Origin of the sequence: Alcanivorax sp. (assembly GCF_019431375.1) — a bacterium.
Lineage (GTDB): Bacteria > Pseudomonadota > Gammaproteobacteria > Pseudomonadales > Alcanivoracaceae > Alcanivorax > Alcanivorax jadensis_A.
In genome coordinates this window covers 3,819,335-3,877,005 of the sequence record NZ_CP080267.1, presented here as the reverse complement: position 1 = coordinate 3,877,005, position 57,671 = coordinate 3,819,335, and the positions used below count along the sequence as shown (strand labels likewise).

Here is a 57,671-nt window from a genome sequence, read left to right as displayed (position 1 = left end):
AAGCCATAGTCGGAATCCATATTCATTTCTTGCAAGGAGTGAACCATTATTCCGACCTTCAGGCAAGCACCGCCCGTCGTGTACGCGCCGCAGGAATTGCTGCCAGCCTTTTCCTCGAAGCTGCTGTAGGAGCGGCGCTTGAGCCGCGAATCCGAGCCTTGGCGAGGAAATGGACCAGAACGTAAAAAGTAAAGCCGGTTGCAATGCGATACCTGATCGCCCTTTGGACGATCCCGCGCTTAGACGCGGTTCGCGGCTCAAGCGCCGCTCCTACAGAACCCCCGTAATCACCCCCAGCGCCGCCATGCCCAGCACCATCCCCCACAACGGCACCGTCTTGCTGCGCAACACCACAAACCCCGCCACCACGATCAACAAACCCCACAGATCATGCACGGCAGAAACGAAGACCGGCTGATACAGGGCCGCCAGCAACAACCCCACCACCGCCGCATTGATTCCCGCTACTGCACCGGCCAGGGCCGGGCGGGAAGAGAGCCATTGCCACCCCTCCATCAGCCCAAGCACCAACAGAAAGCCCGGCAGGAAGATGGCCAGGGTGGCGATCAGGGCGCCCCACCAGGGGCTGGCCGGCAGCAGCACCGCCCCCAGATAGGAGGCCAGCGAGAACATGGGCCCGGGCACCGCCTGGGCAGCTGCGTAGCCAGTGAGAAATTGATCCGGGGACATCTGTGGCCCCACCAGTTCCTGCAGTAAGGGCAGCACCACATGCCCCCCACCAAACACCAGGGAACCGGCGGCAAAAAAATCATTCCACAGGCCCAGCACCCGCCCGCCCGGCAACAGGGCGACAACGGCAAGCAGCGCGAACAGTAGCAACGGCCAGCGGCGCCACACCGGTTTGCCCATTGCCACCACGCCCTGATCCGGTCGCAACCAGTGCCAGCCAATGGCGGCGGCCACCAGCAAGGCCAGCATCTGCCCGACCAGCGCCGGCCACAGCACCAACAGCATGGCCACCAGCACGGCGATGGTGCGGGTCAAACCGCTGGCACAGAAACGCTGGCCCATATTCCACACCGCATCGGCCACCACGATCACCGCCAGCCACTTCAGCCCCGTGATCGCCCCACCCTGCAGCCAGTCTGGCAAAGACGTGGCGTAGATCCCCAACAGTGCCATCAACAGAAAAGACGGCAGGGTAAAGGCAACAAACGCGGCAAAAGCCCCGAAGACACCACCGCGTACCCGGCCAATGGCAAAGCCCAACTGACTTGACGCCGGCCCGGGCAGAAACTGGGTCAGCGCCAGCAGGCGGGCAAACTCCGCCTCATCCAGCCACTGCAACTCCTCCACGAAGCGACGATGAAAATAGCCCACATGGGCCGCCGGCCCGCCAAAGCTGACCAGCCCCAGCAGCAGAAACTGACGAAAGATATCGAGCATCACCTACATGCATCCCCGCTGAAATTTCACCCGAACCTAGCACAGTTTGCCGGCAGGCGGATGTCAGTGCCGGTCGGCGGCAGGTATACTCGCCGCATGCAATCCGATGCCCACTCCGTTCTCCAGCACGTCTTTGGCTATCACCAGTTCCGTGGTGAACAACAGACCATTATCGATAGCCTGATTCAGGGCGACGATGCACTTGTATTAATGCCCACTGGCGGCGGCAAATCCCTGTGCTACCAGATTCCGGCGCTGGTACGCGCTGGCACCGGCGTGGTGATCAGCCCGCTGATTGCCCTGATGCAGGATCAGGTGGATGCCCTCAAGGCGCTGGGTGTCAGGGCCGGCTTCCTCAACTCCACCCTGAACATGGAGCAACAGCGGGCCCTGGAAGACGCCCTGCTCAACGGCGAACTGGACATGCTCTACATCGCCCCGGAGCGTCTGATACAGCCACGCACCCTGTCCCTGCTGCATCAGGCGCAGATTGCCCTGTTTGCTATCGACGAAGCCCACTGCGTGTCCCAGTGGGGCCATGATTTCCGCAACGATTATCTGCAATTGTCGCTGCTGCATCGGGAATTCCCCGATGTGCCACGCATCGCCCTGACCGCCACGGCGGATCAACGCACGCGAATGGAAATTGCCGAACGCCTGGACCTGACCCAGGCTCGTCACTTCGTCTCCAGCTTCGACCGCCCCAACATCCAGTACCGCATCGAGCGCAAGGACGGCGCCCGCAACCAGCTGCTGCGGCTGATTCGTGCCGAGCACGCCGGCGACGCCGGCATCGTCTACTGCCTGTCGCGCAACAAGGTGGAGCGGGTGGCGGAATGGCTGTGCCAGCAGGGCGTCAACGCCCTGCCCTACCACGCCGGCCTGCCCGCACAAACCCGCGAAACCCACCAGCAGCGCTTCCTGCGCGAAGACGGCCTGGTAATGGTGGCCACCATTGCCTTCGGCATGGGGATCGACAAGCCGGATGTGCGGTTCGTGGCCCACCTGGACCTGCCCAAAAGCATCGAGTCCTATTATCAGGAAACCGGCCGTGCCGGCCGCGATGGGGAACCCGCCACCGCCTGGATGGCCTACGGCCTGGAAGACGCCATCAAGCTCAAGCAGATGCTGGCCCAGAGCAGTGGCAATGAGCAGCACAAACGCAACGAAAACCAGCGGCTGGAAGCCATGCTGGGACTGTGCGAAATCACCCAGTGCCGCCGCCAGGCCCTGTTGCACTATTTCGGTGAGACGCTGGAACAACCCTGCGGCAACTGCGACACCTGCCTGAACCCGCCGCAGACCTTCGATGCCAGCGAGGCCGCCCAGAAAGCCCTGAGCTGCGTGTATCGCACCGGCCAGCGCTTCGGCGCCAACCATCTGATCGACGTGCTCACCGGCAATCGTTCCGACAAGGTGGCCAGCGCCGGCCACGACCATGTGTCCACCTGGAACATCGGCAATGAATTCAGCGCCAACCAGTGGAAGAGCATCTACCGGCAACTGGTGGCCCGCGGCCTGCTCACCGTGGACATGAACGGTTTCGGCGCCCTGCAACTCACCGAAGCCTGTCGCCCCTACCTGCGCGGCGAGCAGCCATTGCACCTGCGCAAGGAACTGGCCAAGGCCAGGAAGGCCTCTACCCGTCGCGCTCACGCCAATATCGCTGACGCCGACCGAACCCTCTGGGAAGCCTTGCGCGCCTGCCGAAAACGGCTGGCCGATGAAGAAGGGGTCCCGCCCTACGTGGTCTTCCACGACGCCACCCTGATGGACATGCTCGCCATCCGCCCGCGCAACCGCATGGAAATGGCCGCGGTCAGCGGTGTCGGCGACCGCAAACTGGAACGCTACGGGGACGAGTTCCTGGCCATTCTCAATGGCAACGGTGACAACGCCGGCGTGGCCGAGCCCGCTGGCCCGGATCGCAACGAGATCCTCGCCCTGGCCCAGGCCAACATGAGCCCGAGCGCCATCGCCCGCCAGCAGAACCTGAACGAACAGACCGTGTACCGGGAACTGGCTAAACTGGTCACCGCCAACCAACTCAGCCTGGAGCAGGCACTGGGTATCAGCGAAATGGAGATCGGCATCATCCAGGATGCCCTGCTCAGCCAACCCAACCTGGCCGAAGACACCTTCAGCTACCGGCAGTTGAAAGACCTGCTGGCCGATGACTGGCCCACCGGCGTGCTGCACTGCGTGCGTCAGGCGATTTTAGCAGCGGGTTAACCCTTCCGCAGGAGCGTCGCTCCTGCCGGAAGAATACCATTACCCACTGTCCTCCTGACTGTGATTGAACGAGCGATAAAACTAGCGCTCTCCCACCGAATATTGTGGATCTCGTTACGCCAATCCTTGCATTAACCTTTGTCACTCGCTGTAAGCAAAAGCTTACAGCCCAACAACAGAGCCAACGCTCCCGTCAGGCTAATCTTGACCCTGTTCAAAAAAGATACAACAGGGGTTATACATGGAACAGGAAGAACAGCTTGATCTGGAATGGGTGCCTGACACCCTGGCAGGACTTTTTGAAGATGCCCACGCGGATCATCCCGGCCAGTGGGAATCCTTTGACGCGGAAACCGCCAGCGCCCACGCCGCCTGAATCGAGCCCGGCCAGTGCGCCCTTCCCGACCTGTGGCGCTTTAACCTGGCCCTTGTCCGGGAGAGAATACTCCCATGGACGTGATCTGGATCAGCCATCGCGGCCTGCACCAGCGCCATGTGGAAAACAGCCTGCATGCGTTCGAGGCCGCCGCCGAAGCGGGCTTCCACACCCTGGAAACCGACCTGCGCACCACCTGTGACGGTCAGATCATCCTGCACCACGATCCCTCCCTGATACGTACCACCGGCAGTGACGCCATCATCGAAGAGCTGGACACGGACCAGTGTCTGTCCCACCGACTCAATGACGGCCAATCCTTGCTCACCTTCGACGACTTCGCTTGCACCTTTACTGACCAGCGCTGGGTTCTCGACATCAAACCGGAAAGCGCCGAACGCACCCTGGCGGCGCTGCGCCACTGGGCCGACCGGGAGCAAAAAGGCGACTGGCTCTGCCGTCAGGCCCGTTTTCTGCTCTGGAACCCGGAACACACCCAACTGCTACGCCAGCATTTCCCTGGCGCCATCACCATGGCCCCCCACAACGAATGCCGCCGAGCCGGCCTGTCGCTGCTGATGGGGCTCAGGCCGCTGGCCGCCATCCGCTATGGCCGCACCTATTCGCTACCACCGGTATTCCATGGCCTGCCGCTGTTCCGCCGCTCCCTGGTGGATGCCTATCACCGCCTGGGCGGTCGGGTGCTGGCGTTCCTGCCGGAGGGGCGAGAGCAACAGCGCCAGGCGCTTCGCTCCGGGGTGGATGAAATTCTCAGCAATACCCCGCCGATACGCTAGCGTCCAGCTGCTGGCCGTCGGACCGCCGGGCTCGTGTTCCAGACCGGGATGGGGTAGGCTTGCCGCCCCTTCTTATGTCAGACCCAATTAAATGCCTTTTACTTCCCTTGGACTGGGGGATGACCTGTTGGCCGCTGTTGCCGATCAGGGTTATCACACCCCGTCACCAATCCAGGCCCAGGCCATCCCCGCCGTACTCAGCGGCCGCGATGTCATGGCTGCTGCCCAGACCGGCACCGGCAAGACCGCCGGTTTCACCCTGCCCCTGCTGGAGCGCCTGCGCGCCGGCCAGGCCGCCAGTAACAACCAGGTACGCGCCCTGGTACTGACCCCCACCCGGGAACTGGCCGCCCAGGTCGCCGAGAGTGTGGCCACCTACGGCAAGAATCTGCCGCTCACTTCCACCGTGGTATTCGGCGGTGTGAAGGTCAATCCGCAGATGCAGCGCCTGCGTGGCGGTGCCGATATTCTGGTAGCCACTCCCGGACGCCTGCTGGACCTGTATCAGCAGAACGCGGTGAAATTCGACCGCCTGGAAATACTGGTGCTGGACGAAGCGGATCGCATGCTCGATATGGGCTTCATCCACGACATCCGCAAGATTCTCTCCAAACTGCCGCCGAAACGGCAAAACCTGATGTTTTCGGCCACCTTCTCCCCGGAAATCCGCGCCCTGGCCAAAGGCCTGGTGAACGATCCGGTGGAAATCGATGTGAGCCCGCGCAACACCACCACCGAGCTGGTCACCCAGTGGATCGCCCCGGTGGACAAACAGCGCAAGGCGGCCCTGCTGACTCACCTGATCCAGGACAACAACTGGTTCCAGGTGCTGGTGTTCAGCCGCACCAAGCACGGCGCCAACAAGCTGGCCAAGCAGCTGGAAAGCAACGGCATCGAAGCCGCTGCCATCCACGGCAACAAGAGCCAGAATGCCCGCACTCGTGCCCTGGCAGATTTCAAGAACGGCAAGATCCGCGCGCTGGTCGCCACTGACATTGCCGCCCGGGGCCTGGACATTGAGCAGTTGCCACAGGTGGTAAACGTGGATCTGCCCAATGTGCCGGAAGACTATGTGCACCGCATCGGCCGCACCGGTCGTGCCGGCGCCACCGGCCAGGCCATTTCCCTGGTCAGCGCCGATGAAGCCCAGCAGCTGAAGGATATTGAACGGCTTACCCAGCAACAGCTGGAGCGCAAGATCGTGGCCGGCTTCGAGCCTGGCGAGCCGTTACCGGCAGCGGGGGCGCTGCAGCCACCGAAGCGCAAACGCCCGAAGAAAGCCAAACCCGCCCATGCCCGTTCAGACAGCAGTGGCGGAAACGGTCAGGCCCGCAATGGCAACGGCGGCGGAGGCAATGGCCAGAACCGCCAGGCTCGCCCGGCCAATAACAACAGCCGCCCCGGCGGCAACAGCCAGCGACGCCGTCGCCCGGCAGGCAACCGCCGGCCGCAAGCCCAGCAGTCCTGAACGAAAAAAGGCGCCTGTAAGGCGCCTTTTTTCTAGCTTCTAGCTCGTAGCTAGAAGCTCGTAGCTAATTCGCTTATCGTTGCCGCAGCAGCCCCTGATAGTGGGCCATATAGCCTTTCAGTTCGTCATCGCTCAGGTCCTTGAGCACCTTGTTGTTCACTGCGTGCACGGCCTTGCGGCTGCCATCAATGCCCACATTCAGGGCCTTCTGGGTGACAAAGCCGATTTTCACTTCCTTGGTGTTGGCGACAAAGACTTCATCGATGATCTTGTCGGACATGGCGCTCATCACCCGGGTGACCAGGGCTACGTCTTCGGTGCCCTTGCCCGCCGCACACAGCTCGGTGGCCTTGCGGAAATCCTCAGCGAAGCTGTCTTCCACCGGGAAAGCGATGCTGGCGTGGTTGTCGTTGTCGTCACCGGCCTGCCAGTACATGGCCTTCACATTCTTCACCACCGGAGCGAATTCCGCGTTGGTGACTTTCTTGAAGATCTGGCGGGTGAGCATGCTGGATGCCTTACCGGCGGTGGACACGGCAAAGTCGATCACTTTCTTCTGGCCACCGGACAGCTCGGTCATATTGGCCGGCTCTACCAGAAACAGGCTGAGAATCCGGTCGGTGAGGTGATCCACCATATGGATGAATTTCTCGGCGCTGTCTTTACGATCGTGCTCGACGGCATGAAGGAAGTCTTCGGTGCTGTTGACCAGCGCCGGGTTAGCGGGAATCGCCACCACGTTCTGCATTGTTATGTCCTTGCCTTGCAAACAGTTGCTGTCACTGAAAAAACTCATGATAGCGGGGCGTTGGCCCGAGGGGAAACGCCGATCGGGCCGGAATAACAAAGCCTATACGATGGCGATTATGAACCCGGCTATGAAACAGGCCCTGGCAACGTCGCGTAAGCCTGAATCAAAAGCATTTTCACTCCAGAGCACAGAGCACACAGAGAAAACGCGGCTTTCCCTCAGTGATCTCTGTGCCCTCTGTGGTAAATCGGTCTTTGGTAATTAATCGCCGGTTAACTGGCGCCCTGGCTGGCACCGGGCTGACGCCCCTTTTCCGCAGAGCGGCCAGACTGACTGGCAGAGCGAATATCCACCTGAGGCGTGGTGACCATGGTCCCGTCCATGGCACAGTCCGGGCCCAGGGTCACCGCATCAAACGTGGCTGAACCATCCGTATTGCCCCAGGCCAGGGTCACCGGCCCCGGACCGCAAATGCCGCCCAATAGCGGCACCCTGACCTTGACCTGCATATCGTCCACGGTGAGTCGCCCCGGGTTATCCACCTGCCCCTGCCAGGGCAGCGCCAGTGCCTTGATGCTTTTGCACAATGGATTCATGCCGCCGAAGATGACCTCGGTGACCCGGATCGCCCCCTGTTCGCTGACCTGGCCGTTAAACGTGGTATGACAACTGACCGGAATGGCGCCTTTTTTCATGGCCAGCTTGCCACTGGCTGAGAATGCCCCCGCCGGCGCCACCGTCACGTCTGCGCTGGTCACCCCGACACTGGCCCAGACCAGAAAGGTCGAGGCAATGATGTTCCTTATCATTGTTGTTATCCCTTACCGATGTGTTCACCGGCATGTTGGCACGATCGGGCAATCCTCCCAAACCAACCAGCCGCAAAATCACGACCATTCGGCAGTTTATTTTTCCGTGGAACTACACCAGCTGGTAACCAATACTACCCAGCACCGCCAGCACCACTGTCCACTTGGCGGTCACGTAGAAGGGTTTGTTTTTCCGCTTTACGGATTTCAGGAACCCCTTGTAGGCAATCACCCCTTTGCCCAGCTTGTTACCAACTCCGGTATGGCTGCTATCCAGGTTGTCGATGAAGAACAGGCGGTTGAAGAACCAACCGAAGTACCAGTACACCTTCCGCACCCACTTCCATTTCATGGGCCGATCCACATCGGTCATCAGGATGATGCGCGGGGTATCGGTGCGGTTCCAGGCGGAATGGATGTAGGTTTCGTCGAAGATGATGCTGTCACCATCCCGCCAGATATAGTCGTCCTCGTTCACTGTCAGCCCACAGCCCTCATCGTTGGGCGTGCTCAAGCCCATGGAATAACGCAGGGTGTAGGCAAACGGATCGTGGTGGCGATTAAGCTTCTTGCCCGGCATCAGCACCGCAAACAGGGCAATGTTCATGGACGGTAGTTGATCCAGCAAGGCCATGGTTTTCGGCGCCAGCGCATAAGCAGATGGCAGCTTGTTGTCGTAGACCTTCAGGTAAAAGCTGGTCCAGCGGTTGTCCTTGTAAAAACTGCTGGCCGGCAGGTCTTCCTTGGCGGTGATATTGCCACCATGGTACAAGGCCAGCGCCTCGTCGCGGATGGTTTCCCAGTTATCCTCAATCAGCTGCAGCTCGGGGAAATGGTCCAGCCCGATGCGGGGCGTGGTGGGCACTTTCGACAGCAAGTAAGCCGGAATATTGAACGGCACCATGAAGGTGGAAAAATCCGAAAGCTGGCGCTTGAGGCCAAACGGCTCCCGGTTACGCACCCGGATAAACACGATGCAGCCCACATAGACCAGCAAACAGACCACAATAACGGCCATAACCTGTCCCTTTACACTCTGCCAACGGGGTGTCCACCAGTGAAACGCGGCACCCGGAAAAATGAATGGGCGGGATTTTACCTCATATTGGCCCGCAAAAACGCAGGCACATCGGTTATTTGCTGCCGCTGCTCGGCGTCATCAGTCCAGGGGCACACAGCCGCCAGGGGAAATTCCGTGCTGTCGTGACCATTGCCTGCGCCAAGAGGGGCACGGCCGTCAACAATCACTCTCGTCTCGCCAGCAGCAACGTTGAGGCCCATCAGTCACGGGGCCGCAGCATAAACCGGAAACGAAAAAAGCCTCTAAAAAGAGGCTTTTTTACGATGCACATTGAGCGCGGATACGCTCTGGGCGGATTACTTCCCGGCGTCCAGCGCCTGGTAATAATCCATCAGGATCTGTGCCACTTCCGGACGGGAGAATTCCGGCGGGGGCGCAATGCCCTGGCCCAACATCTCGCGCACCTTGGTCCCTGACAGCAGAACAAAGTCGTCCTTGGTGTGATCAGGCACATCGCGCATCATCACCACGCGATCCAGCTTCTTCGAATAGGCGGTGTGGTCGGCCTCGAAGATTTTAATTTCCAGTGCGCCAGCCGGCACTTTTTCCTGGAAGATGGTTTGTGCGTCGAAAGCGCCGTAATAATCGCCGACACCGGCGTGGTCACGGCCAACAATCAAATGGCTGCAACCGCAGTTCTGGCGGAATACCGCATGCAGCACAGCTTCACGCGGACCAGCGTAGAGCATGTCAAAACCGTACCCGGTGATCATCACGGTATTGGGCGGGAAGTACACTTCCACCATTTTACGGATAGCGGCATCACGCACGTCGGCCGGAATATCCCCCTTCTTCAATTTGCCCAGCAGCATATGAATCAGGATACCGTCGGCATTCAACGCCTCCTGGGCCATGCGGCACAGTTCTTCATGGGCGCGGTGCATCGGGTTACGGGTCTGGAAAGCAACCACATTGTTCCAGCCACGCTCGACAAACTCGTTGCGAATGGAAACCGCGGTGCGGAAGGTATCGGGGAAGTCGTCGGCGAAATAGGAGTAGTTCAGGACCTGGATATCGCCGGACACAATAAAGTTGCCGGCAGCCAGGAAGTTGGCCACGCCCGGGTGTTCCTTGTCGTTGGTAGCGAAAACCTGCTCGGCAACGGCTTCCAGTTCAGCATCAGACGCTTCCTCGATGGCCGCCACATCCATCACCGCAATCACCGGCTGGCCGTCCACATTGGGGTCACGCAGGGCAATGCGCTTGGCCCCTTCAATGGCGCTGACATCCTTCAGCATATTGACGATCGGCACCGGCCAGAACAGGCCATCGGCGGTGGTCATGTTGTCGGCCACTGACAGCATGTCAGCCTTGTTCATGTAGCCCGTCAGCGGGGTGAAATAACCGGCAGCCATCATCACCGCATTGGCGGCAGCTGCCGAGCTGATTACCACTGAAGGCAGAGATTCCGCTTCATGCTGCAGGGCAACGCGGGCATCTTCATCGGCGACGTACAGGGGTTTCAATGCGTCCGCACCATGCGGCTTGACCAAAGCGACCATCTATTTACTCCAAATGCTCAATCAACAGGGTATCCATATCGCGGCGCAGTATAGCAGAGGATTAGCCAGAGGTCGGCCCGACAATAATGACGGACAGAATTATGCGTATATTTGCATTTATGAAGGATTAGCTCTTAAGATCCCGGCGACAGAGAGATGTCGCAGGCCGCGGCCATGATTGTCGCTGAGAAACAGGCGGCTGAAGAACCCACCGACGGACCGATGACAAAAGCCCAGGAAAACCGCCAGAAGCCCGGAAGGTCGGGTTATGCCCCGCTGCCGGGGCCAACCACCGCCAATACCTGCTCCAGCGGGCAAGCCCGCCAGCCATTACCATTCTCACGGCGGGCCAGCTCCAACCGCTCCAGCTTGGCCAGCGCATCGCTGATTTCAAAATCCAGACGATACTGCCAGCGCTCGGCAAACCACTGCTCAATCCGCTCGTCCAGTTCTCCCGCGGACAGCGGCTCGCCAGCAACCAAAAGAAAGTAGTAGGCCAGCAGGGTCTCCTTGCTCTCTTCTTCCTCGGCCTCATCCACCAGCTGATAGATGACGCTGGCATTGTTCGCCACATTCTTGAAGTAGAGATTCCGGGTCAGGGTCTGCACAAATTGCAGTTTGCGGGTACGGAAGTTTTTCACCTGTTTCCAGATGAAACCTGCCAGGGTGCCCAGCCCTGCCAGCAGCGCCAGCAGTGCCGCCTTGTCCAGCGTCACCGGCTCGGCATGCATTCCCAGCCAGAAACCGAGCAACGAACCGAGCAGCAGCAATGTGGCCCCCAGCTTGGTGGTCAGCATCACGCCACCACCCACCAGCGCCGGCACCCCGATCAGCAGCTTGTCGATATTGCGCATGCGTACCTGGGTTTCCGGGAACAGCATCTCGATATCCGCCTTGGGCACATTCTCGAACAGCTTGAGATAAACCCGCTCCCCAGCGCCCTCTTCTCCCTCTTCCGGCGGCACCTTCAGGTACAGGGCCACGTTGTCGTAATGAGTAAAAGTGACCTCCTTGCGGTACAGGCCCCACAGCAGCTTGAGGGTTTCCGTGCGCTGGCTCTGCCCGCGGCTGTAAAGCAGCACCTCCTCGAACCGGGAAAAGTCCACCTGCAACCGCACCTTGAACAAGGAGGCCTCTTCCAGCGCCGCCGCCAGATCCTCCTCGGTCACCGGCTCGTAATTCGCCTGCTCCAGCAGCTCTCCCAGCAAGGTTTTCAGGTCTTCCGGGGTCTCTCTCAAAAGACCGCTGTCCAGCAACCGGGCCTGAGGATTCACGGCCAGATAGGCCTCCTTGAGGGCTTCCTGTCGGGAATGAAAATGCTGGTGCAGCGTCACCTGCAGCTGCTCCGCCAATCGTTGGAACTGGTCCGCCTGTTCCGCCGTGAGGCCTTCCTCCGCCAGGCACATGGCCACAATATCCTTGCGACGGAACGGGATGTAACGCAATGGGGTGGCAACAGTTCTCACGGCAGTGTCCCTTTTCGTGGCATTCCTGCGATTGTGCCATGGCCTCCGTACAAGTCGGCCTGGCGCCCTCGCCCTTCCCGCATTACACGATCGGCGGCTCGCCCGACAGGGTTGGGCCCTTTTCGATATCGCTGGTGAACACTTCCAGGGACTGTGCCACTTCGCTGACTTCCTCGAAGCGAGCGATGTGGTAGAGGGCTTCGCCTTCGTTCACCAGGGGCATATTGTTGCGCCCCACCAGGATGCCGGCGGCTGGGGAGTGAATGTTGACGTCATCACCACCGAAGGGACTGGAGATACGGCCGATCAGGTCGTCTTTCTTGATCCAGGCCCCCAGCGCCACCAGCGGCAGGAAAACGCCATCGCGCTCGGCGCGCACCCAGCTTGAGGAACGGGCGATATAGGGCTCGCTGGGCACCTTGGCGCGGCGAGCGCCGGTCATGCCAAGGTGCTGAAGGATGTTGAGCACACCTTTGACGCCGGCGCGGATGCAGGACTCGTCGAAACGCAGGGCCTCGCCGGCCTCGTAGGTAATCACCGGGATGCCCTGGGCTTCGGCCACTTCCCGCAGGGTGCCCTCACCCAGCACCGAGTTGATCACCACCGGCACGCCGAAGGCGTTGGCCATGGCGGCGGTGTCGTCGTTGGACAGGTCGGCGCGGATCTGCGGCAGGTTGGCCCGGTGCACAGCGCCGGTATGCAGGTCCACCGCATGGGTAGCCCGATCCAGCACCTGGCTTTTGAACTGCCAGGCCATGCGAGCGCCCAGGCTGCCGGTTTCAGAGCCGGGGAAGCAGCGGTTCAGGTCCCGGCGGTCCGGCAGATAGCGGGTCTTGTGAATGAAACCAAACACGTTGACCACCGGCACCGCCAGCAGCGTGCCACTGAGGCTTTTCAGGGCAGAATGACGCAGCAGGCGGCGGATGATTTCCACCCCGTTGAGTTCGTCACCGTGAATCGCCGCGCTGACCATCAGCACCGGCCCGGGCTTGCGCCCGTGAATCACATGGATGGGGACGTTCAGGGGCGTCTGGGTATAGAGCTGCGCCAACGGCAGCTCCACCTTGGCACGGGTGCCAGGCTTGACGCTGACGCCATCCAGTTCAAACGGCAATACTTTGGGTTCTTTCGTGTTTTTCATTTTTTACCCGAACCAATACCGGCGCACCGCCCTTGATGGCCCCGACAACAGGCCGGAAAACCAGCAAGGCCAGACGGTTTTCGCTATTAACTATTCACTGTTAACTATTCACTGCCGTTAACGGCCTTACCCCTTCGAGCCTTTTGTCTGGGTCCGATAGGGGCGCGCATCCTTTTCGATGAACTTGATCACCATGCCTGCCACGTCTTTATTGGTGGAGGTTTCGATCCCTTCCAGCCCCGGCGAGGAGTTCACTTCCATGACCAGGGGGCCGTGGTTGGAGCGCAGGATATCCACACCGGCCACATTCAGCCCCATGATACGGGCAGCGCGCACGGCGGTGGCACGCTCTTCCGGGGTAATGCGGATCAGGCTGGCGCTGCCGCCACGGTGCAGGTTGGACCGGAATTCGCCGGGCAGGGCCTGGCGTTTCATGGCAGCAATCACCTTGCCCCCTACCACGAAACAACGAATGTCGGCGCCGCCGGCTTCCTTGATGTACTCCTGCACCATCACCGACACGTTGAGGCCCATGAAGGCCTCGATCACCGATTCCGCCGCCTTGCGGGTTTCCGCCAGCACCACACCGATGCCCTGGGTGCCCTCCAGCATCTTGATTACCAGGGGCGCGCCGCGAACCATGTTGATCAGGTCGGGAATATCATCCGGGGAGTGGGCAAAGCCGGTAATAGGCAAGCCCACACCTTTGCGGGACAACAGCTGCAGGGAACGCAGCTTGTCCCGTGAACGGGAGATGGCCACGGATTCATTGACCGGAAAGACGCCCATCATTTCGAACTGGCGCAATACTGCCGTGCCGTACTGGGTGATGGAGGCGCCGATCCGGGGAATCACCGCATCAAAGCCTTCCAGTACTTCACCCTTGAAGTGAATTTCCGGCTTGTGGGACACCATGCTCATATAGCAACGCAGGGTATCGATCACGTGCATTTCATGGCCGGCAGCCTCGCCCGCTTCCACCAGTCGGCGGGTGGAGTACAGTCGCTTGTTTCTCGAAAGAATGGCAATTTTCATGGTTGCTCTTTGTTTCCACCTAATAGAAAAGATGCCGTGGGATCGACAACAATCTCGCCCATGGCGGTGCGGCCCAGCAGCATACGGAATATCATGTTTTCGCGGTCGGTCAGGGTGATTTCGATGGGCCAGCGGCGGCCACCCAGTTCGATGTCCGTGCGGATCACCGGGCGCTCTTCCTTGTGCCCACCGGAGTCGGTAACGACACGGCGGTCCAGCACCGGCGCCTCACAGTGACGAACCTGGTCCTGGCCTTGAATCGGGTGGATGGAAAAGCGGACCCATTCCCGGTTGTCACGCTGGAAGCTTTCCACCTGAAAGGCATGCAGCGCCGAGGTGCGCGCCCCGGTATCCACCTTTACCTTGATCGCTTCGATGTCCAGTTCGGGCAAGGTTGCCCACTCCCGCCAGCCGACGGTGACCTTGCTTGCCATTGGAGAGCCCATCAGTCCCTTTCCAGCAGTTCGATCTTGTAACCATCCGGGTCTTCCACAAACGCCAGCACGGTGCTGCCATGCTTCATGGGGCCCGGTTCGCGGGTAATGCGCCCACCCCGCTCGCGAATGCGTTCACAAGCAGCGTACACGTCGTCCACCGCCAGGGCCACATGGCCGTAACCGTCGCCCAGATCGTAACGGCTCTGGTCCCAGTTATACGTCAGCTCCAGCACTGCCCCTTCGGATTCCGGCTGATAGCCCACGAAGACATTGGTAAAGCGGCCTTCCGGGTATTCCTTGCGGCGCAGCTCCTTCATGCCGAGCACCTCGGTATAAAAGGCCACGGATCGATCCAGATCCCCTACGCGCAGCATGGTATGCAGGATTCGCATTGACTGGTTCGCTCCTCATATCAGCAAATTTAGCGGGCACGGGAGCCCCTACTGTTTACAGGGCGAATAGTGGTGGCAGAGGACTGGATTGACAATGAAAAAGTGGAATTTGCGGAGGGGAACACTGTAAAACATCCGGGGAATCGCCGCTCATAGCGGACATGCCGGGGGGGGATCCCGGCATCAGGTTGCAAGCGAGTGACGAGGTACGAGTTTCGAGACGCAAAAACCTGAAACGCCCACTCTTTGAGATTTTGCCTTTCGAAACTCGCTTCTCGCAACTCGCGACTACTGTTATCGCACCGCGACTCAGGGCAGAAACAGGCTGCCCTGCGCGTCGACCCAGGCCTCAGGCACACTGCCTTCGCGGATTCGCTGGGGATGGTCGCCCACGTCCACGCGGGCCACTTCCTGGCCGGTCTGGTAGTTGAACACGGACATCTGGTCGGTGCCGCTCCAGGACACATAGCAGTGGTTGCCATCGGCGCTGGTGGTCACCCAGTAGGGCTTTTCGCCGATACCGGTTTTCAGCTGATGGGAAAAGTCCTCGCGGTCCACCAGAGCCACATAGTCGCTCATGGTGCCAGCCACGCACAGGGTCGAATCGTCGGCACTCAGGGCGATGCCGTGATGGGCGGAGTCATTCACGTAGAACTCCCGGGGCAGCCCGTTGGTCAGGTCCGGCAACTCGGCCAGTCGCAGCACTTTCTCTTCCTGCATGTCGTACTCGATAAAGCCGTGCAGGAAGGACAGCTGGAAGTAGAAATAACGTTCGTCGGCGGTATGGGCCATGGGCCGCACTGCGGTGCTGAGGTTCTCGTAACCCGCCTCTGCCAGATCCGCTTCAAGATCCAGTTGCTTGATGATTTCCAGGCTGTTGGCGTCGACCACCTGGAACACCCGCTCGCCCTTGGTAGCATCCAGCAGGTTCTCACCCAGCAGCCCATCGGTCAGATCACCGACCAGCTCATTGTCCAGCGGCGTGTACACGGTGCCGATGCTGGCATGATAGATACGCTCGCCATCCTCGGAATAGATGTTTTCGTGGGGAGAATCCCCGGACGGGAAGCGGCCCTGCTCCTCGCCGGTTTCCACATCCAGAATATGCACCACATTACCGGTGGAGGCGGATACCGCCACCTGGGTGCCATCCGGTGACAGGGCCATATGGTCGGACCGATAGCCATCCACCTCAAAGCGCCAGGCAATCTCGCCGCTGACCACATCAATGGCGACCACATCCGCGTAACTGGGCCGGGATACGATCAGCAGACGCCCATCCGGGGAGCTGTACATATCATCCACGTACTGGTGGTTGCCCTCGCCGATCAGAACCCGGATGCCCTGGAAAAACAGAAAGTCCAGCGGATTCAGGGCAATGGCTTTTTCCCGTTCCTGCTGATCCGGAATACCGCTGATGCGCCCCAGGCGCTGGTAGCTGGCCGCATCGATCACATCGATCACGCCTTCCCAGTTGTTGCCCACGAAAATCACCGAACGCGGCCCGTCGTCGGTCTCTTCCGGCACTCCCTCATCAACGACCTCATCAGGGGATTCCTCCTGCTGCGGCGCTTCACGCTGGGCCTCGTCGGCACCGGTGGCTGGTGCGGCGGAGCCACTGCCCCCGCCGCCACAGCCACTCAACAGCGACGCGGTCAGCAGAGTCAGAATCCCCAGGTGAACAATGGAAAAGCGGTGTTGCCCGATAGTCATGGCAAAATCCTCAGTCAGCCTGTTGTTGTGAGTATGTTGCTACGCTCAGGCTAATTGAGACTACCGTGCAAATTAAATGCATTTTCCTTGTTGTTATGTAACCGCAAAGACCAGACACCGGGCACAAAAAAACCGCCGCAGCTCTCGGCTACGGCGGTTTTCTGTTCTCGCAGACCGGGACGCAAAGCGTCCGGCTGCCTTAACGCAACTTGCGGCCGTTCTTGGCAGCAATGCGCAGACGCAGGGCGTTCAGCTTGATGAAGCCTTCCGCGTCTTTCTGGTCGTAAGCGCCGGCATCGTCTTCGAACGTGGCGATAGAGGCGTCGAACAGGCTGTCATTGTCGGAACGACGGCCAACCACGGTGGCATTGCCCTTGTACAGCTTCATGCGCACTTCGCCGTTCACGTGTTCCTGGGTGGCATCGATCAGCTTCTGCAGAGCCAGACGCTCCGGGCTCCACCAGTAGCCGTTGTAGAGCAGCTCGGCATACTTGGGCATGACTGAGTCCTTCAGGTGCGCGGACTCGCGATCCAGGGTCAGGGACTCGATGGCACGGTGGGCCGGCATCATGATGGTGCCGCCCGGGGTTTCGTAACAGCCACGGGACTTCATGCCCACGTAGCGGTTCTCGACGATGTCGAGACGGCCGATGCCGTTGTCGCCACCCAGCTTGTTGAGCTTGGCCAGCACTTCGGCAGGGCTCAGACGCTCGCCGTCGATGGCCACGATATCGCCCTTTTCATAGGTCAGGGTGATATAGGTGGGCTGGTCCGGGGCCGCTTCCGGGCTCACGCTCCAGCGCCACATGTCTTCTTCCGCTTCCCACCAGGGATCTTCCAGGTTGCCGCCCTCGTAGGAGATGTGCAGCAGGTTGGCGTCCATGGAGTACGGGGATTTCTTTTTCTTGGTGGAGAAATCCACCGGGATATTGCGCTCTTCGCAGTACGCCATCAGCTTCTCGCGGGAGTTCAGATCCCACTCCCGCCAGGGAGCGATCACCTGAATGCCCGGGGCCAGGGCGTAGGCACCCAGCTCGAAACGCACCTGGTCGTTGCCCTTGCCGGTGGCGCCGTGGGAAATGGCATCAGCACCGGTTTCTTCGGCAATTTCCACCAAACGCTTGGCAATCAGCGGACGGGCAATGGAGGTGCCCAGCAGATACTCACCTTCATAAATGGTATTGGCGCGGAACATGGGGAATACGTAATCGCGCACGAATTCTTCGCGCAGGTCTTCAATGTAGATTTCCTTCACGCCCATGGCTTCTGCCTTGGCGCGGGCCGGCTCCACTTCTTCGCCCTGACCGATATCGGCGGTAAAGGTCACCACCTCACAGTCATAGGTATCCTGCAGCCATTTGACGATAACCGAGGTATCCAGGCCGCCGGAATAGGCCAGTACCACCTTGTTGATCTTGGACATTGAAAGACTCCGCATGTGAGAGGCCCCGGATCAGGCGCCCCCCGGTGAATCGAGGCCGCGTATTGTACCCGCCCTGCCCGGCTGGCGTCATCTCCGATCCGCTTTCTCGCCTGTTGCCCCTGCAGGCTTTCCCGGTAGCATACCCCCTCTCGCGGCTGCCCAGGGCAGTCAGACGGGATTTGTGTGTCTGATGGAGTGATCATGAATGATCAGCACCCCAGCCTGGCGCTGCGGTTTCGGGGCTTTTTGCCTGTAGTTATCGATGTGGAAACCGGGGGCTTCAATGCCCAGACTGACGCGCTGCTGGAAATTGCCGCCGTCCTGATTGATATGGATGCCCAGGGCTACCTGCGCCCGTCCACCCGCATCCAGTTTCATGTGGACCCCTTCCCGGGGGCCAATATCGAACAGGCGGCACTGGATTTCACCGGCATTGACCCGGACAACCCGTTACGGGGTGCGGTGCCCGAGGAAACCGCCCTGAAAGGGGTATTCGAACCGGTGCGCAAGGCCATCAAGCACCACGGCTGCACCCGTGCGGTGCTGGTGGGCCATAACAGCTTCCTTCGATCAGGGATTCTTGAACTCGGCATCGGAACGCGCCGACATCAAGCGCAACCCCTTCCACCCGTTCTCCAGCTTCGACACCGCTGCCCTCGCCGGACTGGTGTATGGCCAGACCGTGCTGGCCAAGGCCTGCGAGGCCGCCGGCATCCGCTTCAATCAGCGCGAGGCACACTCGGCGCTCTACGATGCCACCCGTACTGCGGAACTGTTCTGCTCCATGGTCAACCGTTTCAAGGACCTGGGCGGCTGGCCCCCCCCGCCGCCGAAGGACATGCCGCCAACGCTGGCGAAGCAGCTGGATTAATGCGGTCTGACGTCGGAGGTCAGAGGTCGGACGACAAAAGCGTCTGACGTCAGACATCCGACGTCAGACACACAAAAAAGGGGCGCCATTTCTGGCGCCCCTTTTCTTTGTGCTGTTTATTACAGCTTGTCTGCGTTACCAGACAGGTACTCGGCCACGCCGTCCGGGGTGTCCTTCATACCGGAATCACCTTTCTGCCAGCCCGCCGGGCACACTTCACCGTGCTCTTCGTGGAACTGCAGGGCGTCAACCAGACGAATCAGCTCGTCCATGTTACGGCCCAGGGGCAGATCGTTAACGATCTGGCTGCGAACCACACCGTTCTGGTCGATCAGGAACACACCGCGGAATGCCATGCCGCCTTCGGACTCGACGTCGTAAGACTGGGCAATGCCGTGGTTCATGTCAGCGGCCAGGGTGTATTTTACCGGGCCGATGCCGCCTTCGTTGACCGGAGTGTTACGCCATGCGTTGTGGGTAAAGTGGCTATCGATGGACACACCGATCACTTCCACGTTGCGCTCTTTGAACGCGTCCATGCGGTGATCCAGAGCGATCAGCTCGGAGGGGCAGACAAAGGTGAAGTCCAGCGGGTAGAAGAACACCAGACCATACTTGCCCTTGATGGCTTCGGACAGGGTGAATTCGTCAACGATGCTGCCATCGCCCAGTACTGCGGGAACCGTAAAATCAGGTGCAGGTTTACCTACCAGAACGCCCATTGTTTCTCTCCATTACGACTAGATTGACTATCCGGCCATTGAGGATGCCGGAACCAACATTGAATCTGAGCAGCGATAATACAACGGCTGCCGCCGCGCTGCATGGCACTATCATGGGGATTATGGCCATGCTTTCAATAGGCAGGCCGGCCAATGTCCGCGAATTCACCCTCAGCCGTTCAAATTATCGCCGGCTACGGGCCCAGATCACGGTTCCGGTGACCGCCAGGATACTCAGCATCAGAGCAGCCAAGTCCATCAGGAGCTGCCCGGCGAAACCCAATACGCGCCCCGCATGCAAATCCAGCAGCAGGCGCTGCCAATTCAGGGAAGGAGGAACACTCTGACTACGGATCTGATCCGCCAGAGCCGACGGCAGCGGGACCAGGGTCGATGGTTGCCATTGCGACTGCGGGTCAACCCGCTCACTGATCAGATGATCCACGTCGAAGCGGACTAGCCCGTCAGGGGTTTTCAGAGCCAACTTTCCGTCTATGGTGCCCAGCTCGCTAAAGGCCGGCACCCCAAAGGCAGAGCCAACACGTTCAATAGCCTGTCCCGCCTCATTCAGCAGCAGCAGCTCGTCACCACAGCCCACGATAATCAGGTCTCGGGGGCTTGTCGCTCCGCGGAATGGTGACTGACAGTAAAAGGCATCACGCTCACCGATGAACAGACGTTCATTGGTCTGGGCATACCACTGACCGTTTATCTGTCGACCCTGCAAATTCACCGGTACCGGCGCTCCGTACCAGCGCGCCAACATGGGTGGGAGGGGTGAGTTGGACCAGCCAAAGGCATCAATGTGATTCAGCAACACACCGGTCACAGAAAGAATCAACACCGGCACGGCCACAAGCAGGCCCAGCCAGCGATGCCAGCGGCGCCACTGTCGAGTGGGTTTGCGAAGGCCCATGGAGTCCCCTGAAAAAACAAACGATGTTAGTCAGGCAGTTGCTGATCCAGCCAGAGCGCCAGTTTTGCCGCCCGCTGCAACGCATTTACTGACAGCGTTGCCCCGGTAATATTGTCGATGGATCGATTCAGCCTGCCATTTTCCAGCTGTGCCTGATCGAATTGACGAGTAAAGAAGGGATGTCTTACTTCCCAGCCCCTGGATTCCCGATAGATCAGCACACGCAGTCCTGCGATTTTACCGGCTTCTACGCTAATACCAAGGGTAATGGGGTGATCCCGACCAATTACGTTCAGCACCCAGGCGGATTTACCCTCCTGGCGCCAGTAACGCTGTCGAAAGCCGGGGTCTTCACCGGACAGTTCCAAAGCCTGCTTACGCTGCTCATCATCCAGCCAGAGCATGGCGGGAGACGGCACCGTTTCAAACTGTTCAGCCATGAAATCCGGAACGGACAGATACACATCTTCCGCAGAGGTATAACCAGACAAACACAGCAGCAGGACGAGCCAAGCCCGTCCTGCTGCGCGTTTCAAGCTCAATAAACGCAAGGTTTAGAAGCTCCAGCCGATGCCCAGGTTGATGCTGTCATCAGCCTTGTCATCTTCGCCGCTGTCTTTGTAGTTAACGTTCTGTACATCAGCTTTAACCACGACTTGCGGAACGATCCAGTAGTTCACACCGAAGGTAGTGATCATCTGCTCGGCGCTTTCATTGCCACCTTCCGCTGCCAGGTTGATGTTTTCGTAACGGCTGAATACACCGACATTATCGTTGAAGCGGTAGGACAGCTCGTACAGCTCGGCTTCCTGGCGGTCTTTGTTGGTACCTTCAAAGCCGTTGAAGTCCCAACGAGCTTTCTGAACTGTAGCGGTAACCCCGGCAATGGAGTAACGGGCATGGGCTTCCACCAGGCGACCGCTCACATCATCAGTGCCGATTATGTCCTGATTCACGTCCTGCTGGTACTGAATGGAAGAGGCCAGATCCAGGCCGGGGATGCCCACATAGCGGATACGACCGGTGGCTGCGCCTTTGTTGGCGTCTGCTTCGGCGACTTTCTGGCGACCGCTGCGAATACGGGTACCACCATCAAAATTCAAACCAGAGTGCAGTGCCACATCATAGGTCAGGCCTGCCCCCAGGTCCTGGCTGAACATGGCACCGGCTTCCCACCAGGTAGCGGGAATCACTTCTTTTTCCAGGGTGTTACGCTCAACGCCGTAGAACGTGTCCGGCTCGTGGGTCTCGTTGATGATGCCCACCGGGACCAGGAACTGACCCATTTTCAGTTTGGTATTGGCAGTGGTGTCGACTTCAATGTAGGCCTGTTCCAGCTCCACTTCACCGGGTTTGCCGTCACCGGACAGGCTGTGCTCCAGCTCCACTTCGGAGAAGAAGCGCACCTTGTCGGTGAAATCATAGCCGACGAACAGTACAAAGCGATGGGCATCAATCTGGTCATTTTCCTGTTTGCCACCGAACTCGGGATCCCGGTTGTAGTGGTTGTAATGGATCTCACCGTAACCACCCAGGCTCACCTTGCCGAACGGATTGGAGGCAGCCCCCTGGTCCTTTTTCAGGGTCTCAACTTCCTGGGCCAGGATATCGATCTGCTTCTGCAGATCCTCAACAGACTGAGCTGCGTGGGCAGCAAAAGGAGACGCCGCGATGGCAGCTGCAATGACAGTGCGCTTGAACATATTTCCACCTTCCCAAAATGTAAGCGATGTAAAGAATGGCGGAAATGTAAACGAAAACGAAACAGGATTGAAACTAATTCTTAATTAGCTTTCTGTAACCACACATAAAAAAACCCGGTTCACCCGGGCTTTTTATGCGTGAACAAGATTCGGAAGAAAAAGAAAAAATCTGCCGGAATCTGACTCAAATCAAGACTGGGACTCATCCGCATCAACTGCGGCCCCTTCCACCAGCTCTTTGAGCTGCCCGGAACGGTACATATCCATAATGATGTCACAGCCACCAACCAGCTCACCACCTACCCACAACTGCGGGTAAGTCGGCCAGTTGGCGTATTCCTTCAGGCTCTGACGGATTTCCGGCGCCTCCAGGATATTCACGTAGGCAAACGGCTTGCCAACAGCGGTCATGGCTTCCACTACCTGGGCGGAAAAACCGCACTGGGGGAATTGCGGGGTGCCCTTCATGTAGAGGATCACCGGGTTCTTTTCGATCTGGTCTTTGATGACCTGGATAACATCCATACTGACTACCTGGCGGTTTGGGGTGTATTAGCTGTGGTTGGCCACTATTCTACCACTGATGGCCCTGCCCCTCCCAGATGGGGCCGGAACAATGCGGCTTCAAGGGTATTCCATAGCAAAAAGGGGGCCGAAGCCCCCTTTTCATCATGTTGCCACAGCCGAATGCTTTAGAAGCGCACTTTCATACCCAGGTAGCCGGTACGCGGCTTGTTGGGACGGGCACCAGCGGGATCACGGGAGACGATTTCCTGATCGTCAAACACGTTATCCACCTTGGCATACACTTCCATATCGCTGTTTACGTGGTAAGTGGCCACTACATCCGCAATCACATAATCACTGGTGCGCTTGAACGTAGTTACCTGACCAGGACGATCACAGCTATTGTCGATGCACATACCCTCGGTGTGGCTGACGGACATCAGCGCAGACCAGGCCGCCGGCTTTTCCAGGCCGAAGGTCAGGCTGGCCAGATGCTCAGGCAGGTAAGGCAGTACATCGCCATCCAGCACGGACAGGTCATCCGCATCCTTGGTGATTTCGCCATCGGTGTAGGTATAGGTCAGTCGCACAGGTGCTTGCAAACCGCTGTCACCTCTCCAGACCACGCTGTTCAGGCCCACTTCCAGACCAAGCACTTCGGATTCACCAAAGCTCTGGGTGCCGGAGTCGTTACCATTCGGGCATGGGTTTGCGATGGAGCAGTTCTGGATGGTGTTTTCATAATCGCTGTAGAACGCGATCACATCGGCACTGAAGTTTTCCTGCCAGTAACGGAAACCGGTTTCGTAGTTAACGCTTTTTTCTGCATCGGTGCCTTTCTGGGAAGAGGCGCCTGCCGGCGCAAAGCCCTGATGCACACCGGCCAGGACAGACCAATTGTCATTAAGCAGCCAGGTAGCGCCGAGGCCAGCCATCAGTTCTTCGTTACGGTTTTCGGTGCGGGCACTGACAGTGTTGCGAGCCGGATCACCCCAGCGCTTGCTCTTGCTTTCCACATTCTCGTAACGCAGGGAGCCGGTGACAATAAAATCACCTACATAAGCATGGTCGATGATCCAGGCAGACATTGCATCGGCATTTTCCAGACGGTTATCACCGCCGGTGGGCAAAGTGGACGTCTGATACACCAGGCTGCCATTGGTCTGATCAAAGGTATCAGTGGGCTGGTAGCGATCCACTTCATCCTGGTGGTAACGGGCCCCGATAATCAGATCATTGTCCACAGAACCGGTCTGGAAACGGTGGTTCAGTTCGGTCTGCACGCCCTCAGAAACGTACTCACGATTATTGTTCTTGAACACCAGATCCGTGGCATCAGCGGTACCACGCAGAACAGCCTGTTTGGCACCACCATTCGCGTTGGCATCCGCCACAAAACCGCCAATGCCCTGGCCACCGATACTGGCCAGCTTGTACCAATTACGGTTGAACTCGTTGCGGTACACCACAGAGTTCAACTGGGTGCTCTCGTCAAACACCAAGGTATGACGCAGAGACACCGCATCGCGATCATTATCCATCTGATCAATGTCACTCATGCCGTAACGACGGTTGGCATCACGCTCAAAATCCCGGTCGGTCAAGCCCAGGTAGGTTTCGTCGGACACTTCAGTGGAGTGTTCCAGCTTCAATTCGACCGCCTGCTGGATATCAGCGGTTTCCGGCGCCTGCCAGCGCAGCTTGGCGACATAGTCACGCTTATCAAAACCCGCGTCGCGGTTGGAACGATCGATGTCCTTGAACCCCTGAGTGCGTTGCTGGTGCGCTTCCAGCATGAAGCCGAACTGGCCTTCGGTAGCACCGTAGTAGGCGTGAGCCCGCTGGGCGCCGTCTTCACCGCCTTCCACGTTGACCATGCCGGAAGCACGGGCAGGAATCGGGGTGGACAGGAAGTTAATCGCACCGCCCACGGTAAAGGGGCCATAACGCAGGGTATCCGGGCCTTTCAGCACTTCAACACCGTAGAAACGACCAGCGCTGGGGAAGTAATAGGCAGCCGGGGCAGCATAGGGAGCCGGGGCAATCAGCACCCCGTCTTCCATCAGAGAAACCTTGCTGGAGCGGTCACGACCGGAACCACGGATACCGATATTCGGGCGCAGACCATAACCTTCCTCTTCCTGGAAATAAACGCCGGGCACGTCGCGCAGCATGCGGTGCACATCGGTGTTTTCTTTTTCTTCCAGGTCTTCGTTGGTGAGCACATGGGCAGAGCCACTAACACTAAAGGTATTCTGGCGATCCCCCAGGATCTGCACCGGTTTCAGTTCATTGGCTTGGTCAGCAAAAGCCGGAGCAGCTCCAGTGGCCATAGCAGAGGCGATGGCACAGCAGAGCAAGCGACGCTGTATATGCATGATTTTTTCCTTCCCAACACAATTGCAAAAACTGTAAAGAGCGTATGCGCAGGGAAGATACAGTGAAAAAGAATCAATATCAATTCGTTATCATTATCATTTACTCTTCGTATCACAATAACCACCTCCCCCCGGGGAGGCCACGAGCAAACGATCACCAGCGCGTGCAGTAAAGCTGGTTTTCGGCGGCACCAACCTGCCATTGTGGCGATTTTCCCCCACCGCACCGCTCTCCCCACCAGCCAACCCCCACGGGGCATGGCGACGACGCTCGGTAAGCAGAGTTACCTGGGCATCGCCCAGAAACTCCAGCTCACGGACCAGGCCATCGCCGCCCACAAACTGGCCGGCGCCACCGCTGCCCCGGCGCACCTGGTAACGGTGTACCCGCAGTGGATAGTGGGATTCCAGGCTTTCGATGGGGGTATTGAGGGTATTGGTCATATGGCTGTGTACCGCCGACAGCCCGGGGCCGCGAGCGTGGGCACCAGTGCCGCCAGCCATGGTTTCGTAATAATCCCAGCCATCGTCACCCGCTGCGCCCATGGCCACATTATTCATCGTCCCCTGGCTGGCTGCGGGGATCGCCTGCGGCGCCGCCTGGGCCAGCGCCCCCAGCACCACATCCACCACCCGCGAGCTGGTTTCCACATTGCCGGCAGCCACCGCCGCCGGGCGACGGGCATTGAGGAGGGATCCGGGAGGAGCAGACAGGCTGATGGGACGAAACAGCCCATCACAGGCAGGCACGTCATCATCCATCAGGCAACGAAAACAGTAATAGGCGGCCGCAGCCGCCACGGACAGGGGGCAATTGATATTACCCGCTACCTGGTCGGCAGTACCGGCGAAATCCAGCGAGGCCTGCTCTCCCGCAATGGTCAGGGTAACGGCAATGAGGATGTCCTGCTGCCCCTGGCCGTCGTCATCCATGTAATCCTGGAAGCGGTAGCAGCCGTCCGGCAGAGCGGCAATGCGGGCCCGGGCGCGCTTTTCGCCATAGGCATTGAGGGCATCGAAGGCGGCGACCAGATCCGCTTGCTGGTCCGCCAGCTCCGCCAGACGCCGGGCACCAGCCTCACAGGCACTGGCCTGGGCGACAAAATCGGCGAAGCGCCGGCTCTCCACTGGCAGCGCCCCGCTCTCATCCAGCCCGGCCAGCTGTCGGCACAAGGGCACCTGCCACTGCCCTGCCCGTTTCAGCCAACTGGGGGCAATGACGATCCCTTCCTGGTCCAGACGGGTGGACACCGGCATGGAGCCCGGGCTGTGGGCGCCAATATTGGCGTGGTGGGCCCGGGTCACGGCAAAGCCGATCAGGCTCGACGCCTGGAACACCGGCGCGACCACGGTCACATCCGGTAGATGCGTACCGCCCAGATACGGATCATTGACCACCAGCAGGTCACCGGGCTTCCAGTCCCTGCCGCTGACCAGATCTGCCATGGCATAGGCCATGGACCCCAGATGCACAGGGATATGAGCCGCCTGGGCACAGAGCCTGCCCTGCGCATCGAAAATGGCACAGGAGAAATCCAGGCGATCCTTGATATTGGGAGACAGGGCGCTGAGCCGCAGCACCGCCCCCATCTCATCACAGACCCCTGACAGACGATTAGCAAAAATACTGAGCTGGACAGGATTCATAAAGGCAATTAACAGTTAATAGTGAATAGTGAAGGAGCCCCTGAATAACTCCTTGCATGCTCAGGCTTTCAGGCTGGCTCACAATCTAGGCGCACTTTTGAAGGCATGCTGGTTGCCTGTCGAGAAAGTGCAACAACGAGTGTGGGCCAGCCTGGAAGCCCCGGAGGGCGAGGCCTGAAGGGCACATCTGCTGCGCTTTGTCGCTAGGAAAGGGAACCACCCTGTCCGTCGCGACAAAACACAACAGCTGCACCCTTCAGGCCACGCTGAGTACGCAAGGAGTTATTCAGGGGCTCCTTGATAGCTAAAAACGGGGCAACAGCCTACCGCTGTTCACTATTCACTGTTAACTATTCACTGAATTGTGCGCTATTATCGACGGTTCCGGCAGCCTTCGGCTGCCGTTTTTTATTTGGGACGCGTACAGACGGTGCTGTGATCAACGGTCCGGTGCCCGTTATCAATTCTCCATTATCAATTATCAATTGCCTGTTATGTCGCAATATCTGATTCCCACCTATGCACGGCAGCCGCTGGCGTTTGTGCGCGGTGAAGGGGTATGGCTCTTTGATGAAGCCGGCCACAAATATATGGATGCCATCTCCGGTATCGGGGTCTGCAACCTGGGTCATTGCCACCCGGCGGTGACCCGCACCCTGGCGGATCAGGCCGGGCAGCTGATGCATACCTCCAATCTTTACCGCATCCCGGCTCAGGAGGCTCTGGCCCAGCGTCTGTGCGAGTTGAGCGGCATGCAGAGCGTGTTCTTCTCGAATTCCGGCGCTGAAGCCAATGAAGCGGCCATCAAGATTGCCCGCCTGTTCGGCCAGCGCAAGGGCGTCAGCCGCCCAACCGTAGTGGTGATGGAAGGCAGCTTCCATGGTCGTACCATGGCCACCCTGTCCGCCACGGCAAACGCCAAGGTGCAGGAAGGCTTTGCCCCGTTACTCGACGGCTTTGTGCGGGTACCCTTTAACGATCTGGATGCCGTACGCGCCCTGGCCGACAACCCGGATGTGGTCGCCGTGCTGGTGGAACCGATACAGGGCGAAGGCGGGATCAATATCCCCGCCAGCGATTACCTGCCCGGCCTTCGGACCCTGTGTGATGAACAGAACTGGCTGCTGATGCTGGACGAGATCCAGTCCGGCAATGGCCGGACCGGCGATTACTTCGCCTGTCTGGGTGACCAGGTCACCCCGGACGTACTGACCACCGCCAAGGGCCTGGGTAACGGCTTCCCCATCGGCGCCTGCCTGGTGGCCGGCAAGGCCGATGGCGTGTTCGGCCCGGGCAACCACGGCAGCACCTATGGCGGCAACCCGCTGGGCTGCGCCACTGCCCTGACCGTGGTCAACACCCTCACCGATGACGTGGTGGATGGAGTGGCCGACAAGGGCGCCTGGCTGAAAGACGCCTTCGCCCGAGCCTTGACCGACCTGCCCATGGTCACCGAAATCCGTCAGCGCGGCCTGATGCTGGGCATCCAGCTGGATCGCCCCTGCGCCGAACTGGTCAACCGGGCCCGGGATGCGGGCCTGCTGATCAATGTCACCGCTGGCTCCGTGGTCCGTCTACTGCCACCACTGGTCATCAGCCAGACAGAAATGCAGCACCTGGTAGATACCCTCTCCCAGGTCATCCATGACTTCGCCAACGAACAGGAGGTCGCATGACCCGCCACTTCCTGACGCTCACCGATCTGAGCCGGGACGAGCTGGGCTACCTGATCCAGCGCGCTATTGAACTGAAAACCATGCTGCGTAATGGCCAGAGCCACACGCCTCTGCAGGGCAAGACCCTGGGCATGATCTTCGAGAAATCCTCCACCCGCACCCGGGTGTCCTTTGAAGTGGCGATGACCCACTTCGGCGGCTCCAGCATCTTCCTGTCGCCACGGGACACCCAGCTCGGTCGTGGTGAGCCCATCGAGGACTCCGCCCGCGTGCTGTCACGTATGGTAGACGCGGTAATGATCCGCACCTTCGATCACGCCACCGTGGAAACTTTTGCCGAGCATTCGGCGGTGCCGGTGATCAATGCACTCACCGACGATTTCCACCCCTGCCAACTGCTGGCCGACATGCAGACCTTTGTGGAGCATCGCGGCAGTATTCAGGGCAAGAAAGTGGTCTGGGTTGGCGATGGCAACAACATGTGTGCCAGCTATATCAACGCCGCCAATCAGTTTGACTTCGAGCTGGTGATCAGCAGCCCCTCTGGCTTCGAGCCGGATGGCGAATTGCTCAGCCGTTACCCGGAACGGGTGCGCCTGGAAGCGGACGTGAGCGAAGCGGTGAAGGATGCGCACCTGGTGGTCACCGACGTGTGGGCCTCCATGGGCCAGGAAGACGAACAGCAGGACCGGCTCAATGCCTTTGAAGGTTATCAGGTCACCCCGGAACTGATGGACCGTGCCGACCCGGATGCCCTTTTCATGCACTGTCTGCCCGCCCACCGTGGCGAGGAAGTCAGCCATGAGATGATGGACGACCCCCGCTCAGTGGTGTGGGATGAAGCGGAAAACCGCCTGCATGCCCAGAAAGCGTTGCTGGAGTTTCTGCTGACCGGGCAACATTGAGTTTCACGTTGAAAGTTGCAAGGCGCGGAACAGAGAGGAGCCAGACCTGCACCGCCGCCACCGCATCCAACCGCCGGGGAGCCGATGAAAGAATCATTACTCCAACTTGAAAACCTGACCTGCGGCTACCACCAGCAGGCCGTGGTAAAGGATCTGAGCCTGGAGCTGGCAGCCGGTGAAATTGCCTGCCTGCTGGGCCCTAGCGGCTGCGGCAAAACCACCACCCTGCGCGCCATTGCCGGGCTGGAACCCATCACCGGCGGCAGCATCCATATCCAGGGCCGTCAGGTCTCCAGCCGCAGCCGCCAGCTGCCCCCGGAAAAACGCGGCCTGGGCATGGTATTCCAGGAGCATGCCCTTTTTCCCCATCTGACCGTGGCCGACAACGTGGCCTTCGGATTACGCAAACAACCCCGCGAGCAACAACGTCTGCGCGTCAGCGAATGCCTGGACCGGGTCCGCCTGGCCGGCATGGAAGACCGCTATCCCCATGAGCTGTCCGGGGGCCAGCAACAGCGGGTCGCACTGGCGCGGGCACTGGCACCCCGCCCCGCCTTGCTCTTGCTGGATGAACCTTTTGCCAGTCTGGACCTGGACTTGCGCCGTGCCCTGGCCCGGGAGCTGGGCGATATTCTCCGCCAGGAAAGCGTCACTGCCCTGCTGGTTACCCACGATCAGGAAGAAGCCTTTGCGCTTGCGGATCGGGTGGGCGTGATGCACCAGGGCCAGCTGGAACAATGGGACACGCCGTACAACATCTACCACGCCCCCGCCAACCGCTTCGTGGCTGAGTTCGCCGGGTATGGCTCCTTTCTACGTGGGGAAGTGATGGATGAAAACACGGTCAGAACCAGCCTTGGCGAACTCACCGGGCGCAGCAATACGGCCCTGACCCCCGGCAGCAACGTCGATGTCCTGTTACGGCCAGAGGATGTGATCGCCGACGAGCGCGCGCATCTGGCCCTGCCCGTCACCCGCCGCCAGTTCACCGGCGCAACTATCCTCTACCACCTGCGCGTCGGCGCCGCCGAAACCCTGCTCTGTCAGACCGACAGCCACACCAATGTGGTGGAAGGCGATGCGCTGCATGTGCGTTTGGGGACCAAGCATTTGGTGGCGTTCACGGTCAGTGAACAGTGAACAGCGCGCGAGAAAGACGACCGCGATATTAAAACGCATGAGGCCGCGCCCGGGTTTTGGGCGCGGCCTCATGCGTTTCAACACAAAACAAAAGCCAGGCGCGAAAACTATTAACTATTCACTATTAACTATTCACTGCCTTCTCACGCCACCCTGCTCTGATTCCGGCCCCCGGACTTGGCCTTGTACAATCCCTGGTCTGCCCGATTGATCAGCTCGTCGATGGTTTCGTCTTCCTGGCAGGCGGCAACGCCCACGGACAGGCTGACAGAGTTGGGACCACCTTCTTGCATAAAGCTTTCCTCACGCCAGCGCTCGCGCAAACGCTCCGCCACACGCAGGGCGCCGCTCTCGTCACTCTGCGGCAGAATCAGCAGGAATTCCTCGCCCCCGAGACGGCCAAAATAGTCCCCATCCCGCATGCCCGCCAGAGCCAGCGCGGAGAAACGACGTAACACCCGGTCTCCCCAGTCGTGACCATGGCGGTCGTTGATCTGCTTGAAATGGTCCAGATCCACATAACAGATGGCGAAGGGTAATCCTTTGCGGGCGAACAACGCTCGCTGACGCTCCAGAATCTCCAGCAGATGGCGACGATTGAACAGGCCGGTAAGGTCATCACGGATGGCCATTTCACGGACCTGTTCCACCGCCCGGGCCAGTTGATGATTCTTGTCGGCCAGCGCATCACGCAGACGGTTGATTCCGCCCCCGGTAATCGCAAAGCTTACCGAGATCATGGAAAACACCAGCCACTGCAATGCCTCCACAGACAGGCTCAGTTGCACCCAGCGGTCGTTCATGGCCAGCCACAGCATCACCGCATAGGCAGCACTGGCCAGCACCGCCACCCCGATCATTACCTTGCCGGAAAGCCGGAAAGAGGCCAGCAGCAGGCCGGCGAAGAACAGGGTAACCACGCTGAGACGGAACTCGTCCACGTAGTAACCGGACACCATGAACACCACCATGAAATGCAGCACCATGGGCAAGGACAGGCTCGGCTCGCCAAGGCGCAGGGTCCAGCCGGTAGCAAGCAGCAACTGATAAGCAAACAGAGAGGCCCAGACCACGAACAGCATCATCAGACCCTGTTCCAGCTCTACATCGAAATAGCCGAACTGGAAATACACCACGCACAGCAGCGTATGCATAGCCATGATGGCGATGGCCGATCGGCTATGGCGCTTGAGCAGACGCTTCTCGCTGAGTGTCAGCTTTTCCGCCTGCCGCAGATCCTGATTCATGCCCCCTGCTCCACCACCAGTTTATCGCGCCCGGATTCCTTGGCCTGATAGAGCGCCCGATCCGCACGCAGGATCACCTGATCCGGCGTTTCCTCGCTATGGTACATGGCCAGTCCCGCCGACACCGTGACACTGAGCCCCGGTGCCTCCTTGAAACGCTGGCTGCGCATACCCAGCAAGATGCCCTCAGCCAGATTACTGGCCTCTTCCGGATCACTGACCGGCAGCACCAGCATGAATTCTTCGCCCCCCAGCCGGGCGGCAAAATCCTGGCCGCTCAGGTGACGGCGGGACACCTCGGCAAAGCGCTCCAGCACCAGGTCCCCGACCCGGTGACCATATTGATCATTAATGCGTTTGAAATGGTCCAGGTCCAGATACACCACACCCAGCTGGTAGGCACCCCGGGCCGCCTGTCCACAGGCCTTGGCCAGCAACTCCATGGCGTGGCGACGGCGATAGAAGCCGGTCATCTCGTCTTTCACTGCCATGTCGTGGATGCGTTCGACAATGTCTGCCAATTGCAGATTACGCCGACTCAACTGGGAACGAATAGTGGAGATTTCCGAGGCCAGCAGAATCACCGCCAGCACCATTACCGAAAACAGCCCCCATTGAATCCATTCACCGCGCAGATCCACCACCTCCGGCCAGTACCCTGAGACCACCCCGAGAATGACGGCGTAACCGAGTACACAATAACCGGCCAGCCAGGCAAATTGCCGGAATGACGCCTGCAACACCCCCATCTGGACAATGGCAAAGAAAATCATCATTACACACAGACGCACCTGATCCACCACCAGGGCCGTCAGCAGGATACCCGTGGTGGACCAGACCATTAGCGGCATGATCATGGAGGGTTCGGAAAGTCGGCGGTTTAACCCCAGCAGCATGAACAGGACAAAGCCCAGATGCCCCACCCAGATCGCACCAAACAGGGCATAGAACAAGGAGGAACCGCCGCGGAAGAAATCCAGCTGCAGGGCGATCCAGCAAAGCAGAGTATGAGCACTCCCCCCGGCCAGAATGGCAAACAGCACCCGGCGTAGTCGCTGCGACTGCAAGGCTGCCGGGTTAAGCGTTAACGATTGATCCATGCCGGATTCCCGATCCGGTGCAGCCATCCCCACTAGCAGCCGCACCCACTGGTAGCAATTTAGTATTATTGTTGACTAGACTCTAACCATAAATGTCTACCGCGTCACAGTTTTCATCCCTGAAACCCGACCGTCCATCGCCATGCCAATGAAAAAAGTAGCACAAAAGTCCTAGGTTTTTCGGGCACTTAGCCCAGCATCTCACTCACCAGCCGGGCTCTGGCAGACACGGGCCACCGCCTCCCGCCATCCCTGATAACGGCGTTGGCGCTCCCCTTCTTCCAGTAACGGCGAAAATTCCCGCTCGCAGCGCCACTGCTCGGCCACCGCATCCAGGGAATCGTACAGACCCACCCCCAGCCCCGCCAGATAGGCGGCACCCAGGGCGGTGGTCTCGGTGACCATGGGTCGGTCCACGCACACACCCAGCACATCCGCCAAGGTCTGGCTGAGCCAGTTATTGACCACCATGCCGCCATCCACTCGCAAGGTGGTAGGCCGGGTACCGCAGTCCGCCGCCATGGCATCCAGCAGATCCCGGGACTGGTAGCACACCGCTTCCAGTCCCGCCGTCACCACCTCGGCAATGCCGGTGTCGCGGGTCAGCCCGAGTAGAGCGCCACGGGCATGGGGATCCCACCAGGGGGCACCCAGGCCAGTGAAAGCCGGCACCAGATAAACGCCACCGGCGGAGCCGGCACGACGTGCCAGCGCTTCGGTTTCGCTGGCATCGCGGATCAGATTCAGCCCGTCGCGCAGCCACTGGATGGCCGCACCGGCCACAAAGATGGAGCCCTCCAGGGCATAGGTGGTTTTGCCATTGAGCCGGTAGCCCACGGTGGTGAGCAGACGGTTATGGGATTCCACCGCCTCGCCGGTGTTCATCACCATGAAACAGCCTGTGCCATAGGTGCTCTTCACCATGCCCGGTTGAAAACAGGCCTGTCCCACCAACGCCGCCTGCTGATCGCCGGCGATACCGGCCACCGGCACCGCAGCACCCAGCGACTCCGGGCAGGTAGAGCCAAATTCCCCGGCGCTGTCGCGAACCTCCGGCAACACCGCAGCGGGAATATCGAACAATTCCAGCAGCGCCGGATCCCAGGCCTGTTCGTGGATATTGAACAGCAGGGTGCGCGAGGCATTGGTGGCATCGGTGGCGTGCACCTTGCCGCGGGTCAGCTGCCAGAGCAGCCAGCAATCAATGGTGCCGAATGCCAGTTCACCGGCCTCGGCCCGCTGCCGGGCACCGGGCACATTGTCCAGCAACCAGGCCAGCTTGGTGGCGGAAAAATACGGATCCAGCAACAGGCCGGTCTTACTGCGCACCATGTCCTCGTGGCCGCCATCACGCAGGCTCTGGCAGAGCCCGGCAGTTCGTCGGTCCTGCCAGACGATGGCTTTGGCCAATGGGTCACCGGTCTTGCGATCCCACAACACCGTGGTTTCCCGCTGGTTGGTGATGCCGATGGCCGCCAGCTGCCGGGCTTCCAAATGGGCATTGCGCAGGGCCTGCTGACACAGGGCCAGGGTATCGTTCCAGATCTCCATGGCATCGTGCTCCACCCAGCCGTCCTGGGGGAAATGCTGGCGGAATTCTTTCTGCGCCTGCCCACAGGCACGGCCACTGGCGTCAAACACAATGGCGCGGGAGCTGGTGGTGCCCTGGTCGATGGAGAGGATGTAAGACATGGCTCGGCTAACCCTGTTATCAGTATTGGTGGCTGGCTCAGACAGACGCCCCGGGGATGCGTCGGGAAACGTATTTTACATGAAGGCCCGATGACAGATTGAACGATATCGGACAACCGAATAGACCTTATCGGCTATATATCGCCAGACGCCGGATGCCTGGCGCTTGACGCATAGCTCGTGGACTGCTGCCCGGATAGATTAAGGTTTTAATGTCGTCCGGCATCAGGCGTCTGGCGCCCGGCGTACTATCCATTCACCCGCCCCAGCACATGCTGGCCTTGCTGGCTGCGCGGCAGGATGACGGTGAATCGGGCGCCGCCCATGGGGCTTTCGTCCACGCGAATATCACCACCATGCCAGTCCACGATCCGCTTGACGATGGACAGACCCAAACCATAGCCCCCGCTGGCGCGGTGGCGGCTCTTGTCCAGCCGGGCAAAGGGTTTGAACACCCGCTCGCGCTCGTGCTCGGGAATCCCCGGGCCATTGTCATCCACATGGATAACCACCTGGTCTTCATCCCCATCAACCACCATGACGATCTGTGAACCCGCATAGCGCAGGGCATTGGTGACCAGGTTCTGCAGCACCCGGTGCAGGTAGCGTTCTTCCGCTTCCACTTCCAGGGTGGGCTGATCACACTCCACGGTAATAACGGTATCGCCGCAAATGGTTTCCAGCTCGTCGCGCAGCTGCTCGCAGAGCTCCCCCAGCAGTACCGGCTTGAATTCGATATTGGGGGTCCCCTGCTCCAGGCGGGCATAGGTGAGAATTTCGTCGATCAACTGGTCCAGCTGCTCGATGTCATGATCCAGGGCGTTGAGTTTTTCCCGGCGCAATTCCGCCGACTCGATATCCGCCAGCATCTCCAGCCCGAAACGCAGCCGCGCCACCGGAGTACGCAGTTCATGGCTAACCGCCCGGGTCATTTCCCGCTGGGACTCGATCAGGCGGCGGATGTGGGCGGTCATGCCGTTAAAGGTGGCGGCCACCTGGCCGATGGCATCATTACCCTCGATATTGGCATAGGCCCCCAGGTCACCACTGCCCAGCTGGCTCACCGCCTGGTCAAGCTGCTTGAGGCGCCGTTGCAGCGGGCTTACCTGCAGGTAGGTGGCGAGTGCTACGGCCAGCAGGCTGAGGGCACCGGCCACCAGCAGCAATTCCATGGGAAACTGGTCAAACAGACTAAGGGGACCGATCACCAGCAGTTTGCCGGTCTGCGCCACCGGGGCATAAATGCGGATGCTGGAGTCGCTACGGGTACTGTCATCCAGACCGATAACCACTTCGCGACGGTTGAGGCGTTGTTCCTGCTCCGGGTCCAGGGGCACATCATCCCGGGACACCAGGCTGAGGGGGAAACCGAAATGCTGCTGTAGCCGAGCCAGGGCCTGGCCCCATTCGTCTTCGGGAAAGTGGGAAAGATGGTTGAGCACCAGCACGGCGGTGGCCCGGGCTTGCTGCTCGGACACCTTGGTCATGCGGGTGGTGATGTACTCGGACTCACCGGGCAACTGAAAAAGGATATCGGCGTAGCCCTTTTCATCATTGAGGCGCATGACCACCAGGCCGTCTTCCAGGTGCAGCTTTTCCCGGTAGCCAAGCTCCAGCTCCCCGGCAGACTGCAACTGGATGTCCGCACTGAACAGCTTGCTGAGTACCTGGCTCCAGCGGTCACGCTCACCGGGTTCATAGCGCTGGTAACCTTCCGCCATCAGGTAGAAGGTACCCCGCGCCATTTCCTCCCGGTAGATATCCGAGCGGTAGCTGTTAACCAGCTGTACGGCGGCGTAGGTGATGGCGCCGATAAAGCACAGCGCCAGCAGCAAACCCCCGTAAAGCCTCAGGAAGATACTATTCAAGCGTCACCCAGCGTCACGCCACGGCACAGAAACGCTCAGGCCGCGCCGATTTCCTTGACGAACAGATAGCCCTTGGAGCGCACGGTCTTGATGCGCTTGGGGTTTTCCGGATCGTCCCCTACCTTGGGGCGAATACGGGAAATGCGCACATCAATGGAGCGATCCTGGCCGTCATACTGAATGCCACGCAGCTTCTCGAAGATGGTTTCCCGGGACAGCACCGTGCCCGCATTGGACGCCAGCAACCAGAGCAGGTCGTATTCAGCACTGGTCAGATCCACCGATTCCCCGGCCAGGGTCACTTCCCGGGCAGAGTTGTCGATTACCAGGGCGCCGAATTCCAGCCGCGCCGGTGAGCTGTCCCGTTCGCTGTCGGTTTCCACCCGGCGCAGCAGGGCGCGGATACGTGCCAGCAAGACCCTGGGTTTCACCGGTTTGGCCACATAATCATCGGCCCCCATCTCCAGGCCCAGTACCTGATCCATATCATCGGTGCGGGCGGTGAGCATGAGAATGGGATTCTTGTAGGCGCTGCGAACCTCACGGCAGACGGTCAGACCGTCGGCTCCGGGCAACATCAGATCCAGTACCACCAGATCCGGTTGCTCGGCACGAATGCGACGAATGGCTTCTTCGCCATCACTGACCACCGTCACATTGAGACCATTGGTTTGCAGATATTCACAGGTAAGATCGGCAAGTCTTTCGTCGTCTTCCACGATCATGATTGCTGGCGGGTTATCCTGCACCGTTGTCATCCCGTCCTTATCCTTTTTCACTTCGTATCATTATTGTCGTCGTACACAGTGCACAAGGCGGCAAACTGTAACAAACGTATCCCTATCAGGTGTTTATACGCATAGACACTGTCCACGGCAACCTCGCTGATACCAAAGGCACACTGAAGCCGCTTCACGGTGCATTTTTTACAGTTGACAAACACAATATCTAGTACTGCCCCGCCCCGGAAAAGCGCAACCAAAATGCACTCACAATGGTCCACAACTTATCCACAAAATTTCCCCAGGCGAAGTGCTTGCAAATCCACTGACGCAACTATAACTTGTACTGAAGTCGGGCAGCGACCCCAACATATTGGGTTTTTGTAAAATCGCTGCCACCCCAGGATAACACCATCCAGCGTATCGAAAAATACAGCCACATCAGCCATTTAGGGCTTTTCGGGCTACCAGGGGCAAGAACAACGTCATGGACAAGACACAAGATATAGTGGTCCGCATCCAAATCAGACCACCAGGCACCATCCAACACAGATTTTACTGCGCCATGGCCTGACGGCTGTGGCGTTTTGCGTGGTGTGCCATACGCGGCATCAGACCACGCCGGCACCACCACACAAACCCGACAACAGACAGAACAGCACAAACAACGGAGAGCGCACCATGCAGACGGATATGAGCCAAAACCCCAACCACACCGGCTCCCCCGCAGGCGACGACAGTGGCCAGGACCAGTCCATTGCCAGCACCGCCCCGGGCCAGCTTCGCGTTATCAAGCGCAACGGCAAAGTGGTCGGCTACGATGACGACAAGATCACCGTGGCCATCAGCAAGGCGTTTCTGGCGGTAGAGGGCGGCACCGCTGCCGCCTCTTCCCGTATCCATGAAACCGTGGCGCGCCTCACCGAGCAGGTCAGCGCCACCTTCAAGCGTCGCATGCCCTCCGGTGGCACCATCCATATCGAAGAGATTCAGGATCAGGTAGAGCTGGCGCTGATGCGTAATGGCGAGCAGAAAGTGGCCCGTGACTACGTGCTGTACCGTGAACGCCAGGCCGCCAAGCGTGCCGAACAGAACCACGACCTGCCCGAGCCTACCCACCAGGTGGACATGACCGTCACCATGGAAGACGGCAGCACGGCGCCGCTGGACATGGCGCGCCTGGAACACCTGATCCGCTCTGCCTGCTCCGGCCTGGAAGATGTGAGCGCCGACAGGATCATCACCGAAACCGTGAAGAACCTGTACGACGGCGTCTCCATCCATGACGTGAACACCTCCATGGTGATCACCGCCCGCACCATGATCGAAGTGGAGCCCAACTACTCCCAGGTCACCGCCCGTCTGCTGATGGACAAGATCCGCGCCGAAGCCCTGCAGTACCTGGGCGTGGCCGAGCGTGCCAGCCACGAAGAAATGAACGCACTGTACAGCGACGCCCTGAAAGCCTACATCGGCAAGGGTATCGAGCTGGAACTGCTGTCACCGCAACTGGCCGAGTACGATCTGGACAAGCTGGGCGCCGCCATCAATGGCGATCGCGACCTGCAGTTCTCCTACCTGGGCCTGCAGACCCTGTACGACCGCTACTTCATCCATCACAACGACACCCGCATCGAGCTGCCGCAGTGCTTCTTCATGCGTGTGGCCATGGGCCTGGCCGCGGAAGAAGACAACCGCGAAGCCCGTGCCATCGAGTTCTACAACCTGCTGTCCAGCTTCGACTACATGAGCTCCACGCCGACCCTGTTCAACGCCGGCACCCTGCGCCCGCAGCTGTCCAGCTGCTACCTGACTACCGTGCCCGATGACCTGCACGGCATTTACGGTGCCATTCAGGACAACGCCATGCTGTCCAAGTTTGCCGGCGGCCTGGGTAACGACTGGACCCCAGTACGTGCCCTGGGCGCCTACATCAAGGGCACCAACGGCCGCTCCCAGGGTGTGGTGCCGTTCCTGAAAGTGGTCAACGATACCGCCGTGGCAGTGAACCAGGGCGGCAAGCGCAAGGGCGCTGTCTGTGCCTACCTGGAAACCTGGCACCTGGACATCGAGGAATTCCTGGAGCTGCGCAAGAACACCGGTGACGACCGTCGTCGTACCCACGACATGAACAGCGCCAACTGGATTCCCGACCTGTTCATGAAGCGTGTCATCAACGAGGAAGACTGGACCCTGTTCAGCCCCAACGACGCCCCGGACCTGCACGACCTGTACGGCGAAGCCTTCGAGAAGGCCTACCTGGCCTATGAAGAGAAAACCCGTAACGGGGAAATGAAGCTGTTCAAGCGTGTTCCCGCCATCAACCTGTGGCGCAAGATGCTGTCCATGTTGTTCGAAACAGGCCACCCCTGGTTCACCTTCAAGGATCCGTGCAACCTGCGCAGCCCGCAGCAGCACGTGGGTGTGGTGCACTCCTCCAACCTGTGCACCGAGATCACCCTGAACACCAACAAGGAAGAAATCGCCGTGTGTAACCTGGGTTCCGTGAACCTGGCCCAGCACGTGGACGAAAACGGTCTCGACACCGACAAGCTGCAGCGCACCATCAACACCGCCGTGCGCATGCTCGATAACGTGATCGACATCAACTACTACAGCGTGCCCCAGGCCGAGCGTTCCAACATGAAGCACCGGCCCGTGGGTCTGGGCATCATGGGCTTCCAGGATGCACTGTATAAGCAAGGCATCAGCTATGCCTCCGAAGGCGCGGTGCAGTTTGCCGACAATTCCATGGAAGCGGTGAGCTACTACGCCATCCAGGCCTCCGCCAAGCTGGCCGAAGAGCGCGGCGCCTACCAGACCTTCGAAGGGTCCCTGTGGAGCCAGGGCGTACTGCCCATCGACTCCATCGACATCCTGGTGAAGCAGCGTGGCGAAGAGTACTGCAAGGTGGATCGCAGCCAGACCCTGGACTGGGACAGCGTGCGCGCCATGGCCAAGAAAGGCATGCGTAACTCCAACGTGATGGCGATTGCACCCACCGCCACCATCGCCAACATCACCGGGGTTTCACAGTCCATTGAGCCGACTTACCAGAACCTGTACGTGAAATCGAACCTGTCCGGCGAATTCACCGTGGTGAACCCCTACCTGGTACACGCCCTGAAAGAGCGCGGCCTGTGGGACAACGTGATGGTCAACGACCTGAAGTACTACGACGGTTCCGTGCAGCCCATCGAGCGCATGCCGGCGGATCTGAAAGAACAGTTCCGTACTGCCTTCGAAGTGGAGCCGCGCTGGTTGGTGGAAGCCGCCAGCCGTCGTCAGAAGTGGATCGACCAGGCCCAGTCCCTGAACCTGTACATTGCCGAAGCCAACGGCAAGAAACTGGACGTGACCTACAAGATGGCCTGGCTGCTGGGTTTGAAAACCACCTACTACCTGCGCGCCATCGGTGCCACCCAGACGGAAAAATCCACCATCAATGACGGCAAGCTCAACCGGGTGTCTTCCAAGGTGGAAGAGCCGGCAGCCGAATTCGGCCAGGCCGCCGACGTACCGCAAGCCTGCTCCCTGGATGATCCGGATTGCGAGGCTTGCCAGTAAACGCCGGACGCATGACGCCAGAGGCTCGACGCTTGCCTTTCTTTAAAGCGTCCAGCGTCAGGCATCCGGCGTCAGGCCATCTAAAGAATGCACCACCGGTGACGCCACGGCGTCACCCCTGAAAGAATATGGAGAGAGCACATGCTGAACTGGGACGAATTTAATGCGCAAGAGACGCCTGTCGCCAAGCCGCAGCCAAGCGCCGCAACGCCGCCGCAACCTGAGACGGTACCTGACCAAGCGGCACCTCAAGCTCAAGCACCGGGAGCGGGAAGTGCGCCGATTACAGGCGGAGCCGACGAACAGCGACAAGGACGAACCGAACGGGACACCACCGACGCCGTAGCCCGCGCCCGCGCCACCGTGGCGAAAATGGATGCCAGCGAAGGCGTTGCCGAGCTGGAAGGCACTGCCGGTCGTGTGGAAGTGGACGACAAGCGCATGATCAACTGCCGCGCCGACCTGAACCAGCTGGTACCGTTCAAGTACGACTGGGCCTGGCAGAAGTATCTGGATGGCTGCGCCAACCACTGGATGCCCCAGGAAGTGAACATGAACGCGGACCTGGCGCTGTGGAAAAAAACTGACGGCCTCACCGACGACGAGCGTCGCATCGTCAAGCGCAACCTGGGCTTCTTCTCCACCGCCGACTCCCTGGTTGCCAACAACCTGGTGCTGGCCATCTACCGGCTGATCACCAACCCGGAATGCCGCCAGTACATCCTGCGTCAGTCCTTTGAAGAGGCGATCCACACCCACGCCTACCAGTACTGCATCGAATCCCTGGGCATGGACGAAGGCGAGATCTTCAACATGTACCAGGAGATTCCCTCGGTTGCGAAAAAGGCCCAGTGGGGTATCCAGTACACCCGCGACCTGTCCGACCCGGAATTCACCACCGGCACCGTGGAAACCGACAAGGCACTGCTGGAAAACCTGATCGCCTTCTACTGCGTACTGGAAGGCATCTTCTTCTACTGTGGCTTCACCCAGATCCTGTCCATGGGCCGCCGCAACAAGATGACCGGCGTGGCCGAGCAGTTCCAGTACATCCTGCGTGACGAATCCATGCACGTGAACTTCGGCGTGGACGTGATCAACCAGATCAAACTGGAAAACCCGCACCTGTGGGATTCCCAGATGCGCGACAAGGCCACCCAGATGATCCTGGAAGGCACCGAGCTGGAAATCCAGTACGCCCGCGACACCATGCCGCGCGGCGTGCTCGGCATGAACGCCGCCATGATGGAAGAGTACCTGCAGTTCATCGCCAACCGCCGCCTGGTCCAGCTGGGCCTGCCGGAACAGTTCAAAGGCGTGAACAACCCCTTCCCGTGGATGAGCGAAATCATGGACCTGCGCAAGGAGAAGAACTTCTTCGAAACGCGGGTGACCGAGTATCAGGTCGGTGGTGCGTTGAGCTGGGATTAATCAGTGACGATGCGATAACACGCTGACCATCTAGAAGGCGTTTTTGCTACCAAGCAAAAGCGCCTTTTTTCTATCAACTACTATGATGCACAGGTGTGTTTAGGCTTATTTAACTGGCCATCATTGCCAAAAGGGTCACTTGCTATACCATAACCTACACTTGGTTTCTGGATCGTGACGGATCACCATGGAATCTAGCGGACAATACGGAGCCCACCTGCACACACCTTCAAGCCTAGTAACGCTATTAGTCATTAGCAGCTAAGGACTTCTACCTCTTTTTTTAGCACGAAGAGAATCAACAACCGCTCTAGGCACACCTCCTGGCATGCAATTCCCGAGTTACCCACAGAGAGTAGACACCCTTTATAGTTAGGGTAGCCCCTAATGGAGGTGTGTCATGGCCAAGAAACAGCGGCAAGCATATACGGAAGACTTCCGTAGAGAAGCCGTCCGCCGATCCGACCAACCAGGGAATACGGCGGTATCGGTTGCCAAGGAGTTGGGTTTGCACCCCGGCCAGATCTATAACTGGCGCCGCCAGTTTTCTCGCCTTTCCGATAAGCAATTCAATAGCCTGGACGGTGTCGATTACTCCAAACACGAATCCGAGGAAGTGCGACGCCTCAAGCGCGAGCTCAATGAAGCGCGTAAGGAGAACGAATTCCTAAAAAAGGCTGCTGCGTACTTTGCGAAGCACCAAGAGTGAAGTACGCGGTCATTGCCGAGTATTTGGGACATTACTCCGTCGTGTTGATGTGCCGAGCCATGAACGTATCCCGCTCAGGGTTCTACAAGTGGCTGAAGCGCCCGCCCTGTGCTGCTCAGCTACGGCGCGAACAGGTGGAGAGCAAGGTTGTTGAACTGTTTGCGGAGTTCAAGGCCCGCTATGGCGCCCCCAGGCTTGCTGATGAATTGGCAGATGCGGGTCTGCCATGTTCGAAGAATTTTGTAGCCAATATCATGCGGTTGCGGGGTATCCGGGCACGCAACGGTAAGGGGTTTCACTATCGCCCAGCCAGCCCGACGATGATCAATGTGGAAGAGAACCGGTTGCGTCGTCGGTTTCGGGCGGAGGGGCCAAATCAGAAATGGGTGACGGATATCACCTATATCTGGGTCAATGGGCGCTGGCTCTATCTTGCGACGGTAATGGATCTTTATTCTCGTGCCATCGTTGGCTGGAAGCTGGATACCTCAATGACAGAGAGGCTGGCGATGGATGCACTTGCAATGGCGTACGCAAATCGGGATATCCAGCCCGGACTGATAATTCACTCTGATCGTGGGGTTCAGTTCCGTTCCGTGAAATATCTCGATCTGGTTCGTTCACGAGGCTGTTTGCCGAGCATGAGTCGCCAGGGTAATTGTTGGGATAATGCGGTAATGGAGTCTTTCTATAGCAGGCTCAAGGTGGAGCTGATCTATGCGGAGCAATATGCTTCCATCGAAGCAGTCCGATCCGGTATCTTTGAATACATAGAAATCTTTTATAACCGCAAACAGAGACACTCTGCGATTGGAAACATCAGTCCAGCAGAGTTTGAGCGCAGGTGCGCATAACAGTGTCTACTTTTTGTGGGTAGGACCAATTCCGCCCCCCCATGTTTGTCCTGTTTCCTTTAATGTTGGATCGCTGGGGATTCCTAGTTGCCATAGCAGCTTGTAGCATTGTGCTGACAATTGTTTGCTTTGTATTCCTCGGTCTACTGGTCTGACTTTTCCGCATTGAGATCTGATACCGTAATGCATCCGGCAGGCTTAACCACACCCCGGCCTCCAATAGGAACCCGACACCACACGCGGTTGAGTTGATCAGCCCCTGATTCACGCTGTCAGTCACTTTATCGGCGTCAGCGTCGCTACTCGCTGCTGGAAGCCATCGACAACGTTCGGTAGCCTGGAAGGTGATCAGCCTGAGCCTGGCTATGATCACAAAGCTCATGGTCCGAAAGCGTTTCGATGATTCGGCAATCCGCTACCCTGCCAATTTGGCACTGGCCAAGCATCCTTTCCAGTTCGTCACGCATAGCATGCAATCGCTTTATTCGGTTTTTCACCTGCTCTAGGTGGGCGCGGGTCAGCTCATCGACAGCCTGACATGACGCCTGGGGCTCACTGGACAGCACGATCAGTTCACGAATCTCGGTGAGGGTGAAGCCCAGCTCTCGTCCGTGACGAATGAACAGCAAGCGCTGCAAGTGGATCTGCATATATCGCCGCTGGTTGCCTTCACTACGTGCCACCGGCGGTAACAACCCTTCTTTTTCGTAGTGGCGAATCAGACCAACGGTGCAACCTGAGGCATCCGCAAGCTTCCCGATAGTGAGCATATGGTTGAACCTGCAACTATTGTAGGTTTTATACTGGCACCCGAACTGGCAAGATCGCAAGGAGTGTTTCCATGCCCGGCTGTTGCAACAATGAGATTGAATTCGATGGCCAGAGTCCGCAATACCGCCGGGTACTGTGGACTGTGATTGCCATCAATGCGGTTATGTTTGCGGTGGAAATTGTGACGGGCGCCCTCTCCGGCTCAAAGGCGTTACAGGCCGACGCCTTGGATTTTGCCGGAGATACAGGTACTTACGCCCTTAGCCTGTGGGTAATCGGCAAGCCATTACTTTGGCGTACCCGAGCCGCTACCCTCAAAGGCGCATCTCTGTTGGTCATGGGGCTGGTAATCCTAGTTACTACTCTGCTGAGTTTTGGTAACGCTGCACCCCCCCTGGCAGGCTGGATGGGAGGCATTGCTCTACTCGCCCTGGCGGCCAATGTGACCAGTGCCCTTCTGCTGATGCGCTTTCGCAACGGCGACGCTAATATCCGGTCAGTCTGGCTATGTTCCCGCAACGATGCCATCGGTAATGTAGGGGTTATAGCCGCAGCAGGCTTGGTGGCCTGGCTGAATTCTCCATGGCCGGATCTGATTCTTGCCTTGGTGATGGCGAGCCTATTTACTCACAGCGCGTTCTCCATACTGCGCCAGGCTCGCCATGAGTCTTCATAATGCTGGCAGGTTGACAGGTGTGCCTGACTTGTTAGCATACTTAGCCTTGCTCAAAAGCCAACATTGGATACAGAGCGCCATGTCCAGTCATCGCCATACTCCAAAAAGCGCTGTAACGGCAATGGTGCTTGCGCTTTTCATGTTGTTGAATGCTGTGGTCGTAGTCGGTGAGGAAGCTGATCATTCTGTCCACGACAGCACTCTGGCTGACATCCAGCATGGCGCCTTCCACGATGCAGGCACACACCCCCCACTCTCCGACAACGTTGATTGCGAAAGCCACCACGGCTGCCACAGCCATTCACCGATGAACCTGCCTGTTGTCGGTTTTGCACACTATCCCAGTGGTGCTCAAAAAGACTGGGAAAGCCATTATCGCACTCGCCTGATTTCCAACCATAACCGTCCCCCGGTTCCCCCTCCCGATCAGCAACCGCTCGTCTGACGCTTTTCTGCGGCGACAATTGCCGCTCGACACAGTCTGAACGGGAGAATCCCATGTTTTACCGATTACGCGGCGCCTGCCTGTGGGCAGCAGCCATGGCGGCAGTGCTGGTATGGCAATCTGCCATGGCAACAGAGCCGCCAGAAACCAATACAGGGCAACGGATTTCCCTGCAAGAAGTCATAGCAGAGACCCTCGAAAAAAATCCAGGGCTCGCTACCTTCCCCTATCGATTACGTGCTGCTGATGCCGAAAAATTGCAGGCCAGTCTGATGCCACAGCCCTCCCTGTCTGTGGAGGCGGAAAACCTGGCCGGTGACGAGCCAGCTGATGGCATCAATGGCGCGGAAATAACCGTAGCACTGAGTCAGTTGATCGAACTTGGTGGCAAACGACGTCAACGTACCCAAGTGGCCAGCCTGTCGCTGGACAACACTCAACTCGCTTATGATCAGGCCCGGCTTGAGGTGCTTGGCGAAGCCGTGCGTCGTTATGTGATGCTGGCTGAAGCCCAGGAAAGGGTTGCACTGGCAGAACGAAGCTTGGCTTTGGCGCGGCAATCAGAAGCGGCCGCACGACGCCGGGTCAATGCGGGTGCGGCCCCGCAATCCGATCTTACCCGCCTGACCCTGGCCAGCCGCCAAGCCAGCATTGCTCTGCAACGCGCCCAGGTCAAACGCGATACCGCCAGCCAGCAGCTGGCTGCACTCTGGGGAGAAACGGGAGTCGCGGACCTGCTGCCAACTACCGCCCTGCGTCCCTTACCCACGCTTCCGCCACTGGCAGACATCAAGGCGCAACTGGAGCAGGCCCCTGACTTGCTGAGATTGGCCAACGAAACCCGCCTGCGTGAAGCCCAGATACGCCTGGCACAAGCCAATGGCCGACGCGACCTCGAAGTCACCCTGGGGGCTCGCCATGATCGGCTCAGCGACAACAACACCCTGGTCGCTGGATTTTCACTGCCATTAAACCTACGGAATCCCAATCGCGGCAACATTGCCCAGGCCCAGGCAGAACTGGCAGAAAGCCAGGCACAAAAGAAGGCACGCCGCATTGAGCTGGAAGCCACCCTGGAAGCCCTCTACCGAAACCTGAAGCTTATCCGCGAAGAACTGTCCCTGGTCGAGGACACCGCCCTGCCCCTTGCCCGGCAACTGTATCGCGATATTGAGCAAGGTTACCGGGCCGGCCGCTACAGCCTGCTTGATCTGACTAGTGCCCAGCAAGAGCAAGTTGCCCTTGAAGAGCGTGCCATTGCCCTAGCAGCTCGCTTCCACCAGCACCGTAACGAGATTGAACGCCTCACCGGCATGACGCTCTCCAACGCCGGTGAACAGGAGACCGCACAATGAAAATTATCCCACATCTGATGGCAACTCTACTGCTGGCTAGCTCCAGTACCGTCTATGCATCAGAACACCATGAAAAAGAAGAAAAAAAGCAACACGCTCAGCACGAATCAGGCTCGCCTGATGATCACCAGGATGGCCACGAAGAGGAGCACGAGGAAAGCCACGACGAAGAGCAACACGATAAGGATAACCATGGCGCACACAAAGAAGCGGACCGCGCAGCAGAAAATGGCCATGAGGACCACGGGAAAAGTGAAGAGCCCGAGCTGACATTTAGCGCCGAGCTGTTACGTGAATTCGGTGGTGAAATTGCGTCTGCCCAGGCCGGGGTGATTCACCAGCAAGTATCCCTGCCTGGGGAAGTGCGACTCAACGAGGAAGCCGTTGCCCACATCACTCCCCGTTTCGCGGCAAAAATCACCAAGGTACGGGCCAATATTGGTGACAATATTAAGGCTGGAGAAACCCTTGCGGCGGCAGAAAGCTCAGAAACACTGGTGCGTTTTTCGCTGAAATCCTTGATAGACGGCGTGGTGATCAAAAGACACGTGGCGACGGGCGAACATTTATCCCCTGACGACACCGCTTTCGTTGTCGCGGATTTATCAACTCTGTGGGTAGACATTGCCCTTTATCCGAAACAGATACCGCGCGTGAAAACCGGTCAACCTGTGCGCATCACAACCTCACACGGCCCAGCACCGGTCGACGCCCGTATCGATTATGTTGCCCCGCTGGTAGATGAAGGGACGCGTACCGGCCTAGCTCGCATCTTTCTCACCAACAAAAACCGAGAGTGGAAGCCTGGTATGTTCGTCGAGGCGACCATTACCGTCGGTAAATTCCCTGCAGCCGTGGTAGTACCCAGAAGCGCTGTTATTGATTTCGAAAACCAGCCCACCGTATTTGTGCGACAAGGGGAGCGCTGGCAACCACGAGCGGTCAAGCTTGGCCGCAATGACAGCGATCAGGTAGAAATATTGAAAGGCCTGGAAGCGGGTGAAAAATATGTCTCCAGGGGCGGCTTTGTGCTCAAAGCAGAGCTGCAGAAAAGCGAATTTGAATCAGGTCACAACCACTAACACAGGAGAACAGCATGCAAAGCATCATCCGTTTTGCGCTGGAGAACCGGCTGTTGGTGGTCGTGTTATCTCTGGCAACACTGATCGGCGGTTACTTCGCTTATCGCACCCTGCCTGTGGACGCCTACCCGGATATCTCACCGTCTCTGGTGCAGGTGTTCGTAGAAACCGAAGGGCTGGCACCGGAGGAAGTCGAAAAATACGTCACTTACCCCGTTGAAAGCGCCATGAATGGCTTGCCGAAACTGGATCACGTACGTTCGGTCTCTAACTTCGGTTTGTCGGTGGTAAATATCTATTTCGAGGACGGCACCGATATTTATTTCGCTCGACAGCTGGTGGGTGAGCGTCTGCAAGTTGCCCGTGAGTCAATTCCTGACGGCTTTGGGGAACCAGTCATGGGGCCGATCACCACCGGCCTCGGGCAGATTCTGTTTTATGTACTGGAAGATACTAGCGGCGAATACAACAATACCCAGCTGCGTGAAATCCAGGATTGGATCGTCAAGTTCAACCTGCAAACAGTCAAGGGAGTCACGGAAGTACTTTCCATTGGCGGCGAGGTAAAACAGTTTCAGGTCCGCGTGGACCCGGACGCCTTGATTCGTTACGACGTATCGCTACCGCAGATCAAGGAGCGCATCGAGGAGAACAACGCTAATGCCGGCGCCCAGTTTATTGTCAAGAACGATGAGGAGTACATCGTGCGGTCCGTGGGCCTCGCCACGGACCTGGCTTCACTGCGCAACATCGTGGTCAAAACCATCGACGGCACGCCCGTCTATCTGGAGCAGCTCGGCGAGCTCAAGATTGGTGGCGAGATTCGACGCGGACTTACCACCAAGGATGGCAACGGTGAAGTCGTTGTCGGCATGGTATTGAAGTTGATCGGCAGCAACACCTCCGAGGTGATCAATGCAGTCAAGAAGGAGCTGGCAACGATCAACGACAACCTCCCGAAAGGGATTGAGGTCCAGCCGTACTATGATCAGGCTACATTGGTGAAAGCCGCCGTAAGCACCGTAATCAACGCCTTGTTACAAGGGATCATTCTGGTAGCACTGGTCCTACTGGCCTTTATGGGAGGGCTACGCCCGAGCCTGGTAGTAGCGCTCTCCATACCCTTTTCTGTGGGCTTTACCTTCCTTGCCATGAAGTTCTTCGGCATTTCGGCAAACCTGATGTCACTGGGCGGGATAGCCATTGCCATTGGCATGATGGTGGACGGGGCGGTCGTAGTAGTGGAAAACGTTGATCGCATGCTGCGCGAATCCTCGCCGGATGAATCCCGTCTGCATATCGTCGCACGAGCCTGTCAGGCTGTTGCACGTCCGATCCTCTTCGCCATTAGTATTATTATCATCGTGTTCCTGCCCTTGTTTACCCTACAGGGCGTGGAAGGGGCAACGTTCCGACCGCTGGCCTATACCGTGGCGGTGGCTATGCTCGGTTCACTGATTTTCGCCCTTGTGGTTGCACCGGTGACCTCGTTATTGCTGATGAAACGCCCACAGAAACAAGATGATAAGCCGCGCAAGGACATCATCAGTTTTCTGATGAAAGGCTATCAGCCAATGGTGCAACTCATGGTCGCCCGTCGCTGGATCGCCGTAACTGTGGCCGGAGTGGTGTTGGCTGTAGGTATTGCAGTGGCGCCGTTTCTTGGGTCGGAGTTCGTGCCACGGCTGAACGAAGGCGACCTGCTGATCCGCGCCACCATGGCACCGTCCATTTCTCTGGAGAAAGCCGAAGACACCATCACCGTCTTCGAACGGCAGCTGAAGAAGGCGTTTCCCGAGGTAACCCAGGTGGTCTCACGCATTGGTCGTGGCGAGGTCGGCGCTCATGCCGACCCGGTCAATAATGCGGAGATTTTCGTCTCTCTCAAGCCACAGGAGGAATGGGTCAGCGCAGAATCCCTGGACGGGCTTTACGCAGCCATGAGCAAAAAGTTCGAGAATTTTCCCGGCGCCAAGTTCAACTTCACTCAGCCTATCGCCGCTGCGGTGGATGAACTGCTGACAGGCACCAAAGCAGAGCTTGCAGCCAAGCTGTTTGGTGATGATCTGGACGTGCTCGCCAAACAAGCCCAGGCCATTGAGCAGGTTATGCGCACAGTACCCGGTGCTCAGGATGTTCAGCGTGACCAAATCGGTGGCACACCGCAACTGCGCATCACCCTAAATCGCAACGCGATTGCTCGCTATGGCCTCAACGTCAGTGATGTTCAGAAAACCTTGAGCGTTGCCGTGGGTGGCAGTGAAGCCGGCCAGGTGTTTGAGGGAATCAGACGCTTCGATATTTATGTTCGCCTGGAGAAAAAATCACGCGATGAAGCGGATGTGATCCGGCAGCTGATCATCGAGAATGACGCAGGCCAGCGCATCCCGCTGGAAGAGCTGGCCAACATCGAGGAAGTGGTCGGCCCACGGCAGATCACGCGTGAGAATAATCAGCGATTCATAACCATTCAGACCAATGTACGTGAACGGGATATAGGCTCCTTTGTGGCCGAGGCCGATGCCGCCATTGCTGAGCAGGTCGATTTGCCACCTGGCTATTTTCTCAAGTGGGGCGGTCAGTTCGAGCTTCAACAACAGGCCAACAAAAGGTTGATGATTGTGGTACCGATCACCCTAGGCCTAGTGTTCCTCATGCTCTACGCGAACTTCAATTCACTGCGCAATGCCCTGCTGATCATGCTCAATATCCCGCTGGCCCTAGTGGGCGGCATTGTCGGATTGTGGTTGAGCGGCCAGAGTTTGTCGGTGCCCGCATCCGTGGGCTTCATCGCCTTGTTTGGCATCGCGCTGGAAAACGGCCTCGTACTGGTCAGTTATCTCAATGAGTTGGTCAGAGACGGGGTTCCCGTTGCAGAAGCCAGTGTGAGAGCTGCCTGCTCACGCCTGCGCGCCGTCATCATGACGGCAGTAACCACCGCCCTGGGGCTGTTCCCGCTGCTGTTTGCCAGTGGTACGGGCAGCGAGGTGCAGCGGCCATTGGCAACAGTTGTTGTTGGCGGCCTGGTAACCGCCACGCTGCTGACCTTACTTGTCCTCCCCGCACTCTATCAGTGGTTTGCCGACAAGCCCGCTGATATCGGCGCAAGCCACTAACTGGAGATAGTCACATGCAAGAGATAAAAGCCTACATCAAGCTCCACAAGGTGGAAGCGGTAACACTAGCCCTGCATCGGATCGATGGCGTTACCGGCATGAGCGTGTCGGAAGTGCGCGGTTTTGGGCGCAGTAAGGTGCATACCAGCGCGGCAAATCCGATTGACGGTGCCGCCGACTTCGTCAAACACGTTAAAGTTGAGGTGGTTTGCCACGATCAATACGTGGACGAGGTTGTACAGGCCTTCAAGTCCGAGGCCCACACGGGCCTGCGTGGTGATGGCCGCGTCTTCGTCAGTGACGTCAATCGCGCCATCAGGATCGAGGATGGCGCAGAGGATGATTCTGTAGTCTGAAAGAATGAGCGCCGATGCCAATCGGCGCTTAATGTTATGATCCGCCCGCCAAAACGCTCAGTTCAAGGGGCTATGGCGGGCCTCCCCCTCTCAGAAATCATCTAAAACAGCTCAAAAAAATTACCTGATAATGCCCCGCCGCCATCGGTTAAAAACCATCAATTGGAACTTGGAAATATGAGCCGACTAATCTCTTTCGTTGAGTCTCACCTCGTATGGTTTGTCATCGTTGCAGCTGGACTGGGATTAATAATACCGGAGACTGGGAATTTCTTTGCATCATTCATAGGACCATTACTTGCATTGTTAATGCTTGTTATCAGCCTGACGTTCGACGCCCATGATGTGCGATTGGTACTTCGTAAACCATCCAGGCAGTTTTTGGCACTGATCCTGGTTTATGGTCCAATGTCGATTGCCGGGTTGCTAACGGGTCGCCTCTTCTTTGGGAGCGGTTCACTGGCAGCAGGCCAGACTTTACTTGGCACACTGCCAACAGATGTATCGTCCCCTCTCCTCGTACTGATGGCACGAGGCAATATTGCCCTTGCTGCCGTTTTTAATGCAGTTAACACTGCGCTATCCCCTTTTATAGTTCCTTTCCTTTTTCTATGGCTTACAGGCATAAAACTGGAAGTCCCGCTCGGTTCGATCATTCTCGAACTGGTCTTGATTGTTCTCATCCCAACTATCATAGGTGTGAGCTTACGCACAGGATTTCCTACGTTCTTTGGACGACATGATTCCGCTTATGCCGGGCTTGGATCAATTATATATCTTTTGATATTGCTAGCCGTAGTCGGCCCCAACGCAGAGACTATCATTGGCTATGGCTGGTACGCTTTTGTGATTGCTGGCGCAGCCTTATTGCTGAACCTGATTGGTTATCTAGTAGGAATGGCATCACGATTGATAACCATTGACCGAAAAGAAGTCATTACATATATTTTTACTGTAAGTAAAAAAGAATTCAGCATCGCAGCTGCTTTTGTAGCCGCATCCGGATTACCCTCTGAAATAGCGATCCCAGCCGCTTTTTTTGCAGTGATTCAGATGATCACCTCACCTATTGCAGCCAAGATCCTGGCACGAGATTGAAAGCTCCCTGTTGATCGAATCCCTATTACAAATTCGAATTTTAAATATAGATCGAATTTTCTTAATGGCAGATAAATCGATACATCAGAGATCAAAGATTTACAAGAAAAATAGTCAAAGAATAGGTTTATTGATAAACACCAATAATACAAAGGTGTGTAATGGCTGTTTCTGCGGCCTTCCTTAGTGATTTTCAATAACTTTCTCTACTACAAGTCATACTTATTATTCGACTGCATTGAGCAAATACAACCAACTTTAAAGGCCAACTAATTACGAGCAAGACGGCGTATTGTATGTTTTGAGAACCAAGGCCAAGCATCCAGCATTATTTCAACACCCAATACCTACGCCTACGCATATAGTTCCTGATCACCTGCCCTTTTCACCACTCAGCATCACCGCCTTTACCGGCAGTAACACCACCGGCCATCTTCCCTGCTGTGTTGGAGTTACCGAAATAGCACCCACTACGGCGCCACCTACAGCGTCTTCGGTGGTATCACGACCAGTACTGACCTGCTCCGCCACCTGTTCGCACTCGCTCAGGTTAAGCTGGTACAGGGCCTACGGGTCCACCACCACGCGTTTTGATGAGGCCCAACCGGCCAGCAGGACAAGGAACATCGCCAAGAACCGTTAACGAAATAACAACGACCACCCGTCCCGAGTGGCTAAACTTTCACCAACCCCGGGGATTTCCCGTTTGTTTTGTGCCGGCATCGTTGGCAACATGGAGTGGAGCCTGAACAAGGTCACAACAAACAGACAGGCTCACCTTAACTGCAGGAGGCTTCGCATGAGCGATTACGACGACAGAGATGATTACCAGCAAGAAGCCGAAGACCTGTTGGAAACGATTGAACAGGTAGAAGAAACCCTGACAGTCATGTCCAAAGTAGTCGGGCAGCTAAAGGAACAGGTGGCCTCACACCTGGACCCGTACACGGTTGAAATGAGTGCAGAGGAATTCCTGGAGCAGTGCGAGAACCTGGAAGGGACCTGGCACTAACTCCACCTATCATGAAGTGACAGGGGCCGCATCGATGGCCCCACGCACCACCTACTCCGCGATCCTCTCCGGATAACGGCGTACCCCATCCACCCAGGTGCCTCGCACCTGGATAGACGACCAGTCTCCGATAAATTCCCGCGGATCGCGATCCAGCCAGACCAGATCGGCACGCATACCGGTACGCAATTGCCCTACCCGGTCCGCCACGCCCAGCTGTCTGGCCGCATCCACGGTCACTGCCCGCAGGGCCCGCTCCACCGGAATGGCCTGCTCCGGCCCCAGCATGGCGCCGGATGCGGTGCGGCGCTGCACCGCATTCCACACCAGCTGTAACGGTTGAAACGGCACTACCGGTGAATCCGCGTGCAGGGTAAAGCGCAACCCGGTGTCCGCCGCTTCCGCCAGCGGGCTGATCCGCGCCGCCCGCTCCGGCCCCAGGAAAATATCCCGGTGCCGGTCGCCCCAGTAATACACATGGGTATTGAAGAACGACGGGATCACATCCAGCGCCAGCATGCGCGTCAGTTGCTCACCAGTAGCCATCTGGGCATGGATTAGCACCGGTTGCACCGCCACTTCCGGGCACTGCTGGCGGGCTTCAGCCACCGCATCCAGGCTCATGGTGATAGCCGCATCGCCGTTAGCATGGATCGCGGTCTGGCGACCGGCACAGTGGAATTCCACCACCTGCTCGGTGAGCTGCTGCGGCGACTGGTTGGGAAAACCCAGATATTCCGGCGGATGATCCTCTGTCACGGTGAAATAGGGTTCATCGAGAAACCCGGTATAGCCCTGCAGAGAGCCATCACTGACCAGCTTCACCGGCCCCAGATGCACTCGCTCGCCCTGCGGCAAACTCCACTGACCATCCTTGCGCGCCTGCTCGGCAGCCGCATCCGGCCAGACACTCAACCGCAGGGGAATCAGCCCGAACCGCAACGCCGGCACCAGCGCCTTGATGGTGGTGGTATCGGCCAGGCCATTCTGGGCAAAGGTAATCCCCCGTGACAGGTACAGTCGAGAGGCCCGGCGCATTACCCGGTAGCCATCCATGGCCGACAGTTTCAGGATGTTGGCACGCACCGGGTTGAACGCCGTCTCGGCCAGCAGACCATTGAGACGGCCATCGCTGTCGCGGCCATAATAGCCACCGGGCGGATCCTGCACGTTCTCGGTGATGGACATGGCTTTAAGGGCAGCCGAATTCACCACCCCCAAATGACCAGAGATATGCATCACCATGATTGGTCGGGTGTCACTAACCGTATCCAGCTCTGCCCGGGTAGGATAACGCTGGTCGCTTACGGTGGTGTCGTCAAACCCGTAGGCCATCAGGGCCCCGTACGGGCGCCGCTGGGCCAGGGTGCGTAAACGCTCCAGCAGGGTGGCAATACTGTCCAGATCCCCAATCGGCGGACTGTTGGCATCCACTGCCACCGCCGACAGCCCCTCACCCGGGAAGTGGCCATGGGCCTCGATAAAGCCGGGCATCAGCACCCCACCCTCCAGGTTCACCACTCGCACATCACGGCTGACCTGATCGCGCAGCGCATCGCTGTCGCCCAGGGCCACGATCTCGCCACGCTTGACCAGCATGGCATCGACCTGAGGATTGCCCGGATCCATGGTCAGAATGGTACCGTTAGTAAACAGCTGCACCGGTGGCGGTGGCGGATTGAACCAGCGGTGCACTCCGGCGAAGCCCGCCGCCAGCAATGCCACCAGCGACACCGCCCCGATAAACCAGACTTTTTTCATAGTGATCGCTCCTTGGCAGGCTGCTAGCGCAGACTCTGCCGTGACCCGCCTGCGGCCTCAAGCGGGAATATCACATTTGTTAATGAAACAGATCAGTTTACCCCATACCTGTTCCCGGCCCTGGCGCGCTATAGTGAAGCCCGGCATGGAGCTAGCGCACCAATTTAAAGCAACTTTCCTGCACCAGCATGAGGAAAATGCGGCACCATCCTTGCATTAACCCGCGGTGACTTTTGACAGCCACGCATCGTGGACTCCCGCTGACCGCCAAAAGCGATAGCGGGATCAACTGGAGACAACGCACCATGAAAGCATCAGATTTGTTCGTTCGCGCCCTGGAAGCCGAAGGGGTTGAACACGTCTTCGCCATCCCCGGGGAAGAAAACCTGGACCTGCTGGAGTCCCTGCGCGGCTCGAAAATCAAACTGGTGATTACCCGTCACGAGCAGGCCGCCGGCTTCATGGCATCCACCTATGGCCGACTCACCGGCAAGGCCGGTGTGTGTATGTCCACTCTGGGCCCCGGCGCCACCAACTTCGTGACCGCCGCTGCCTACGCCCAGCTGGGCGCCATGCCCATGGTCATGATCACCGGCCAGAAGCCGATCAAGACCAGCAAACAGGGCCAGTTCCAGATCATCGATGTGGTCGACATGATGCGCCCGCTCACCAAGTTCACCAAAGGAGCTTGTTCTGATGAAAAAACATATCCCCCTGGCCAGTTTTGGCTCCATCCTGGTGGCCGCCTCCATGAATGCCTCGGCCGTCACCAATACCATGACCAACATCGTCACCCTGGCCGATGCCTGCGATGTGGCCGCCATCGGTACTGACTTCGGCGTGCTTTCCGCTCCCATTCCGTCCGGCGGGGTCAATAACGTGATCACCGCCAACACCGCTACCGGCAATGCTGTGACCGGTAACGATGCGCACCCGGATGCCGGTGCTGATGGCGGCGCAGGCAATGACGATACGCTGACGCTGAACACCCCCATCGCCACACTGAACACAGCTCTTGCTGCCATCCTGGATCCCCTGACAGCACAGGCACTCACCGTCCCAGGCGTTTACGTGGCCTGCACCACAACCCCGGTCAGCGTTACTCTGGAAGGTCCGCGGGTGACGGGAGGCTCTGTCAGCTTCACCACCACCACCACGGCAGGTTCCCAGGGTCCGATCGTGACCAGCATCATGGATGGTGTGGGTGGCGGAGCCGTAGCAACGACCAACCAGGTCAACTACGAGCTGAGCTTCACGGAAACCGTGGTCAGTCAGGATGTACTGGGCCTGGTCAACCTCTTCACTGGTGTCTATACCTCTATCGGCAGTATTCCCGGCGACCAGACCGGCAATACTGTCGTGGCCGGTAACTATACGGATGTTCTGACTGCCACAGTGGAATTCTGAGGAGTCCCGGATGCCCGTAGCCAGAGCCAGGCCCAGCCTGGCGTCTCGCCCGCGCCTGATTGTTTTTTTGGTCTCATTCCTGCTGGCTTGTAGCACACAAGCCGGCAGTTTTCGTATTACACCGCTGCGGGTTCAGTTCGACCACAATAACCCGACCACGCAACTCAGCATCGAAAACAACAGCGAGCGGACCGTGACGCTGCAAACCACCGTGATGCGCTGGCAACAGGATGGTGGTCAGGACAATCTCACCCCCAGCAATGACATCTTCGTCTCACCGCCGATTCTGATGCTGAAGCCCGGTGGGCGCCAGGTGATCCGTCTACGCCATATGCCGGCCATGCCCAGCGAGGAAAAGGCCTACCGGCTTTATCTGCAGGACACCGCCGCCCGGGCCCGGCAATCCGGTGGCGCCAATATGGCAGTGCGCATCGGCCTTCCCATCTTTGTCTCACCTGGCGGTAGCCAACAGCCCGATCCCCGAATCAACACCCGATACCAGGACGGCATCTGGCAGGTTAGCGTCAGCAATGCTGGCAGCACGAACTTTCGGGTCATCGGTCTGGATGCTTTTCGTGGCAGCGCCGACCGTGATGATCTGAAAAAAGACGATTTGCTGGAACAGTCCACCCAGCCCGTTCAGGGCTTCCCTTATGTGTTTGCCGACCAGACCCGGGAATGGCATGTGAAAGCCCCGGCTAACGCCCAGCTCCGCCTTCGCACCGATATTTACGGGTATCGCAGACAGGGGTTTGATGAAAGAGGGACTGTATGGCTGGGAGAGCCAGAAAACAAAAAAGATCCCTGATGCTGGCCGGACCGGCTCTGCTGTTATTGTTGCCGAATTCATATACTAACCGCGACACTTTCATGTAATAAAAAGGTGAGCTGTAATACCAGCACTTTC

General features: G+C 58.4%; 48 protein-coding genes and 1 pseudogene (1 of these 49 cut by a window edge). 21 read left to right on the top strand and 28 right to left on the bottom strand.

The window, feature by feature from the left end:
- Both KZ772_RS18105 and chrA read right to left on the bottom strand, forming a co-directional pair.
- A protein-coding gene (locus KZ772_RS18105) for a TetR/AcrR family transcriptional regulator (RefSeq protein WP_290537803.1) crosses the window boundary here: on the bottom strand, nt 1-7 show its 5' end (the start). 629 nt of this gene lie to the left of the window's left edge; 7 of the gene's 636 nt are visible here — the first part of the coding sequence; it begins with the start codon at nt 5-7; the stop codon falls past the left edge of the window.
- A gap of 263 nt (nt 8-270) precedes the next feature.
- Nucleotides 271-1,407 carry a chromate efflux transporter gene (chrA, locus tag KZ772_RS18100; protein ID WP_290537802.1) on the bottom strand — a complete coding sequence of 379 codons (1,137 nt, stop codon included), beginning with the start codon at nt 1,405-1,407 and terminating at the stop codon, nt 271-273.
- Nucleotides 1,408-1,503: 96 nt separating this feature from the next.
- On the opposite strand from chrA, the gene recQ reads away from it, so the two are divergent.
- The 4 genes from recQ (at nt 1,504) to KZ772_RS18080 (ending at nt 6,280) form a co-directional block, all read left to right on the top strand.
- Complete coding sequence (recQ, locus tag KZ772_RS18095; RefSeq protein WP_290537801.1) at nt 1,504-3,639, top strand: DNA helicase RecQ; 2,136 nt, start codon at nt 1,504-1,506, stop codon at nt 3,637-3,639.
- Nucleotides 3,640-3,880: 241 nt separating this feature from the next.
- Nucleotides 3,881-4,015 carry a hypothetical protein gene (locus KZ772_RS18090; protein WP_290510130.1) on the top strand — a complete coding sequence of 45 codons (135 nt, stop codon included), beginning with the start codon at nt 3,881-3,883 and terminating at the stop codon, nt 4,013-4,015.
- Nucleotides 4,016-4,089: 74 nt separating this feature from the next.
- Nucleotides 4,090-4,812: a glycerophosphodiester phosphodiesterase family protein gene (locus KZ772_RS18085; protein WP_290537800.1), complete on the top strand. Its 723-nt coding sequence runs from the start codon at nt 4,090-4,092 to the stop codon at nt 4,810-4,812.
- Nucleotides 4,813-4,903: 91 nt separating this feature from the next.
- Nucleotides 4,904-6,280: a DEAD/DEAH box helicase gene (locus KZ772_RS18080; protein WP_290537799.1), complete on the top strand. Its 1,377-nt coding sequence runs from the start codon at nt 4,904-4,906 to the stop codon at nt 6,278-6,280.
- Between the two features lie 73 nt (nt 6,281-6,353).
- Here KZ772_RS18080 and KZ772_RS18075 read toward each other — a convergent pair whose 3' ends face one another.
- The 11 genes from KZ772_RS18075 to KZ772_RS18025 form a co-directional block, all read right to left on the bottom strand.
- Complete coding sequence (locus KZ772_RS18075; protein ID WP_290510133.1) at nt 6,354-7,028, bottom strand: hypothetical protein; 675 nt, start codon at nt 7,026-7,028, stop codon at nt 6,354-6,356.
- 275 nt (nt 7,029-7,303) lie between these two features.
- Nucleotides 7,304-7,840, bottom strand: a complete 537-nt coding sequence (locus KZ772_RS18070; RefSeq protein ID WP_290537798.1) for an activator protein — start codon at nt 7,838-7,840, stop codon at nt 7,304-7,306.
- 112 nt (nt 7,841-7,952) lie between these two features.
- Nucleotides 7,953-8,858 carry an aspartyl/asparaginyl beta-hydroxylase domain-containing protein gene (locus tag KZ772_RS18065; protein WP_290537797.1) on the bottom strand — a complete coding sequence of 302 codons (906 nt, stop codon included), beginning with the start codon at nt 8,856-8,858 and terminating at the stop codon, nt 7,953-7,955.
- A 359-nt stretch (nt 8,859-9,217) separates the two neighbouring features.
- The gene (gene sat, locus KZ772_RS18060; protein ID WP_290537796.1) at nt 9,218-10,423 is read right to left on the bottom strand and encodes a sulfate adenylyltransferase; all 1,206 of its coding nucleotides are present in this window, start codon (nt 10,421-10,423) and stop codon (nt 9,218-9,220) included.
- Nucleotides 10,424-10,689: 266 nt separating this feature from the next.
- Nucleotides 10,690-11,889 (bottom strand): DUF3754 domain-containing protein, encoded by a 1,200-nt coding sequence (locus tag KZ772_RS18055; RefSeq protein WP_290537795.1) that lies wholly within the window; start codon nt 11,887-11,889, stop codon nt 10,690-10,692.
- Between the two features lie 82 nt (nt 11,890-11,971).
- Complete coding sequence (locus KZ772_RS18050) at nt 11,972-13,030, bottom strand: succinylglutamate desuccinylase/aspartoacylase family protein (protein ID WP_290537794.1); 1,059 nt, start codon at nt 13,028-13,030, stop codon at nt 11,972-11,974.
- A 126-nt stretch (nt 13,031-13,156) separates the two neighbouring features.
- Entirely contained in the window at nt 13,157-14,065 is a 909-nt protein-coding gene (rimK, locus tag KZ772_RS18045; protein WP_290510142.1) for a 30S ribosomal protein S6--L-glutamate ligase, read from the bottom strand.
- The gene (locus KZ772_RS18040; RefSeq protein WP_290537793.1) at nt 14,062-14,499 is read right to left on the bottom strand and encodes an ATP-dependent zinc protease; all 438 of its coding nucleotides are present in this window, start codon (nt 14,497-14,499) and stop codon (nt 14,062-14,064) included. The genes rimK and KZ772_RS18040 overlap by 4 nt, the downstream gene beginning before the upstream one ends.
- 11 nt (nt 14,500-14,510) lie before the next feature.
- Entirely contained in the window at nt 14,511-14,894 is a 384-nt protein-coding gene (gloA, locus tag KZ772_RS18035) for a lactoylglutathione lyase (RefSeq protein WP_290537792.1), read from the bottom strand.
- Nucleotides 14,895-15,203: 309 nt separating this feature from the next.
- On the bottom strand, nt 15,204-16,607 hold the full coding sequence (locus KZ772_RS18030) for a serine/threonine protein kinase (RefSeq protein ID WP_290537791.1): 1,404 nt from the start codon (nt 16,605-16,607) through the stop codon (nt 15,204-15,206).
- Nucleotides 16,608-16,806: 199 nt separating this feature from the next.
- Nucleotides 16,807-18,030 (bottom strand): argininosuccinate synthase, encoded by a 1,224-nt coding sequence (locus KZ772_RS18025; protein ID WP_290537790.1) that lies wholly within the window; start codon nt 18,028-18,030, stop codon nt 16,807-16,809.
- A gap of 201 nt (nt 18,031-18,231) precedes the next feature.
- On the opposite strand from KZ772_RS18025, the pseudogene rnt reads away from it, so the two are divergent.
- A pseudogene (gene rnt, locus KZ772_RS18020) lies at nt 18,232-18,901 on the top strand (ribonuclease T).
- 119 nt (nt 18,902-19,020) lie between these two features.
- Here rnt and KZ772_RS18015 read toward each other — a convergent pair.
- The 7 genes from KZ772_RS18015 to KZ772_RS17985 all read right to left on the bottom strand — a co-directional run bounded on the left by KZ772_RS18015 (nt 19,021) and on the right by KZ772_RS17985 (nt 26,774).
- Nucleotides 19,021-19,623 (bottom strand): peroxiredoxin, encoded by a 603-nt coding sequence (locus KZ772_RS18015; RefSeq protein WP_035248916.1) that lies wholly within the window; start codon nt 19,621-19,623, stop codon nt 19,021-19,023.
- A gap of 184 nt (nt 19,624-19,807) precedes the next feature.
- On the bottom strand, nt 19,808-20,539 hold the full coding sequence (locus tag KZ772_RS18010; protein WP_290537789.1) for a PepSY domain-containing protein: 732 nt from the start codon (nt 20,537-20,539) through the stop codon (nt 19,808-19,810).
- Between the two features lie 26 nt (nt 20,540-20,565).
- The gene (locus tag KZ772_RS18005; protein WP_290537788.1) at nt 20,566-20,979 is read right to left on the bottom strand and encodes an FMN-binding protein; all 414 of its coding nucleotides are present in this window, start codon (nt 20,977-20,979) and stop codon (nt 20,566-20,568) included.
- 114 nt (nt 20,980-21,093) lie between these two features.
- Nucleotides 21,094-22,242 (bottom strand): porin, encoded by a 1,149-nt coding sequence (locus tag KZ772_RS18000; RefSeq protein WP_290537787.1) that lies wholly within the window; start codon nt 22,240-22,242, stop codon nt 21,094-21,096.
- 189 nt (nt 22,243-22,431) lie between these two features.
- On the bottom strand, nt 22,432-22,767 hold the full coding sequence (gene grxD / locus KZ772_RS17995) for a Grx4 family monothiol glutaredoxin (RefSeq protein WP_290537786.1): 336 nt from the start codon (nt 22,765-22,767) through the stop codon (nt 22,432-22,434).
- Between the two features lie 167 nt (nt 22,768-22,934).
- Complete coding sequence (locus KZ772_RS17990; protein ID WP_290537785.1) at nt 22,935-25,127, bottom strand: TonB-dependent receptor; 2,193 nt, start codon at nt 25,125-25,127, stop codon at nt 22,935-22,937.
- Nucleotides 25,128-25,223: 96 nt separating this feature from the next.
- Complete coding sequence (locus KZ772_RS17985) at nt 25,224-26,774, bottom strand: hydantoinase B/oxoprolinase family protein (protein ID WP_290537784.1); 1,551 nt, start codon at nt 26,772-26,774, stop codon at nt 25,224-25,226.
- Between the two features lie 494 nt (nt 26,775-27,268).
- Here KZ772_RS17985 and KZ772_RS17980 point away from each other — a divergent pair, with 494 nt between their 5' ends.
- The 3 genes from KZ772_RS17980 to KZ772_RS17970 all read left to right on the top strand — a co-directional run bounded on the left by KZ772_RS17980 (nt 27,269) and on the right by KZ772_RS17970 (nt 30,495).
- Entirely contained in the window at nt 27,269-28,450 is a 1,182-nt protein-coding gene (locus tag KZ772_RS17980) for an aspartate aminotransferase family protein (protein ID WP_290537783.1), read from the top strand.
- Nucleotides 28,447-29,355 (top strand): ornithine carbamoyltransferase, encoded by a 909-nt coding sequence (gene argF, locus KZ772_RS17975; RefSeq protein WP_290537782.1) that lies wholly within the window; start codon nt 28,447-28,449, stop codon nt 29,353-29,355. The genes KZ772_RS17980 and argF overlap by 4 nt, the downstream gene beginning before the upstream one ends.
- Before the next feature lie 84 nt (nt 29,356-29,439).
- Nucleotides 29,440-30,495: an ABC transporter ATP-binding protein gene (locus tag KZ772_RS17970; RefSeq protein WP_290537781.1), complete on the top strand. Its 1,056-nt coding sequence runs from the start codon at nt 29,440-29,442 to the stop codon at nt 30,493-30,495.
- 143 nt (nt 30,496-30,638) lie between these two features.
- Here the strand turns inward: KZ772_RS17970 and KZ772_RS17965 are convergent, their stop codons facing one another.
- The 5 genes from KZ772_RS17965 to KZ772_RS17945 form a co-directional block, all read right to left on the bottom strand.
- Complete coding sequence (locus KZ772_RS17965) at nt 30,639-31,742, bottom strand: GGDEF domain-containing protein (RefSeq protein ID WP_290537780.1); 1,104 nt, start codon at nt 31,740-31,742, stop codon at nt 30,639-30,641.
- Nucleotides 31,739-32,842, bottom strand: a complete 1,104-nt coding sequence (locus tag KZ772_RS17960; protein ID WP_290537779.1) for a GGDEF domain-containing protein — start codon at nt 32,840-32,842, stop codon at nt 31,739-31,741. The genes KZ772_RS17965 and KZ772_RS17960 overlap by 4 nt, the downstream gene beginning before the upstream one ends.
- A gap of 201 nt (nt 32,843-33,043) precedes the next feature.
- On the bottom strand, nt 33,044-34,534 hold the full coding sequence (gene glpK, locus KZ772_RS17955; protein ID WP_290537778.1) for a glycerol kinase GlpK: 1,491 nt from the start codon (nt 34,532-34,534) through the stop codon (nt 33,044-33,046).
- 248 nt (nt 34,535-34,782) lie between these two features.
- Entirely contained in the window at nt 34,783-36,402 is a 1,620-nt protein-coding gene (locus KZ772_RS17950) for an ATP-binding protein (protein WP_290537777.1), read from the bottom strand.
- A 35-nt stretch (nt 36,403-36,437) separates the two neighbouring features.
- On the bottom strand, nt 36,438-37,160 hold the full coding sequence (locus tag KZ772_RS17945; protein WP_062816885.1) for a response regulator: 723 nt from the start codon (nt 37,158-37,160) through the stop codon (nt 36,438-36,440).
- Nucleotides 37,161-37,805: 645 nt separating this feature from the next.
- On the opposite strand from KZ772_RS17945, the gene KZ772_RS17940 reads away from it, so the two are divergent.
- The 4 genes from KZ772_RS17940 (at nt 37,806) to KZ772_RS17925 (ending at nt 43,685) form a co-directional block, all read left to right on the top strand.
- Nucleotides 37,806-40,691: a ribonucleoside-diphosphate reductase subunit alpha gene (locus tag KZ772_RS17940; protein ID WP_290537776.1), complete on the top strand. Its 2,886-nt coding sequence runs from the start codon at nt 37,806-37,808 to the stop codon at nt 40,689-40,691.
- Nucleotides 40,692-40,832: 141 nt separating this feature from the next.
- Nucleotides 40,833-42,122, top strand: coding sequence for a ribonucleotide-diphosphate reductase subunit beta (locus tag KZ772_RS17935; protein ID WP_290537775.1), 1,290 nt, complete (start codon nt 40,833-40,835; stop codon nt 42,120-42,122).
- A gap of 400 nt (nt 42,123-42,522) precedes the next feature.
- Complete coding sequence (locus KZ772_RS17930) at nt 42,523-42,831, top strand: transposase (protein WP_272974550.1); 309 nt, start codon at nt 42,523-42,525, stop codon at nt 42,829-42,831.
- On the top strand, nt 42,828-43,685 hold the full coding sequence (locus tag KZ772_RS17925; RefSeq protein ID WP_272974549.1) for an IS3 family transposase: 858 nt from the start codon (nt 42,828-42,830) through the stop codon (nt 43,683-43,685). The genes KZ772_RS17930 and KZ772_RS17925 overlap by 4 nt, the downstream gene beginning before the upstream one ends.
- Before the next feature lie 299 nt (nt 43,686-43,984).
- On the opposite strand, the gene KZ772_RS17920 is transcribed toward KZ772_RS17925, so the two are convergent.
- Nucleotides 43,985-44,455, bottom strand: coding sequence for a helix-turn-helix domain-containing protein (locus KZ772_RS17920; protein ID WP_272974548.1), 471 nt, complete (start codon nt 44,453-44,455; stop codon nt 43,985-43,987).
- A 71-nt stretch (nt 44,456-44,526) separates the two neighbouring features.
- Between KZ772_RS17920 and KZ772_RS17915 the strand changes: the two genes are divergently transcribed.
- Nucleotides 44,527-45,132 (top strand): cation diffusion facilitator family transporter, encoded by a 606-nt coding sequence (locus KZ772_RS17915; RefSeq protein ID WP_272974547.1) that lies wholly within the window; start codon nt 44,527-44,529, stop codon nt 45,130-45,132.
- A gap of 40 nt (nt 45,133-45,172) precedes the next feature.
- On the opposite strand, the gene KZ772_RS17910 is transcribed toward KZ772_RS17915, so the two are convergent.
- A complete protein-coding gene (locus tag KZ772_RS17910) occupies nt 45,173-45,427 on the bottom strand; it encodes a hypothetical protein (protein WP_290500866.1) in 255 nt (84 codons plus the stop codon).
- A 203-nt stretch (nt 45,428-45,630) separates the two neighbouring features.
- Between KZ772_RS17910 and KZ772_RS17905 the strand changes: the two genes are divergently transcribed.
- The 6 genes from KZ772_RS17905 (at nt 45,631) to KZ772_RS17880 (ending at nt 53,596) form a co-directional block, all read left to right on the top strand.
- The gene (locus KZ772_RS17905) at nt 45,631-46,932 is read left to right on the top strand and encodes a TolC family protein (RefSeq protein WP_272974545.1); all 1,302 of its coding nucleotides are present in this window, start codon (nt 45,631-45,633) and stop codon (nt 46,930-46,932) included.
- Nucleotides 46,929-48,014, top strand: a complete 1,086-nt coding sequence (locus tag KZ772_RS17900) for an efflux RND transporter periplasmic adaptor subunit (protein ID WP_272974544.1) — start codon at nt 46,929-46,931, stop codon at nt 48,012-48,014. Before KZ772_RS17905 ends, KZ772_RS17900 begins: the two co-directional genes overlap by 4 nt.
- Nucleotides 48,015-48,028: 14 nt before the next feature.
- Nucleotides 48,029-51,130 carry a CusA/CzcA family heavy metal efflux RND transporter gene (locus KZ772_RS17895; RefSeq protein WP_272974543.1) on the top strand — a complete coding sequence of 1,034 codons (3,102 nt, stop codon included), beginning with the start codon at nt 48,029-48,031 and terminating at the stop codon, nt 51,128-51,130.
- A gap of 14 nt (nt 51,131-51,144) precedes the next feature.
- Complete coding sequence (locus KZ772_RS17890; RefSeq protein ID WP_272974542.1) at nt 51,145-51,486, top strand: P-II family nitrogen regulator; 342 nt, start codon at nt 51,145-51,147, stop codon at nt 51,484-51,486.
- Between the two features lie 177 nt (nt 51,487-51,663).
- Complete coding sequence (locus KZ772_RS17885; protein ID WP_272974541.1) at nt 51,664-52,584, top strand: bile acid:sodium symporter family protein; 921 nt, start codon at nt 51,664-51,666, stop codon at nt 52,582-52,584.
- A 799-nt stretch (nt 52,585-53,383) separates the two neighbouring features.
- The gene (locus KZ772_RS17880; RefSeq protein ID WP_035248960.1) at nt 53,384-53,596 is read left to right on the top strand and encodes a hypothetical protein; all 213 of its coding nucleotides are present in this window, start codon (nt 53,384-53,386) and stop codon (nt 53,594-53,596) included.
- A 51-nt stretch (nt 53,597-53,647) separates the two neighbouring features.
- Here the strand turns inward: KZ772_RS17880 and KZ772_RS17875 are convergent, their stop codons facing one another.
- Nucleotides 53,648-55,357: an amidohydrolase gene (locus tag KZ772_RS17875; RefSeq protein ID WP_290537774.1), complete on the bottom strand. Its 1,710-nt coding sequence runs from the start codon at nt 55,355-55,357 to the stop codon at nt 53,648-53,650.
- Between the two features lie 305 nt (nt 55,358-55,662).
- Here KZ772_RS17875 and KZ772_RS17870 point away from each other — a divergent pair, with 305 nt between their 5' ends.
- Nucleotides 55,663-56,190 (top strand): thiamine pyrophosphate-binding protein, encoded by a 528-nt coding sequence (locus KZ772_RS17870; RefSeq protein WP_290537773.1) that lies wholly within the window; start codon nt 55,663-55,665, stop codon nt 56,188-56,190.
- Between the two features lie 584 nt (nt 56,191-56,774).
- Nucleotides 56,775-57,572: a fimbria/pilus periplasmic chaperone gene (locus KZ772_RS17865; RefSeq protein ID WP_290537772.1), complete on the top strand. Its 798-nt coding sequence runs from the start codon at nt 56,775-56,777 to the stop codon at nt 57,570-57,572.
- The last annotated feature ends 99 nt before the right edge of the window (nt 57,573-57,671 follow it).

Excerpts from the sequence above, each read along its gene's own strand:
- chrA (WP_290537802.1), bottom strand. The coding sequence starts at position 1,407 with ATGCTCGATATCTTTCGTCAGTTTCTGCTGCTGGGGCTGGTCAGCTTT.
- recQ (WP_290537801.1), top strand. The coding sequence starts at position 1,504 with ATGCAATCCGATGCCCACTCCGTTCTCCAGCACGTCTTTGGCTATCAC.
- KZ772_RS18090 (WP_290510130.1), top strand. The coding sequence starts at position 3,881 with ATGGAACAGGAAGAACAGCTTGATCTGGAATGGGTGCCTGACACCCTG.
- KZ772_RS18085 (WP_290537800.1), top strand. The coding sequence starts at position 4,090 with ATGGACGTGATCTGGATCAGCCATCGCGGCCTGCACCAGCGCCATGTG.
- KZ772_RS18080 (WP_290537799.1), top strand. The coding sequence starts at position 4,904 with ATGCCTTTTACTTCCCTTGGACTGGGGGATGACCTGTTGGCCGCTGTT.
- KZ772_RS18075 (WP_290510133.1), bottom strand. The coding sequence starts at position 7,028 with ATGCAGAACGTGGTGGCGATTCCCGCTAACCCGGCGCTGGTCAACAGC.
- KZ772_RS18070 (WP_290537798.1), bottom strand. The coding sequence starts at position 7,840 with ATGATAAGGAACATCATTGCCTCGACCTTTCTGGTCTGGGCCAGTGTC.
- KZ772_RS18065 (WP_290537797.1), bottom strand. The coding sequence starts at position 8,858 with ATGGCCGTTATTGTGGTCTGTTTGCTGGTCTATGTGGGCTGCATCGTG.
- sat (WP_290537796.1), bottom strand. The coding sequence starts at position 10,423 with ATGGTCGCTTTGGTCAAGCCGCATGGTGCGGACGCATTGAAACCCCTG.
- KZ772_RS18050 (WP_290537794.1), bottom strand. The coding sequence starts at position 13,030 with ATGAAAAACACGAAAGAACCCAAAGTATTGCCGTTTGAACTGGATGGC.
- rimK (WP_290510142.1), bottom strand. The coding sequence starts at position 14,065 with ATGAAAATTGCCATTCTTTCGAGAAACAAGCGACTGTACTCCACCCGC.
- KZ772_RS18040 (WP_290537793.1), bottom strand. The coding sequence starts at position 14,499 with ATGGCAAGCAAGGTCACCGTCGGCTGGCGGGAGTGGGCAACCTTGCCC.
- gloA (WP_290537792.1), bottom strand. The coding sequence starts at position 14,894 with ATGCGAATCCTGCATACCATGCTGCGCGTAGGGGATCTGGATCGATCC.
- KZ772_RS18030 (WP_290537791.1), bottom strand. The coding sequence starts at position 16,607 with ATGACTATCGGGCAACACCGCTTTTCCATTGTTCACCTGGGGATTCTG.
- KZ772_RS18025 (WP_290537790.1), bottom strand. The coding sequence starts at position 18,030 with ATGTCCAAGATCAACAAGGTGGTACTGGCCTATTCCGGCGGCCTGGAT.
- KZ772_RS18015 (WP_035248916.1), bottom strand. The coding sequence starts at position 19,623 with ATGGGCGTTCTGGTAGGTAAACCTGCACCTGATTTTACGGTTCCCGCA.
- KZ772_RS18010 (WP_290537789.1), bottom strand. The coding sequence starts at position 20,539 with ATGGGCCTTCGCAAACCCACTCGACAGTGGCGCCGCTGGCATCGCTGG.
- KZ772_RS18005 (WP_290537788.1), bottom strand. The coding sequence starts at position 20,979 with ATGGCTGAACAGTTTGAAACGGTGCCGTCTCCCGCCATGCTCTGGCTG.
- KZ772_RS18000 (WP_290537787.1), bottom strand. The coding sequence starts at position 22,242 with ATGTTCAAGCGCACTGTCATTGCAGCTGCCATCGCGGCGTCTCCTTTT.
- grxD (WP_290537786.1), bottom strand. The coding sequence starts at position 22,767 with ATGGATGTTATCCAGGTCATCAAAGACCAGATCGAAAAGAACCCGGTG.
- KZ772_RS17990 (WP_290537785.1), bottom strand. The coding sequence starts at position 25,127 with ATGCATATACAGCGTCGCTTGCTCTGCTGTGCCATCGCCTCTGCTATG.
- KZ772_RS17985 (WP_290537784.1), bottom strand. The coding sequence starts at position 26,774 with ATGAATCCTGTCCAGCTCAGTATTTTTGCTAATCGTCTGTCAGGGGTC.
- KZ772_RS17980 (WP_290537783.1), top strand. The coding sequence starts at position 27,269 with ATGTCGCAATATCTGATTCCCACCTATGCACGGCAGCCGCTGGCGTTT.
- argF (WP_290537782.1), top strand. The coding sequence starts at position 28,447 with ATGACCCGCCACTTCCTGACGCTCACCGATCTGAGCCGGGACGAGCTG.
- KZ772_RS17970 (WP_290537781.1), top strand. The coding sequence starts at position 29,440 with ATGAAAGAATCATTACTCCAACTTGAAAACCTGACCTGCGGCTACCAC.
- KZ772_RS17965 (WP_290537780.1), bottom strand. The coding sequence starts at position 31,742 with ATGAATCAGGATCTGCGGCAGGCGGAAAAGCTGACACTCAGCGAGAAG.
- KZ772_RS17960 (WP_290537779.1), bottom strand. The coding sequence starts at position 32,842 with ATGGATCAATCGTTAACGCTTAACCCGGCAGCCTTGCAGTCGCAGCGA.
- glpK (WP_290537778.1), bottom strand. The coding sequence starts at position 34,534 with ATGTCTTACATCCTCTCCATCGACCAGGGCACCACCAGCTCCCGCGCC.
- KZ772_RS17945 (WP_062816885.1), bottom strand. The coding sequence starts at position 37,160 with ATGACAACGGTGCAGGATAACCCGCCAGCAATCATGATCGTGGAAGAC.
- KZ772_RS17940 (WP_290537776.1), top strand. The coding sequence starts at position 37,806 with ATGCAGACGGATATGAGCCAAAACCCCAACCACACCGGCTCCCCCGCA.
- KZ772_RS17935 (WP_290537775.1), top strand. The coding sequence starts at position 40,833 with ATGCTGAACTGGGACGAATTTAATGCGCAAGAGACGCCTGTCGCCAAG.
- KZ772_RS17930 (WP_272974550.1), top strand. The coding sequence starts at position 42,523 with ATGGCCAAGAAACAGCGGCAAGCATATACGGAAGACTTCCGTAGAGAA.
- KZ772_RS17920 (WP_272974548.1), bottom strand. The coding sequence starts at position 44,455 with ATGCTCACTATCGGGAAGCTTGCGGATGCCTCAGGTTGCACCGTTGGT.
- KZ772_RS17915 (WP_272974547.1), top strand. The coding sequence starts at position 44,527 with ATGCCCGGCTGTTGCAACAATGAGATTGAATTCGATGGCCAGAGTCCG.
- KZ772_RS17905 (WP_272974545.1), top strand. The coding sequence starts at position 45,631 with ATGTTTTACCGATTACGCGGCGCCTGCCTGTGGGCAGCAGCCATGGCG.
- KZ772_RS17900 (WP_272974544.1), top strand. The coding sequence starts at position 46,929 with ATGAAAATTATCCCACATCTGATGGCAACTCTACTGCTGGCTAGCTCC.
- KZ772_RS17895 (WP_272974543.1), top strand. The coding sequence starts at position 48,029 with ATGCAAAGCATCATCCGTTTTGCGCTGGAGAACCGGCTGTTGGTGGTC.
- KZ772_RS17890 (WP_272974542.1), top strand. The coding sequence starts at position 51,145 with ATGCAAGAGATAAAAGCCTACATCAAGCTCCACAAGGTGGAAGCGGTA.
- KZ772_RS17885 (WP_272974541.1), top strand. The coding sequence starts at position 51,664 with ATGAGCCGACTAATCTCTTTCGTTGAGTCTCACCTCGTATGGTTTGTC.
- KZ772_RS17880 (WP_035248960.1), top strand. The coding sequence starts at position 53,384 with ATGAGCGATTACGACGACAGAGATGATTACCAGCAAGAAGCCGAAGAC.
- KZ772_RS17875 (WP_290537774.1), bottom strand. The coding sequence starts at position 55,357 with ATGAAAAAAGTCTGGTTTATCGGGGCGGTGTCGCTGGTGGCATTGCTG.
- KZ772_RS17870 (WP_290537773.1), top strand. The coding sequence starts at position 55,663 with ATGAAAGCATCAGATTTGTTCGTTCGCGCCCTGGAAGCCGAAGGGGTT.
- KZ772_RS17865 (WP_290537772.1), top strand. The coding sequence starts at position 56,775 with ATGCCCGTAGCCAGAGCCAGGCCCAGCCTGGCGTCTCGCCCGCGCCTG.